General features: G+C 64.8%; 54 protein-coding genes (1 of these 54 only partly in view). 22 read left to right on the top strand and 32 right to left on the bottom strand.

Features of this window, described 5'->3' with window-relative positions:
• Positions 1 to 571, top strand: partial view of an SDR family oxidoreductase gene (locus GA0061099_RS10000; protein ID WP_036020966.1) — the 3' portion only. 212 nt of this gene lie to the left of the window's left edge; 571 of the gene's 783 nt are visible here — the last part of the coding sequence; its start codon lies off the left edge, out of view; the stop codon is at positions 569 to 571.
• Between the two features lie 160 nt (positions 572 to 731).
• Here the strand turns inward: GA0061099_RS10000 and GA0061099_RS09995 are convergent, their stop codons facing one another.
• Positions 732 to 1,208 carry a DUF3775 domain-containing protein gene (locus GA0061099_RS09995; protein ID WP_035997316.1) on the bottom strand — a complete coding sequence of 159 codons (477 nt, stop codon included), beginning with the start codon at positions 1,206 to 1,208 and terminating at the stop codon, positions 732 to 734.
• A 125-nt stretch (positions 1,209 to 1,333) separates the two neighbouring features.
• On the opposite strand from GA0061099_RS09995, the gene GA0061099_RS09990 reads away from it, so the two are divergent.
• From GA0061099_RS09990 to GA0061099_RS09965, 6 genes are all read left to right on the top strand, one after another.
• Positions 1,334 to 2,182, top strand: coding sequence for an MBL fold metallo-hydrolase (locus GA0061099_RS09990; protein ID WP_036020963.1), 849 nt, complete (start codon positions 1,334 to 1,336; stop codon positions 2,180 to 2,182).
• 84 nt (positions 2,183 to 2,266) lie between these two features.
• Entirely contained in the window at positions 2,267 to 3,109 is an 843-nt protein-coding gene (locus GA0061099_RS09985) for a fumarylacetoacetate hydrolase family protein (protein WP_035997147.1), read from the top strand.
• Positions 3,110 to 3,242: 133 nt separating this feature from the next.
• Positions 3,243 to 3,854, top strand: a complete 612-nt coding sequence (locus GA0061099_RS09980) for a glutathione S-transferase family protein (RefSeq protein WP_036020960.1) — start codon at positions 3,243 to 3,245, stop codon at positions 3,852 to 3,854.
• Positions 3,855 to 3,869: 15 nt separating this feature from the next.
• Positions 3,870 to 4,736, top strand: a complete 867-nt coding sequence (locus GA0061099_RS09975; RefSeq protein WP_036020957.1) for an MBL fold metallo-hydrolase — start codon at positions 3,870 to 3,872, stop codon at positions 4,734 to 4,736.
• Between the two features lie 174 nt (positions 4,737 to 4,910).
• Complete coding sequence (locus tag GA0061099_RS09970; protein WP_036021095.1) at positions 4,911 to 6,059, top strand: alpha/beta hydrolase; 1,149 nt, start codon at positions 4,911 to 4,913, stop codon at positions 6,057 to 6,059.
• Positions 6,060 to 6,152: 93 nt separating this feature from the next.
• Positions 6,153 to 7,625 carry an amidase gene (locus GA0061099_RS09965; protein ID WP_036020954.1) on the top strand — a complete coding sequence of 491 codons (1,473 nt, stop codon included), beginning with the start codon at positions 6,153 to 6,155 and terminating at the stop codon, positions 7,623 to 7,625.
• A 144-nt stretch (positions 7,626 to 7,769) separates the two neighbouring features.
• On the opposite strand, the gene GA0061099_RS09960 is transcribed toward GA0061099_RS09965, so the two are convergent.
• Genes GA0061099_RS09960 through GA0061099_RS09950 form a run of 3 tightly spaced genes read right to left on the bottom strand, consistent with a single transcriptional unit; the run spans position 7,770 to position 10,874 of the window.
• Positions 7,770 to 8,858 carry a Zn-dependent alcohol dehydrogenase gene (locus GA0061099_RS09960; RefSeq protein WP_036020951.1) on the bottom strand — a complete coding sequence of 363 codons (1,089 nt, stop codon included), beginning with the start codon at positions 8,856 to 8,858 and terminating at the stop codon, positions 7,770 to 7,772.
• Between the two features lie 44 nt (positions 8,859 to 8,902).
• The gene (locus tag GA0061099_RS09955; RefSeq protein ID WP_036020949.1) at positions 8,903 to 10,687 is read right to left on the bottom strand and encodes an acyl-CoA dehydrogenase family protein; all 1,785 of its coding nucleotides are present in this window, start codon (positions 10,685 to 10,687) and stop codon (positions 8,903 to 8,905) included.
• Positions 10,671 to 10,874, bottom strand: a complete 204-nt coding sequence (locus GA0061099_RS09950) for a hypothetical protein (RefSeq protein ID WP_036020947.1) — start codon at positions 10,872 to 10,874, stop codon at positions 10,671 to 10,673. The genes GA0061099_RS09955 and GA0061099_RS09950 overlap by 17 nt, the downstream gene beginning before the upstream one ends.
• Before the next feature lie 34 nt (positions 10,875 to 10,908).
• On the opposite strand from GA0061099_RS09950, the gene GA0061099_RS09945 reads away from it, so the two are divergent.
• Both GA0061099_RS09945 and GA0061099_RS09940 read left to right on the top strand, forming a co-directional pair.
• Complete coding sequence (locus tag GA0061099_RS09945; RefSeq protein ID WP_036020943.1) at positions 10,909 to 11,610, top strand: SDR family oxidoreductase; 702 nt, start codon at positions 10,909 to 10,911, stop codon at positions 11,608 to 11,610.
• 125 nt (positions 11,611 to 11,735) lie between these two features.
• Entirely contained in the window at positions 11,736 to 12,566 is an 831-nt protein-coding gene (locus tag GA0061099_RS09940) for an enoyl-CoA hydratase (protein WP_036020941.1), read from the top strand.
• Between the two features lie 187 nt (positions 12,567 to 12,753).
• Here GA0061099_RS09940 and GA0061099_RS09935 read toward each other — a convergent pair whose 3' ends face one another.
• Positions 12,754 to 13,377, bottom strand: coding sequence for a GNAT family N-acetyltransferase (locus GA0061099_RS09935; protein WP_036020939.1), 624 nt, complete (start codon positions 13,375 to 13,377; stop codon positions 12,754 to 12,756).
• 68 nt (positions 13,378 to 13,445) lie between these two features.
• On the bottom strand, positions 13,446 to 13,649 hold the full coding sequence (locus tag GA0061099_RS09930; RefSeq protein WP_035997119.1) for a DUF1127 domain-containing protein: 204 nt from the start codon (positions 13,647 to 13,649) through the stop codon (positions 13,446 to 13,448).
• A 110-nt stretch (positions 13,650 to 13,759) separates the two neighbouring features.
• Here GA0061099_RS09930 and GA0061099_RS09925 point away from each other — a divergent pair, with 110 nt between their 5' ends.
• Positions 13,760 to 14,659 (top strand): transcriptional regulator GcvA, encoded by a 900-nt coding sequence (locus tag GA0061099_RS09925; RefSeq protein WP_036020936.1) that lies wholly within the window; start codon positions 13,760 to 13,762, stop codon positions 14,657 to 14,659.
• A 144-nt stretch (positions 14,660 to 14,803) separates the two neighbouring features.
• The gene (tcuC, locus tag GA0061099_RS09920; RefSeq protein ID WP_036020933.1) at positions 14,804 to 16,132 is read left to right on the top strand and encodes an MFS transporter; all 1,329 of its coding nucleotides are present in this window, start codon (positions 14,804 to 14,806) and stop codon (positions 16,130 to 16,132) included.
• A gap of 188 nt (positions 16,133 to 16,320) precedes the next feature.
• Here the strand turns inward: tcuC and GA0061099_RS09915 are convergent, their stop codons facing one another.
• Genes GA0061099_RS09915 through GA0061099_RS09905 form a run of 3 tightly spaced genes read right to left on the bottom strand, consistent with a single transcriptional unit; the run spans position 16,321 to position 18,982 of the window.
• A complete protein-coding gene (locus GA0061099_RS09915) occupies positions 16,321 to 16,734 on the bottom strand; it encodes a Rieske (2Fe-2S) protein (protein WP_035997113.1) in 414 nt (137 codons plus the stop codon).
• 51 nt (positions 16,735 to 16,785) lie between these two features.
• Positions 16,786 to 17,898: an amidohydrolase family protein gene (locus tag GA0061099_RS09910; RefSeq protein ID WP_035997110.1), complete on the bottom strand. Its 1,113-nt coding sequence runs from the start codon at positions 17,896 to 17,898 to the stop codon at positions 16,786 to 16,788.
• 25 nt (positions 17,899 to 17,923) lie between these two features.
• Positions 17,924 to 18,982 carry an amidohydrolase family protein gene (locus GA0061099_RS09905; protein WP_036020930.1) on the bottom strand — a complete coding sequence of 353 codons (1,059 nt, stop codon included), beginning with the start codon at positions 18,980 to 18,982 and terminating at the stop codon, positions 17,924 to 17,926.
• 145 nt (positions 18,983 to 19,127) lie between these two features.
• On the opposite strand from GA0061099_RS09905, the gene GA0061099_RS09900 reads away from it, so the two are divergent.
• Positions 19,128 to 19,610 (top strand): CinA family protein, encoded by a 483-nt coding sequence (locus GA0061099_RS09900; protein WP_036020927.1) that lies wholly within the window; start codon positions 19,128 to 19,130, stop codon positions 19,608 to 19,610.
• A gap of 37 nt (positions 19,611 to 19,647) precedes the next feature.
• Here the strand turns inward: GA0061099_RS09900 and GA0061099_RS09895 are convergent, their stop codons facing one another.
• The 13 genes from GA0061099_RS09895 to GA0061099_RS09835 all read right to left on the bottom strand — a co-directional run bounded on the left by GA0061099_RS09895 (position 19,648) and on the right by GA0061099_RS09835 (position 33,625).
• On the bottom strand, positions 19,648 to 20,415 hold the full coding sequence (locus GA0061099_RS09895) for a hypothetical protein (RefSeq protein ID WP_035997101.1): 768 nt from the start codon (positions 20,413 to 20,415) through the stop codon (positions 19,648 to 19,650).
• A 135-nt stretch (positions 20,416 to 20,550) separates the two neighbouring features.
• Positions 20,551 to 20,826 (bottom strand): DUF1488 family protein, encoded by a 276-nt coding sequence (locus GA0061099_RS09890; RefSeq protein WP_035997098.1) that lies wholly within the window; start codon positions 20,824 to 20,826, stop codon positions 20,551 to 20,553.
• Between the two features lie 79 nt (positions 20,827 to 20,905).
• Positions 20,906 to 22,375, bottom strand: coding sequence for an AMP nucleosidase (locus GA0061099_RS09885; RefSeq protein ID WP_074447674.1), 1,470 nt, complete (start codon positions 22,373 to 22,375; stop codon positions 20,906 to 20,908).
• A 168-nt stretch (positions 22,376 to 22,543) separates the two neighbouring features.
• A complete protein-coding gene (locus tag GA0061099_RS09880; protein ID WP_036020913.1) occupies positions 22,544 to 23,875 on the bottom strand; it encodes an HlyD family type I secretion periplasmic adaptor subunit in 1,332 nt (443 codons plus the stop codon).
• Positions 23,876 to 23,885: 10 nt separating this feature from the next.
• Entirely contained in the window at positions 23,886 to 25,634 is a 1,749-nt protein-coding gene (locus GA0061099_RS09875; protein WP_035997082.1) for a type I secretion system permease/ATPase, read from the bottom strand.
• Between the two features lie 254 nt (positions 25,635 to 25,888).
• Positions 25,889 to 26,158, bottom strand: coding sequence for a GlsB/YeaQ/YmgE family stress response membrane protein (locus GA0061099_RS09870; RefSeq protein ID WP_035997080.1), 270 nt, complete (start codon positions 26,156 to 26,158; stop codon positions 25,889 to 25,891).
• A gap of 102 nt (positions 26,159 to 26,260) precedes the next feature.
• On the bottom strand, positions 26,261 to 27,238 hold the full coding sequence (locus tag GA0061099_RS09865) for an ABC transporter ATP-binding protein (RefSeq protein ID WP_036020911.1): 978 nt from the start codon (positions 27,236 to 27,238) through the stop codon (positions 26,261 to 26,263).
• A complete protein-coding gene (locus GA0061099_RS09860; RefSeq protein WP_036020908.1) occupies positions 27,235 to 28,650 on the bottom strand; it encodes an Asp-tRNA(Asn)/Glu-tRNA(Gln) amidotransferase GatCAB subunit A in 1,416 nt (471 codons plus the stop codon). The genes GA0061099_RS09865 and GA0061099_RS09860 overlap by 4 nt, the downstream gene beginning before the upstream one ends.
• On the bottom strand, positions 28,647 to 28,844 hold the full coding sequence (locus GA0061099_RS09855; protein WP_036020905.1) for a hypothetical protein: 198 nt from the start codon (positions 28,842 to 28,844) through the stop codon (positions 28,647 to 28,649). The genes GA0061099_RS09860 and GA0061099_RS09855 overlap by 4 nt, the downstream gene beginning before the upstream one ends.
• Positions 28,841 to 29,902: an ABC transporter ATP-binding protein gene (locus GA0061099_RS09850; protein ID WP_036020902.1), complete on the bottom strand. Its 1,062-nt coding sequence runs from the start codon at positions 29,900 to 29,902 to the stop codon at positions 28,841 to 28,843. The genes GA0061099_RS09855 and GA0061099_RS09850 overlap by 4 nt, the downstream gene beginning before the upstream one ends.
• Before the next feature lie 3 nt (positions 29,903 to 29,905).
• Entirely contained in the window at positions 29,906 to 30,811 is a 906-nt protein-coding gene (locus GA0061099_RS09845; RefSeq protein ID WP_035997066.1) for an ABC transporter permease, read from the bottom strand.
• Between the two features lie 3 nt (positions 30,812 to 30,814).
• Positions 30,815 to 31,768, bottom strand: coding sequence for an ABC transporter permease (locus GA0061099_RS09840; protein WP_074447673.1), 954 nt, complete (start codon positions 31,766 to 31,768; stop codon positions 30,815 to 30,817).
• A 195-nt stretch (positions 31,769 to 31,963) separates the two neighbouring features.
• Positions 31,964 to 33,625: an ABC transporter substrate-binding protein gene (locus tag GA0061099_RS09835; RefSeq protein WP_074447672.1), complete on the bottom strand. Its 1,662-nt coding sequence runs from the start codon at positions 33,623 to 33,625 to the stop codon at positions 31,964 to 31,966.
• Positions 33,626 to 33,823: 198 nt separating this feature from the next.
• Between GA0061099_RS09835 and GA0061099_RS09830 the strand changes: the two genes are divergently transcribed.
• Positions 33,824 to 35,419: an ABC transporter substrate-binding protein gene (locus tag GA0061099_RS09830; protein ID WP_036020889.1), complete on the top strand. Its 1,596-nt coding sequence runs from the start codon at positions 33,824 to 33,826 to the stop codon at positions 35,417 to 35,419.
• A gap of 69 nt (positions 35,420 to 35,488) precedes the next feature.
• Here the strand turns inward: GA0061099_RS09830 and GA0061099_RS09825 are convergent, their stop codons facing one another.
• The 7 genes from GA0061099_RS09825 to GA0061099_RS09795 form a co-directional block, all read right to left on the bottom strand.
• A complete protein-coding gene (locus GA0061099_RS09825) occupies positions 35,489 to 36,733 on the bottom strand; it encodes an acyl-CoA dehydrogenase (protein ID WP_036020886.1) in 1,245 nt (414 codons plus the stop codon).
• Positions 36,734 to 36,742: 9 nt separating this feature from the next.
• Positions 36,743 to 37,987 carry an acyl-CoA dehydrogenase gene (locus GA0061099_RS09820; RefSeq protein ID WP_074447671.1) on the bottom strand — a complete coding sequence of 415 codons (1,245 nt, stop codon included), beginning with the start codon at positions 37,985 to 37,987 and terminating at the stop codon, positions 36,743 to 36,745.
• 119 nt (positions 37,988 to 38,106) lie between these two features.
• Entirely contained in the window at positions 38,107 to 39,234 is a 1,128-nt protein-coding gene (locus GA0061099_RS09815) for an acyl-CoA dehydrogenase family protein (RefSeq protein WP_036020870.1), read from the bottom strand.
• Between the two features lie 158 nt (positions 39,235 to 39,392).
• Positions 39,393 to 41,264, bottom strand: coding sequence for an AMP-binding protein (locus GA0061099_RS09810; protein ID WP_074447670.1), 1,872 nt, complete (start codon positions 41,262 to 41,264; stop codon positions 39,393 to 39,395).
• Positions 41,265 to 41,307: 43 nt separating this feature from the next.
• Complete coding sequence (locus tag GA0061099_RS09805; RefSeq protein ID WP_036020864.1) at positions 41,308 to 42,114, bottom strand: enoyl-CoA hydratase/isomerase family protein; 807 nt, start codon at positions 42,112 to 42,114, stop codon at positions 41,308 to 41,310.
• Between the two features lie 246 nt (positions 42,115 to 42,360).
• Positions 42,361 to 43,119 carry an SDR family NAD(P)-dependent oxidoreductase gene (locus tag GA0061099_RS09800; protein WP_024337318.1) on the bottom strand — a complete coding sequence of 253 codons (759 nt, stop codon included), beginning with the start codon at positions 43,117 to 43,119 and terminating at the stop codon, positions 42,361 to 42,363.
• Between the two features lie 55 nt (positions 43,120 to 43,174).
• Entirely contained in the window at positions 43,175 to 43,777 is a 603-nt protein-coding gene (locus GA0061099_RS09795) for a TetR family transcriptional regulator (RefSeq protein ID WP_036020861.1), read from the bottom strand.
• A gap of 207 nt (positions 43,778 to 43,984) precedes the next feature.
• On the opposite strand from GA0061099_RS09795, the gene GA0061099_RS09790 reads away from it, so the two are divergent.
• Positions 43,985 to 45,157 (top strand): acetyl-CoA C-acetyltransferase, encoded by a 1,173-nt coding sequence (locus GA0061099_RS09790; protein ID WP_036020859.1) that lies wholly within the window; start codon positions 43,985 to 43,987, stop codon positions 45,155 to 45,157.
• Positions 45,158 to 45,275: 118 nt separating this feature from the next.
• A complete protein-coding gene (locus GA0061099_RS09785) occupies positions 45,276 to 46,820 on the top strand; it encodes an acyl-CoA synthetase (RefSeq protein ID WP_036020857.1) in 1,545 nt (514 codons plus the stop codon).
• Between the two features lie 128 nt (positions 46,821 to 46,948).
• Here GA0061099_RS09785 and GA0061099_RS09780 read toward each other — a convergent pair whose 3' ends face one another.
• Positions 46,949 to 47,491 carry a methylated-DNA--[protein]-cysteine S-methyltransferase gene (locus GA0061099_RS09780; protein ID WP_036020854.1) on the bottom strand — a complete coding sequence of 181 codons (543 nt, stop codon included), beginning with the start codon at positions 47,489 to 47,491 and terminating at the stop codon, positions 46,949 to 46,951.
• A 134-nt stretch (positions 47,492 to 47,625) separates the two neighbouring features.
• On the opposite strand from GA0061099_RS09780, the gene GA0061099_RS09775 reads away from it, so the two are divergent.
• Positions 47,626 to 48,444, top strand: coding sequence for an alpha/beta fold hydrolase (locus GA0061099_RS09775; protein ID WP_036020851.1), 819 nt, complete (start codon positions 47,626 to 47,628; stop codon positions 48,442 to 48,444).
• Positions 48,445 to 48,446: 2 nt separating this feature from the next.
• A complete protein-coding gene (locus GA0061099_RS09770; RefSeq protein ID WP_036020849.1) occupies positions 48,447 to 49,259 on the top strand; it encodes an alpha/beta fold hydrolase in 813 nt (270 codons plus the stop codon).
• Between the two features lies 1 nt (position 49,260).
• On the opposite strand, the gene GA0061099_RS09765 is transcribed toward GA0061099_RS09770, so the two are convergent.
• Complete coding sequence (locus GA0061099_RS09765) at positions 49,261 to 49,716, bottom strand: carboxymuconolactone decarboxylase family protein (protein ID WP_036020878.1); 456 nt, start codon at positions 49,714 to 49,716, stop codon at positions 49,261 to 49,263.
• Between the two features lie 100 nt (positions 49,717 to 49,816).
• On the opposite strand from GA0061099_RS09765, the gene GA0061099_RS09760 reads away from it, so the two are divergent.
• From GA0061099_RS09760 to GA0061099_RS09740, 5 genes are all read left to right on the top strand, one after another.
• On the top strand, positions 49,817 to 50,716 hold the full coding sequence (locus GA0061099_RS09760) for a sigma-70 family RNA polymerase sigma factor (RefSeq protein ID WP_050995825.1): 900 nt from the start codon (positions 49,817 to 49,819) through the stop codon (positions 50,714 to 50,716).
• 141 nt (positions 50,717 to 50,857) lie between these two features.
• Positions 50,858 to 51,535, top strand: coding sequence for a GntR family transcriptional regulator (locus GA0061099_RS09755; protein ID WP_074447669.1), 678 nt, complete (start codon positions 50,858 to 50,860; stop codon positions 51,533 to 51,535).
• Between the two features lie 148 nt (positions 51,536 to 51,683).
• A complete protein-coding gene (locus tag GA0061099_RS09750) occupies positions 51,684 to 52,484 on the top strand; it encodes a phytanoyl-CoA dioxygenase family protein (protein ID WP_036020838.1) in 801 nt (266 codons plus the stop codon).
• 153 nt (positions 52,485 to 52,637) lie between these two features.
• Complete coding sequence (locus GA0061099_RS09745) at positions 52,638 to 53,951, top strand: NAD(P)H-dependent oxidoreductase (RefSeq protein WP_074447668.1); 1,314 nt, start codon at positions 52,638 to 52,640, stop codon at positions 53,949 to 53,951.
• 180 nt (positions 53,952 to 54,131) lie between these two features.
• Positions 54,132 to 55,220 carry a TRAP transporter substrate-binding protein gene (locus tag GA0061099_RS09740; protein WP_035996972.1) on the top strand — a complete coding sequence of 363 codons (1,089 nt, stop codon included), beginning with the start codon at positions 54,132 to 54,134 and terminating at the stop codon, positions 55,218 to 55,220.
• A 205-nt stretch (positions 55,221 to 55,425) separates the two neighbouring features.
• On the opposite strand, the gene GA0061099_RS09735 is transcribed toward GA0061099_RS09740, so the two are convergent.
• Positions 55,426 to 55,707 (bottom strand): transposase (locus GA0061099_RS09735; RefSeq protein WP_208604911.1); only part of this gene is annotated, 282 nt, incomplete at its 5' end.

Raw genomic sequence — 55,707 nt, 5'->3', positions numbered from 1 at the left:
GGGCCGGGAGGCGGTGCTGAAGGCCTGCCCCGAGCCCGACATCCTGATCAACAATGCCGGCGGCCCGCCGCCCGGCGATTTCCGCAACTGGACCCGCGACGACTGGATCAAGGCGATCGACGCCAACATGCTGACCCCGATCGAGCTGATCAAGGCGACCGTGGACGGCATGATGGCGCGCAAGTTCGGCCGCATCGTCAACATCACTTCGGCCGCGGTGAAGGCGCCGATCGACATTCTCGGCCTCTCCAATGGCGCGCGCGCCGGCCTCACCGGCTTCATCGCCGGCCTGTCGCGCAAGACGGTGATCAACAACGTCACCATCAACGGCTTGCTGCCGGGCCCGTTCGAGACCGATCGCCTGACCAGCACCGCGAAGGGCGAAGCCGACAAGCGCGGTGTCACACCGCAGCAGATCCTGGCCGAGCGCGCCAAGCTCAACCCGGCGGGGCGCTTCGGTCAGCCCGACGAATTCGGCTATGCCTGCGCCTTCCTGTGCGGCGCCAAGGCCGGCTTCATCACCGGACAGAACATTCTGCTGGATGGTGGCGCGTTCCCGGGGACGCTGTAGTCGCGTTTGCAGATGTACTCCCTCGCCCCGTTCTTACGGGGGAGAGGGTTGGGGTGAGGGGCTCTCTCCGCAAGCACGGTGACAGTCGGACTCGCGGAGACTCCCCCTCACCCGGCGCTTCGCGCCCACCTCTCCCCGCAAGCGGGGCGAGGTAAAATCATCACCGCTGCTTGGTCGGCTCGTCCTCATCCTGCTGGCTCGGAGCGGAGGAATCGGCGGTGGTGCGCTCATCGGTCCAGTCGATGCCGAATTCGTCGAGCCCGTTCGCGAGCAGATCGCCCAGCATGGGCTCGCCGAGCAGATAGTGCACCGTTTCGCGGCGTGGGCTGCCATATTCACGGCGCGCCTCCGACGCGCGGGCGCGCAGATCGTCCCAGTCATCGATCGTGCCATCGCCGCGTCCGAGCCAGGTCAGCGCGACGAGATCGAGCTGCTCGTCCTCGTTCAAGGCGATCATGAAGCTTCCGAGCTCCTGGACGACAGGATCGGAGCCATCGTCGTCGAGGACGTCCATCATATCGTCGTCGGCCGCGTTCGAGCCGGAGTCCGGATCAGAAGCCCCCTCCTTGACGTCGAATTCGCGCGCCTTCTCGATGATAAAGGCGACCTTTTCCGCGGAAATCGCAAGCTCTGGCATGGCGTCCTCTTCGGCTAGCATCCAGTTCCCCGCGATAACGCCACATCACCTCAGATGATCCATTGCGCCCGATGGCAGAAAACGTGCATGTTCCAGCGCAAGAGCAAGAAAATGGGAGGCGGCGGATGCAGTGGAAGGTCGGCAAGGTCAGGATCACGAAATTCGTCGAAATGGAGACGGTCGGCTCGACCCGCTTCATCCTGCCGGCAGCCACCCATGACGAGATCCAGAAGCTGCCCTGGCTGATCCCGCATTTCGCCACCGACGAAGGCCGGCTGAAAATGTCGATCCACTCGCTGGTGGTGGAGACGCCGACGCGCCGGATCGTGGTGGACACCGGCCTCGGCAACGACAAGCAAGGCCGCGGCGTCCCCACCTGGAACAACCGCAGCACGCCGTTCTTGGAGACCATGACCGCGGCGGGGTTTCCGCCTGACAGCATCGACACCGTGCTGTGCACGCATCTTCACGTCGACCATGTCGGCTGGAATACGCGGCTGGTTGACGGCCGATGGGTGCCGACGTTCCCGAAGGCGCGCTATGTTTTCGGCAGGACCGAATATGATCATTGGCGTGATTACACGGCCGAGCCGGACAAGGTCGCGGTGTTCAACGACTCCGTGAAGCCAGTGGTCGATGCCGGCCAGGCCGATCTGGTTCCGAGTGACCATCGGCTTTGCGAGGAGATCGAAATGATCCCAACTCCCGGTCACAGCCCGGGGCACATGAGCGTCCTGATCGAGTCCGACGGCGAGCAGGCGCTTCTGACCGGCGACGTTGCCCATCATCCCTGCCAGATGGCCCATCTCGACTGGTGCTCGACTGTGGATACTGATCCCGCGCGTTCGGCGGCAAGCCGGCATGCGGTGTTCTCGCGCTTTGCCGACACACCCACACTGGTGATCGGCGGTCATTATTCCGCCGGACATATCAAGCGAGACGGCGACGCATTCAGGTTCGTGGCGCTGGGGTGATGCCCGTTTTGGGCGGTTGAATTTCCAGCCGCCCTGTTCCATGAAGCAGTTAACCGATCGGTCCATTCCCAGGGAGAAACGAGAATGAAGCTTGTTCGTTATGGCGAGAAGGGTGCGGAAAAGCCCGGCCTGATCGACAGATCCGGCCAGTTGCGCGACCTGTCGGCGCATCTGAAGGACCTCACCGGCGAGGCCTATTCGCCTGAATCCCTGAAGAAGCTGGCCGCGCTCGATCCCGCCTCGCTGCCCGCCGTCTCCGGCAAGCCCCGGTTCGGCGCCCCCGTCACCGGTATCTCGAAATTCGTCGCGATCGGCCTCAACTATTCCGACCATGCCAAGGAGACCGGCGCCGAGATTCCGAGCGAGCCGATCATCTTCATGAAGGCCAATACCTCGCTGTCGGGCCCGAATGATCCCGTCGAGAAGCCGCGCGGCTCGACCAAGCTCGACTGGGAGGTCGAGATCGCCGCCATCATCGGCACCCGAGCCAAATACGTCTCGGAAGCCGACGCGCTGAACCACGTCGCCGGCTATTGCGTCTGCAACGACGTCTCCGAGCGCGCCTTCCAGATCGAGCGCCTGGGCCAGTGGACCAAGGGCAAGTCGCACGACACGTTCGGCCCGCTCGGGCCGTGGCTCGCCACCAAGGACGAGATCAAGGACGTGCAGAACCTGTCGATGTGGCTCGACGTCAACGGCCAGCGCCGACAGACCGGCTCGACCAAGACCATGATCTTCTCAATGGCGAAGTGCATCTCCTACGTCTCGCAGTTCATGACGCTCCTGCCCGGCGACGTCATCACCACGGGCACGCCGCCCGGCGTCGGCCTCGGCATGAAGCCGCCGACCTTCCTCAATGTCGGCGACGTCGTCACGCTCGGCATCGAAGGCCTCGGCGAGCAGCGCCAGGAGATCGTGGCGGCGTAAGCCTCCGCCCTCTCGCCGTCATTGCGAGCGAAGCGAAGCAATCCAGAATCCCTCCGCGGCAACACTCTGGATTGCTTCGTCGCTTCGCTCCTCGCAATGACGAAACAAAACGTTCATTTGTGGGATACTCTCCATGAAGCTCACCTTCTCCCCCGCCTCGCCCTTTGCCCGCAAGGTGCGCATCGCTGCGATCGAGCTCGGGCTGATCGACAAGATCGAGCTCGTGCCCGCGAGCGTCACGCCGGGCACCGCCAACGAGGATTATTCGAAGATCACGCCGCTGAAGAAGCTGCCGGTGCTGATCACCAATGACGGCGACGTGATCCTGGATTCCTATGTCATCGTCGAATATCTCAACGAGATCGCCGGCGGCAGCCTGATCCCGGATTACGGCCCGCGGCGCTGGAAAGCCAAGACCAATCACTCGCTGATCAACGGCATGCTCGATTCAATGCTGCTGTGCCGTTACGAGAAGATGGTCCGGCCGCAGGGCCTGCAATGGCAGGCCTGGTCGGACGACCACTGGAACAGGGCCTGGACCGGCATGGCGCGCTTCGAGAACATGCCTGACGTGCTGAACGGCCCGTTCGACATCTCGCAGATCGGCCTCGTTTGCGTGCTCGGCTATGCCGACTTCCGCTTCGCCGATTGCGGCTGGCGTAAGGCCTTTCCGAAGCTCGACGCATTCCACCAGAAGATGCTGGAGCGGCCCTCCGTCAAGATCTCGGTGCCGCCAGCGGCATAAGTCTCGGGAGTCCTCATGAGCCTCAGATTCTCGGTCGGCGATCTCACCATCCATCGCATCATCGAGCAGGAGACCTCGTTCGTCCCGGCGCTGGAGATGCTGCCGGGGCTGACGGCCGAGGTGCTGGCCGAGAACCGGGCTTGGATGCGCGAGGCGAAGGCACTGGACGATGAGGACGTGCTGCTGCTGTGCTTCCAGTCCTACGTGGTGAAGACGCCGCACCACACCATCCTGGTCGACAGCTGCATCGGCAACGACAAGCCGCGGCCGCGGCCGAAATGGAACATGAAGACCGACGACACCTATTTGCGCGGCCTCGGCGCCGCGGGGTTTTCGGTCGACGACATCGACTTCGTGATGTGCACGCATCTGCATGTCGATCACGTCGGCTGGAATACGCGGCTTGAGAACGGCCGCTGGGTGCCGACCTTCCCCAAGGCGCGCTATTTGTTCGCCAAGCAGGAATTCGATCACTGGTCCGCGCAGAACGAGAAGACGGAGATCCCGCCCTTCGTCGACAGCGTGTTGCCGGTGGTCGAGGCCAACAGGCACGAGCTCGTCGGCAACGACCACGAGATCGGCGACCACGTCCGCATCCTGCCGACACCTGGCCATACGCCGGGCCATATCGCCATCACGATGGGCCGCGGCAAGGACGATGCGGTGTTCTCGGGCGATCTCATGCACTCACCGCTGCAGACGCTCTATCCGGAGCTGTCGATCAAGTTCGACGTCGATCCGGCCGAAGCCGCGAAAACGCGCCGCAGCTTCCTGGAACGCTATTGCGACACCGACACGCTGTGCTGCACCGCGCATTTCCCCTCGCCGTCGGTCGGGAAGATCAGGAGCAAGGGCAACGCGTTCGAATGTGTGGCGGTTTAGTCTGGCTGTCGTAGGGTGGGTTAGCTCTGCGGCTGCGCGAAGCGCAGACGCCGAGCGTAACCCACCACTTCTGCCTCCGCGGAGAATAAAGAGGTGGGTTACGCCGCGCGGCTTGCGCTTCGCGCAATCCCCGGGGCTAACCCACCCTACGATACTGCCCGTGTGGAGAATACCATGACCGCACTCCCCGACATTCCCCTGCCCGCCGGCATCCGCTCGCGCACCGTCGAGGGCATCAACGGCTTGCGGATGCATGTGCTGGAGGCCGGTTTCGAGACCAAGGGACGGCCCTGCATCCTGCTGCTGCACGGCTTTCCCGAGCTCGCCTTCTCCTGGCGCAAGGTGATGCCGACGCTGGGCGCGGCCGGCTACCACGTGATCGCACCGGACCAGCGCGGCTACGGACGCACCACGGGCTGGAGCGCGGACTACGACGGCCCTCTCGCGCCGTTCTCGCTTCTCAATCTCGTGCGCGATGCGCTCGCCCTGGTGTCGGCGTTCGGCTACAGGCAGGTCGATGTGGTCGGACATGATTTTGGCAGCCCGGTCGCAGCCTGGTGCGCCTTGATCCGGCCCGACGTGTTTCGTTCGGTGACGATGATGAGCGCGCCATTCGGCGGACCGCCGGCGCTGCCGTTCGGCACGGTCGACAAACCGGCAAAGCCCGCGGTGGAGGACCCGGTGCATCGCGAGCTCGCCGCGCTGCCGCGGCCACGCAAGCACTATCAATGGTATTATTCGACACGCGAAGCCAATGCCGACATGCAGCATGCACCGCAAGGCGTGCATGATTTCCTGCGCGCCTATTATCATCACAAGAGCGCGGACTGGACCGACAACAAGCCTTATCCGCTACAGGCATGGTCGGCACAGGAGCTGGCGAAGCTGCCAACCTATTACGTGATGGACTTGCACGAGACCATGGCCGAGACGGTCGCGAAGGAAATGCCCTCGCCGGCCGCGATTGCCGCCAATCAATGGCTGCCGGACCACGAGCTCGCCTATTACAGCACCGAATACAGCCGCACCGGATTTCAGGGCGGGCTGCAATGGTACCGCTACGGCACGTCGGGCATGCTCAACAACGAGATGCAATTGTTTGCCGGCCGCAGCATCGACGTGCCCTCCTGCTTCATTTCGGGCAAGCAGGATTGGGGCACCTATCAACGGCCCGGCGTATTCGAGACGATGCAGCGCAGCGCGTGCACGAAGATGCTCGGTTGCCATCTCGTCGACGGCGCCGGCCATTGGGTCCAGCAGGAGCAGCCGGCCGCGGTGAGCAGGTTGTTGCTCGACTTCCTCGCCAAGGCGGGCGCGGCCTGATTTGACCGGGAACCACAATCTCCATCAAACAGCCGTTGCGAGATTCGGCCAGACTGCGCATCATCTTCGAGCAATCAGAGCGGGAGAAGCGCCGTGGCCGGATCGGAATGGAGTTTCAGGAGTGCGGTCGAATTGTCGGCCGCGTTGCGCGCGAAGAAGGTCGCGGCGGTCGAGCTGACGCAGGACGCGATCGCGCGTATCGAACGGCACGACGGCAGGATCAACGCGGTGTGCGTGCGCGATTTCGATCGCGCGCTCGTTGCGGCGCGCGAGGCGGATGCGGCGCTGGCGCGCGGCGAGCACAAGCCGCTGCTCGGCCTGCCCACGACGATCAAGGAATCCTTCAACATCGCAGGCCTGCCGACGACCTGGGGATTCGTGCCGCAGAAGGGCTTCAAGCCCGTGGAAGACGCGCTGGCGGTGACCCGCATCAAGCAGGCCGGCGGCGTGATCCTCGGTAAGACCAACGTGCCGGTCGGCCTCGGCGACTGGCAGAGTTACAACGACATCTATGGCACCACCAACAACCCCTACGATCTCGGCCGCACGCCGGGCGGTTCGTCCGGGGGATCGGCGGCAGCCCTCGCCGCAGGCTATTGCGCGCTCGCCACCGGCTCGGACATCGGTGGCTCCCTGCGTGTGCCGGCATTTCATTGCGGCGTGTTCGCGCACAAGCCGACCCTCAATCTCTGCGCGGCGCGCGGCGAGACCCCGCCGCCGTTTCCAGCCATTCCGCGCGAGGGCGACCTCGCCGTCATCGGGCCGATGGCGCGCAATGCGGCGGATCTGTCCTTGCTGCTCGACGTCATGGCGGGGCCCGATCCGCTCGATTCCGGTATCGCCTACAAGCTCGATTTGCCGGCCGCGCGGCATCAGTCGCTGCGGGATTTTCGTGTCCTGGTGATCGACAGCCATCCCCTGCTGCCGAGCGACCGGGATGTCCGCGCCGCGATCGACAAGCTCGCGGCCGATCTTGCGAAGGCCGGCGTCGCCGTCGCAGGGGAGAGCGCGCTGCTCCCGGACTTTGCGGAGACGTCGCGGCTTTACATGCGCATGCTGCTGGGCTTCCTCGGCGCGTTCTTGCCTCCCGACGAGTTGGCGGATGCGCAGGCACGGGCGAGTCAGCTCTCGCCGGAAGATCGCAGCCTCGGCGCGGAGCGACTGCGCGGCATCACCGCGAGCCACCGCGCCTGGGTGCTCGACGCAGGAACCCGCGCCGTCCTGCGCGCGCAATGGCGCGCGTTGTTCAAGAGCTTCGACGCGGTGATCTGCCCGATCATGCCGACGCCGGCCTTTCCGCACGATCATTCGCCGGAACAACGCCTGCGAACGATCAGCATCGACGGCAAGGATTACCCCTATTCCGACCAGCTCGCCTGGCCGGGCATCGCAACGCTTCCGGGCCTGCCGGCAACGGCCGTTCCGCTCGGCCTGTCGAAACACGGTCTGCCTGTCGGTGTGCAGATCGTCGGTCCCTTCCTCGAGGACAGGACGCCGCTCAAGCTCGCCGAGCTGATCGAGCGCGAGTTCGGCGGCTTCGTGCCGCCGAAGATGTTCGATGATTGATGCTTCGAAGTCCTGTAGCCCGGATGGAGCGAAGCGAAATCCGGGACAGCCGATCCGCGACAAAGATCCCGGATTGCGCTTCGCTCCATCCGGGCTACGAACTGTCATGCCCGGCTTGACCGGGCGATGACACCGTAACGGCCGCTAGCTATCGAACACGATCACGCTGCGCAGCGTCTTGCCTGCCTTCATGTTGGCAAAACCCTCGTTGATCTCGGAGAGCTTCAGCTTGGCCGAGATCCAATCTTCCAGATGCAGCCGGCCGCGCAAATAGAAATCGACCAGGCGCGGCATGTCGACGCGGAAATGGTTCGAGCCCATCGAAGAGCCCTGGATCTTGCGCTCGCGCAGGAAGTCGAAGCCGTGCAGCTCGATCTTCTGGCCGAACGGGATCATGCCGACGATGGTGGCGGTGCCGCCGGAGGCGAGCATGGCAAAAGCCTGCTCGGCCGTCTCCTTGCGGCCGAGCACCTCGAAGGAATGATGCACGCCGCCATTGGTGAGGTCGCGGACCTGCTTCACGACATCGCCCTCGGCCGGGTTGATGATGTCAGTCGCGCCCAGCTTGGTCGCGAGCTGGAGTTTTGCGGGATTGGTGTCGATGGCGATGATGCGGCCGGCGCCGGCGATCTGCGCGCCGTTGATCGCGGCCATGCCGACGCCGCCGCAGCCGATCACGGCCACGGTCTCGCCGGCCGTCACTTTCGCGGTGTTCACCACCGCTCCATAGCCGGTGATGACGCCGCAGCCGATCAGCGCGGCGAGATCGAGCGGCATGTCCTTGCGGATCTTCACGATGGCATTCTCGTGCACCAGCATCTGCTCGGCGAAGGAGGAGAGATTGAGGAACTGGTGCAGCTTCTCCGGCTTCGACCATTGCATCCGGTTGGAGACGCCCGGCAGCATCTTCACCGTCGCGTCGGTGCAGAGCACGGTGCGGCCGGTGGTGCAGTTGTCGCAGGTGCCGCAGAAGACGGAGAGACATGTGACGACGTGGTCGCCGGGCTTCACATAGGTGACATCGGAGCCGACCTGCTCCACCACGCCGGCGGATTCGTGCCCGAGCACCGCCGGCAGCGGATGCGGATAGAGCCCTTCCATGAAATGCAGGTCGGAGTGGCAGAGGCCGGCGACGGCGGTGCGGATGAGCACCTCGCGCGGTCCCGGCTTCGGCAGGCTGATGTCCTCGATGATGAGCGGCTGGTTGACTTCATAGAGGACGGCGGCCTTCATCGAACACTCCCTGTCGCGTTTTTTGTTTGATCGCAGCGCGCAGCCTACGCCGCCAGAACCAGTTCGCCAACCTCGCTCATGCCGGCTGCGCGATCGCCGAGCAGCAGTTCGGCCATCTTCGCCTGCGCGGCATTTTCCGTGAGCCGGAACGGATCGCTCGGCGTCACGCGGTGGTCGATCACGAGGCGCGACAGCAGCAGCCGGCGTGCATCGCCGCGCATCTCGTGAATGCGGTGTGCTTCCCAGGCGAACGCGACTGCGCTGGCGACGTGATAGAGCGCGCTGGTGGCGCGGCGCGCATCGGCTTCGTTCTCGGACTTGGCCGCGACTTCACGTGCGAAGCCGACGGCGCGGTCGGTGAGGCCACGCAAATTGTCGCGCCAGGCCTGCGGCACCGAGGCGCTGTCGTCGAGCCGGGCGTGCAGATCGGCCGCGAGCGCGGATTCCGCGCCGTGGCGGCCTACCGCGCGGCGGAGCGCATCGATCGCGACGATGTTGCCGGTGCCTTCCCAGACCGAGCCGAGATGCGCATCGCGCAACAGGCGGGCGGTGGCGAATTCCTCGATATAGCCGATGCCGCCGCGCATCTCGAGCGCATCGCCGCAAACCTTGCGCGCATCGCGCGTGGCGCGGAACTTCAGCGTCGGGGTGAGAATGCGCAGCAGCGCCGCGGCATCCTGGCTGCCGGCCTCGGCACGGTCGAGGGCATCAGCAGTGAGGAAGCTCATCGACAGGCCCTGCTCCACCGGCAGCATGATCTTCAGCATCTGCCGCCGTCCCAGCGGCAGATCGATGGTGCGCTGGCCGAACACGACGCGGTTGGTCGCCACCGTCATCGCATCGTGATAGGCGCGGCGCATCAGCGCGGTGGACTTGACACCGTTGGAGAGCCGCGAGGAGTTCACCATCTCGGCCATCTGCACGAAACCACGGTCGAGCTTGCCGACGGCGTAGGCGATCGCGCCTTCGAGCTTGATCTCGCCCGAGGCCATCGAGCGCGTGCCGAGCTTGTCCTTGAGGCGCACGATCCGGTAATGGTTCTGCGTGCCGTCGTCGAGGAAACGCGGCATCAGGAACAGGCCGACGCCGCGCGTGCCGGGGCCGGCGCCTTCGGGCCGCGCCAGCAGCATCACGACTTTCGCATCGGCATTCGAGCAGAACCATTTCTCGCCATAGAGGCGCCAATGGTCGCCCTCCTGCACGGCGCGCGTGGTCAGCGTGCCGACGTCGGAGCCGCCTTCCTTCTCGGTCATGAACTGGCCGCCTTGGGTCAGCTTGCTCATGTCGGTCGAGGTCAGGCCATCCAGATATTTCGCCTTCAGCGCCTCGCTGCCGAAATTCGCCAACAGCTTGGCGCAGCCGTCGGTGACGTTGATCGGGCAGCCCATGCCGAATTCGGTCTGGTTGAACAGGAAGGTGAAGGCGTGCTTGGCGACAACGGGGTATTTGTCCGGCCAGCCCATGATGCCCTTAGCGATCGACAGCGCGTGGATGCCGAACTCGCCGAATGCGGCGTTCTCGAGCTCGCGATAGGCCGGGTGATATTCGATCCATTGCACGTCGCGGCCGAACTTGTCGCGCTGGTGCAGGATGGGCGTGTGGCGGTCGGCAAGCCGCGCGCATTCGTCGAGATGGCCGCCGGCGAGCTCACCGAGGCGGTCGAGATGCGGCTCGATGTGGCGGAACAGATTCTCCGGCAGATGGATGCGCAGCAGGTCCGTGAGCGCGGGATCGGCGCGGTAGAAATTCATCCCCGACGTATCGGGCGCCAGCAGGCCGGAGGGTGCGGCCGCGATATCTTCTGGCTGCGCTTTAACCGGTCTTGGCATGTTCGTCCTCTTCGTTTCCGTCCGACGGCAATTCTTTGCGCTTGCCGCTTTGGATGATGTCGATCATGCTCCAGTCGCGGACAGCGATAAAGCCGCAAAATGTCAGGGCGGCATGATCGCCGCGAGGGAGCAACTCGCCCTGCGGAATTGTGACCGCGCCGGCTGGTTGTCCGCGCGGACCATGCATAGATCAGCGGCTCCTACTTCCGAGAGATCACGCCATGGAACATCCGAAATACAAGATCGCCCTCATCGTCGGTGTCGGCGAAGGCCTCAGCGCATCGCTAGCGCGCCTGCTAGCGGCGCAGGGCATCCGCGTCGCGCTCGCCGCTCGCAAGATCGAGAAGCTTGGCGCGCTCTGCACCGAAACCGGGGCCAAGGCCTATGCCTGCAACGCCACCGAGCCCGACGAGGTGGAGCGGCTGTTCGGACTGGTCGAGCGCGAGATCGGTACGCCCGATCTCGTTGTCTACAACGCCAGCGGCCGCACGCGCGGGCCGTTCGTCGACCTCGTGCCCGCCGACGTCGCGCAGGCGATTGCGGTCAGCGCCTATGGCGGCTTCCTGGTGGCGCAGCAGGCGGCCAAGCGCATGCTGCCGAACCAGCACGGCGCGATCCTGTTCACCGGCGCCTCCGCCAGTGTCAAGGGCTATGCGCAGTCCGCTCCCTTCGCGATGGGCAAGTTCGCGCTGCGGGGCCTTGCGCAGAGCATGGCGCGCGAATTGTCGCCGCAGGGCATCCATGTCGCGCATTTCGTCATCGACGGCGGCATCAGGAGCGCGGCGCGGCCCGACCCGGCGGATAAGCCGGATTCGATGCTCGATCCCGACGCGATCGCACAGAGCTATTGGAACGTGCTGCAGCAGCCGCGCAGCGCCTGGAGCTGGGAGCTGGAGCTGCGGCCCTGGGTGGAGAGGTTTTGAAGGCAAGCTGCCGTAGGGTGGGTTAGCGGAGCGTAACCCACCTCTTTTATCACCGCGCATTAGAGAAGAGGTGGATTACGCTTCGCTAATCCACCCTACTAGTCCAATAAGAGCAGGGAGAAACCATGACCACCGAAACCACCATCGACACCGGCACCAACGAGCTCCTCTGCACCATCCGCGACCGCGTCGCCGTGATCACGCTGAACCGGCCGGAGGCGCGCAACTCGCTGTCGGATGCGCTGACGCCGGCGCTGCGCGCGATGATCCGGAGCTGCGGCGAGAATTCCGATGTCGGCGCACTGCTGCTCACCGGCGCGGGCGAAGCCTTCTGCGCCGGCGGCAACGTCAAGGGCATGGGGGCGCATCGCGACAAGGCTAAGCTCGACATGTCCTTTGACGACAAGGTCGCCGATCTGCAGGAGCGGCAGCGGCTGCTCACCGGCGCGCTGGTGTCGGTGCGCAAGCCGACCATCGCTGCGCTGCCCGGCCCGGCAGTCGGCGCCGGGCTCGCCATCGCCATGGCCTGCGACATCCGCATCGCCGCGCAATCCGCCTTCGTCGCCACCGGCTATGCCCGCATCGCGCTGTCAGGCGATTACGGCATCGCCTGGCTGCTCACTCGGCTGGTCGGCACCGCGCGGGCGCGCGAATTGATGTTCACAGGCGACCGCGTCGATGCCGCGCGCGCCGAAGCGATCGGCCTCGTCAACCGAGTCGTGCCCGACGACAAACTGCAGACCGAGGCCTTCGCACTGGCCAAATCGCTCGCCGAAGGCCCGCGCCTCGCGCTGCGCTACATGAAGGACAATCTCGACGAGGCCCTGCTGTTCGACTTCGAAACCGCGCGCGACCACGAGGCCGAAAGGCTGGTCCGCCTCACCACGACCGCCGACCACAAGGAGGCCGTGCAGGCCTTCATCGACAAGCGGAAAGCGGTGTTCACGGGGAAGTAGCTCCGACACAAGCGCCGTCATTCCGGGGCGATGCGCAGCATCGAACCCGGAATCCATTGGGCCGCAAAACGCGCGGTGAAATGGATTCCGGGCTCGCGCTACGCGCGCCCCGGAATGACGATGGAGAGAGAGAGAGAACGCGAAAAAACGCCCGGCTCTGGCTTGGCCAGGCCGGGCTGCAGTCATGTTAGGCCGAGGCTGAGGGGCTGTCGGCCTGACGGGAAAGGGCGGCGAGGCGCCAACTCGCGCAGGGAATGTCTTTCGGTTCGACGCTGATCTCCTTGTCGAAGCGCACCAGCTTCCAATCGTCCGGATGGTTGACGAACGTGAAGCCGGCTTTGCGCGCGAGCGAGACCATGGTCTCGTTGGCGCGCAGCGTGTCGCCGTAGATGTGCTCGGCTCGAAGCGCGGCCGCGCGGCATTCGAGATTCTTCATCAGCGCGGTGGCGATGCCGTGGCCCTGCCAGCGGTCATCGACCGAGAGGCCGAACTCGAGCGTCGCGGTCTCGGCATGGAAGGCATAGCGGGCTTCGGCCACGATGGTCTCGAAGCCGTCGACCATCATGGTCGCCACGATGGTGAAGCGATCGCGCTCGCCGACCTCGAGGAAATCGTGCAGCAGGCCCTTCGGCAACTCGCTGATCGCACCGAAGAAGCGGTTGTAGCGGGAGCGGGTCGAGAGCGCGCGGAAATAGTGCTGCAGCTCGTCGGTGTCGCGCGGCTCGACGAAGCGGACATTGAGCCGCTCATCGTGCCTTGTGCGCAGCACGTCCGAATATTGCTTGAGGTCTTCGAGGCGAAGGGTGCTCATGACACGTGCCCTGCGGAAAGGGGACCGCCGGCGCCCCTGTGCTCAGGCGGCGCCGGCCTGGCGGCCTGTCAGGCCCGCCAGAAGGGTTTGTCGGCCTCGTAGGCAATGTCGGACCAGGACAGCCCGACGTCCTGGAGATCGCGGGCTGTCCAGTGGGTCAGCTCGCGCCGGGTCCGGTAGCGCTCGTGCCAGACGTGAAGGACCTCGCCGATCTGGTAGAGGACGCCCTGTGCATGATGATTTGTCATCGAATTGTCGGTCAATGTAGACATTTTCAGCTCCTGGAGCTAAGTTGACCGCTAATATCTGCCTTCTGCTGCGCCGCGACAAACGACAATTTGTACCTTTTCGCATGAAATAACGTCATGCATCCTGCTGCCAAATGACTGCCAGATTGCCCTCCCTGAACGGATTGCGGGCGTTCGAGGCCGCCGCGCGCCATCTCAGCTTCACGCTCGCAGCCAGCGAGCTGAACGTGACCCAGACCGCGATCAGCCATCAGATCCGCAGGCTGGAGGAGGAGCTCGGCATCCGCCTGTTCATCCGGCAGAACCGCGCGCTGGCGCTGACGCCGGAGGCGCGCGACTATTTGCCGGGCGTCCGCGCCGCCTTCAACGATTTGCGCCTCGCCACGGACCGTCTCCTGCGCAAGGACGACGACAAGGTGCTGACAGTGTCGACGCTGGCCTCGCTCGCCGCCAAATGGCTGCTGCCGCGGCTGACCGATTTCCAGGAGCAGCACCCCGGCATCGATGTGCGCATCACCACCTCGACCAGCCTCGTCGACTTCCAGCGCGACAATGTCGATGCCGCGATCCGCTATGGTCGCGGCCAATGGCCGGGCCTGCGCGCCGACTGGCTGATGGCGGACGAGCTGTTTCCGGTGTGCAGCCCATCGCTGCTGCGCGGCGACAAGCCGCTGCGCCGCCCCGAGGACCTGCGCAACCATCCGCTGCTGCACACGTCGAGCACCAACAGCGACGACTGGCGGCTGTGGCTGACCGCGGCGGGCCTGCCGGCCGATATCGCAAGGCACCCCGGCATCACCTTCGACATGATCTTCATGACCATCCAGGCCGCCATCGACGGCATCGGCGTCGCGATGGGACGGACCTCCTATGTGCAGGACGACATCGCCAAGGGCCGGCTCGTGGTCCCCTTCAAGATCGCGCTGCCGGCGGACGCCGGCTTTTACCTGGTCTCGCCCGAGGGCCGTCGTGAGGCGCCAAAGCTGGTCGCTTTTCGCGACTGGATGATCGCTGCAGCGCAAAATAAAGCCTGAAAATTCATCAGCTTCCCCGGCGAAATCGGTTGACTCGCCTCGCCCCGCGCGGGAAGGGGTATGGCAGATTGTCGCAGCATCAATCTGTCGCCTTGCCGAGAGAACGATTCTCGGCCGGCCACGCCTTTCCAAGGGGAGAACGCCATGGCTGGATCAGCCGCATCGACCAATCCACCCGCAATCAAATCGCGCATCGGCGCCATCCTGCGCGCGACCTCGGGCAATTTCCTCGAGCAGTTCGACTTCTTCCTGTTCGGCTTCTATGCCGCCGCGATCGGCAAGGCGTTCTTCCCCTCCACCAACGAGACGGCCTCGCTACTCAACACGTTCGGCGTGTTCTGGCTCGGCGCTCTCATGCGTCCCGTCGGCGCGATCGTGCTCGGCGCCTATATCGACCGCATCGGCCGCCGCCAAGGCCTGATCGTCACGCTCGGCATCATGGCCTTCGGCACCGTCGTCATCGCGTTCTGCCCGAGCTACGCGACCATCGGCATCGCCGCGCCGGTCATCGTGCTGATCGGCCGGTTGCTGCAGGGCTTCTCGGCAGGCGTCGAGCTCGGGGGCGTGTCGGTGTACCTCGCCGAAATTGCAACGCCCGGCAATCGCGGCTTCTACACCTCGTTCCAATCGGCGAGCCAGCAGGTCGCGATCTTCGTGGCCTCGATCCTCGGCTTCATCCTCTCGGAGGTGATGCCGGCCGACTTGGTGGCCGCCTGGGGCTGGCGCATTCCCTTCTTCGTGGGCTGCCTGATCATTCCGCTGATCTTCATCCTGCGGCGGACGCTGGAGGAGACGCCGGCCTTCCTTGCCATGAGAAAGCATCCGACGACGCGCGAGGTGTTCGCCTCCGCACTCACCAACTGGCGCATCGTCGTGCTCGGCATGATGATCGCGATCCTGACTACGACGACGTTCTATTTCGTCACCGTCTACACGCCGACCTTTGGCAAGACTGTGCTGAAGCTGTCGACGCAGGACGCGTTGCTCGTGACATTGCTCGTCGCAGTGAGCAACTTCATCTGGAATCCGGTCGGCGGCGCGCTGTCCGATCGCATCGGCCGCAAGCCGGTGCTGCTCGCCATCGCCGGCCTCTCTCTCGTCACCGCCTATCCGGCGCTGCACTGGCTGGTGGCCGCGCCGACGTTCGGCAAGCTGCTCGCGGTCGAGATGATGTTCTCGTTCTATTTCGGCGTCTACAGCGGCACCATGCTCGGCGCACTCGTCGAGATCGTGCCGGCGCATGTGCGCACCACCTGCTTCTCGCTCGCCTTCGCGCTCGCCGCCGCCCTGTTCGGCACCTTCACGCCGTTCGCCTCGACCTGGCTGATCGAGCGCACCGGCGACAAGGCCGCGCCCGGCTTCTGGCTGATGTTCGCCGCCCTGCTCGGCATCATCGCGGCCTCGACGGTGTATCGCGGCGGCGGCACAGTGCCGGCCTATGATGCGGTGCCGGAGCCGGTGGCGGGGCGCTAGACGGTGTCATTTCGGGACGCGCACTCTCTTCATCTCTCCCCGCTTGCGGGGAGAGGTCGAATTCGATCGCAGATCGAATTCGGGTGAGGGGGTACAGATATCTCGACGACCGCTCGTGTTGAGAGAGGCCCCTCACCCCAACCCTCTCCCCGTAAGAACGGGGCGAGGGAGCGCACCGCCGGTGCGGCTTAGATTTCGACCACCACGTAGTCGCTCTCGACTTTCACCGGGATGGTCTCGGCGACATACGGCCCCTTCACCACGCTGGCGCCCGGCTCGACATGGGCGGGATAGGCCTTCACGCGGAAACGGCGGGGGTCGCAATAGGATTGGCCGGTGCGGATGTCGAACTCCCAGCCGTGCCATGGGCAGCGGATGATCTCACCTAACTTGGTGTATTCGATCTCGCCGGGGTTGCTCGACTGTGCGAGACCGATCAGCGGGCCCTCACACAGCGCCGCGCCTTGATGCGGGCAGCGGTTCATCAGGCCGAAATATTCGCCCTTGATGTTGAAGACTGCGATCGGCCGCCCGTCGATCTCCAGGAATTTTCGCGTGCCGGGCGGAAGCTCGTCGACCGCGGCAATCACATGCCGCGCCATGCTATGTTTTCCGCATGATCTGACCGAAAAACCGCTTCACACTTTTTCGGATCATGCGGTTATCCCGTACAGCTTCTTTGCGTTGCCGAGATAGAACGCCTCGCGATTGTCCTCGCTGACTCCCGCCGGCAGCACGCGCGACGGCTCGTCATAGTCCCAATGCGGATAATCGGTGGCGAACAAGAGACGATCCCAGCCGATCCATTTGATGACATCGAACAGATCCTCGCGCCTTTCAGGATCTTCCATCGGCTGCGTCGTCCACCACACCTGCTCGCGGATATATTCCGACGGCGGCCGTTTTACATGCGGCACCTCGCTCCTGAGCCGCTGCCAGGCCTTGTCCAGCCGCCACGCCAGCGACGGCGCCCAGCCGAAGCCGGCCTCGATCATCACCATCTTCAATTTCGGGAAGCGCTCGAACACGCCCTCCAAAACCAGGCTCGCAAGCGCCGATTGCTGGCACTGCGAATGCCCGACCATCTCCTCGATGTAATAGGACGGCCAGCCTGAGGGTGTGATCGGATTGCCGCCGAAGCCGAAGGCGTGCACGCCGACGGGAAGGCCGGCTTCTTCCGCGGCCTGATAGATCGGCCAATAGCGACGCTGGCCGAGCGGCTCGACATTGCGGCTGAGCAGCAGCACCTGCACGAAGTTCTTGTCCCCGGCGCGCTCGCGGATCTCGGCGGCGGCCGATAGCCCGTCCTCATTGCCGACCACGATCGAGGCCTTCAACCGCTTATCCTTGCTGGTCCATTTGTCGATCTGCCAATCGTTGATGGCCGAGCACAGAGCGGCCGAGAGCTCGTGATTGCGGATGCCCTGCCCGGTGTTGAGTGGATTGAGCACGCCCAGCTGCACGTTGTTGGGATCGAGCAATTGCTTCTGCATGAAGGCGAGCGAGGAGCCTTGCGGGCCGCCTTCCGGCGGATAGGCATCCCGGCGCGAGGCGTTGGGCTGGGCTTTCGGATAGGGCGGGCCTTCCATCATGCCCTGATAGGCATGGACGCCGTAGACTTCGAGGTGATGCTGCCAGCGTTTGGCGAGGTAGGGGTAGAGCTCGGTGTGGGTCGTGCGCGCCGGATGGATGTCGCAGTCCGCGATTGCGGTTTTGACGTTCAGTGGGGAAGCGGCTTCTTGGTTCTCGCGGAACTGGATATTCATCGCCTTGCCTCCTTTGGCAGCGGGCTCATTTCAGGCGGGGATAGGTTGCATGCGGATTGTCGATCATGATCTTGCGCACGAGATCGGGGGACAGACCTTCGGGCAGCGCGTCCTGGCCGTCGAACTGCCAGTGCGGATAGTCCGTGGAGAATAGGACCAATTCGTCGGACTGCATATGATCAAACAGGCGAATTAATGTCTGAGGTTCCGGCGGCGCATCAAATGGCTGTAACGAGAAACGGATGTTGCTGCGCACAATCTCCAGCGGCGCGCGATCGACCCACGGCGTCTCCATCCGTACCCCGCGCCAGAACTTGTGCAGGCGCCACAGATAGGGCGCGATCCAGGACACGCCGGACTCCAGCATCACCATTTTCAGCCGCGGATATTTGGCGAACACGCCCTCCACGATCAGGCTGGTGAGCTGGGTCTGGAACGCCTGGGCCTGCCCAACATAATCCTCGATGTGATAGGACCCCCAACCCACGGCGGTCGGCGGATTGTGATAGGCGGAACCGGCGTGGATGCCGACCGGGAGTTCCAGACGTTCCGCGGCCTCGTAGATCGGCCACAGCGCGCGCTTGCCGAGCGGCGTATCGCCCATGACAAGCATCAGCACCTGCACGAAGCGCTCGTCCGGTGCACAGCGCTCGATCTCGGCAACCGCTTTCTCGACGCTTTGCGTGGGGATCACGATCGAGCCGCGCAGCCGCGAGTCGCGATCGAGCCATTCCTTCGCCAGCCAATCATTCAGCGCGCGGCAGAAGGCGGCCTGCATGTCTTCCGAAAACACCATCTGCACGCCGTAGAGCGGATTGCAGATGGCGTATTCGAGCTTGAAAGCATCGAGCACGTGACGCTGCATGTCCGCCAGACTCTCACCGGGCTTGCCGGTCTCGGGGCGCCAGTCCGGCCGCGCGGTAATCGGCGAGTTCTGCGGATAGGATTGCGAGATAAGGTCGACCATGCCGCGCGTCGTGACCTGATCGCGCCAATAATCGTTCAGGTACGGCAGCAGGCTGGTCAGATGCGGCACGGCCGGATGCACGTCGCAGTCGATGCCGCCGGCGATCAGGGACGCCATCACGTCTCCCTTCTCACGTTTCCTCGCATGTCTCTTCTTGTCCCCGCCATTCAAGCAGGCCTGCCCGCCGCCCGCAACTCGGCCAAGCGTCCTGTCATATGCTAGGAAGGCTGAGCTCGGTTGCGAAGGAATGAGGGGTTACGACATGAAAGAGCTCGTCGGCATTGCGGAACAGGTCGCCGCCAAACTGATCGCGCGCAAACAGACCATTGCGGTTGCCGAATCCTCCGCCGGCGGCCTGATCGCGGCCAGCCTGCTCGCGGTGCCCGGCGCATCCGCCTATTTCCTCGGCGGCGCGGTGGTCTATACGCGCGATGCCAGGCGCATGCTGATGGATATTTCGGACGAAGGAATGAAGGGCTTTCGGTCGTCGTCGGAGCCCTACGCGCAATTGCTGGCCGAGCAGATGCGAACGCGCTTCGACAGCGACTGGGGCCTGTCCGAGACCGGCGCCGCCGGCCCCACCGGCAACCGCTACGGCGATTCGGCGGGCCATAGCTGCATGGCGGTTGCAGGGCCCGCGTCAGAGGTGATGACGCTGGAGACGGGAAGCAACGACCGGTTCGGCAACATGCAGGTATTCGCGGCGACGGCGCTGAAGCTGTTGTTGAGAAAGCTTGAGGGATGAGCGGAGCCCACGCTCATCTCACCATCGATACCCCCGCTCAGGGGCAAGACAAGCTATTACCGGGTTCGCGGCACAGCTTCGCGCGGACCTCGACGACATCGATCTTGTTATCCCTGGCTCGCCGCAGGCGCGAGGCGTAAGCCGAGTAAACTCTGTCTACTGACAGCAGATTGAGCTGCTTCTTGATGGCCGCGCTGCACATCAAAGCGGGGTTGCCGCCGAGGTATCTCGACTCTGCCCCGAGCTCCTGCCGGGTGAGCTCCGCGAAAGGCCCCCGACGCAATTGCATCTCGATCGCTCCGAGCTCCTCGTCACCAGCCTGCACCCGGGCGACACCCTTTGTCTTGCGTTCGAAACCGTTCGCGATCGCCGCCCCGTGAGCCGCCCCGAGCTCTGCAAGCTCTTGTGCTGCGTCCGAAAACTCGCCGCGCTGGGAACCCGCCATGAGGAAGGACTTGCATGCCAATGGGTCGCTCATCAGCTTCAGAAGGGCTGTCAGCTCTGCCCGGTCCACCGCATTGATGTGTTCGTCATCGGCATAGGCTTCCATCTCGTTCGCCAGAATGATGTTGAGCACGCCATTCGCGGCGGGCCATCCGCCTTCATTGAACGCCGCCTCGGTCTTTCGGAGCAAGACCTCCCGGAGGGCGGGATCGCTGCGGGCGATAGACGCCGCCAGTGGGAATCGCGCGAGGTTCTGATCGAAATCGCGTGCAAACCCGCTGGGCCCGGAGAGGCTGGCATATGCCAGATTTCCGGCCAGCAGGGCGACGGCGACGAGCAGCAGGAGTGATCTTCTGGTCATGCGAGAATGTTGGCGTGAAATACCGCGAGACATCATCGCACGCCGGGGTCGGCGCCATCCATTGCAACTACAGGCTGCCGTTAACGAATCCTTTCGCAGCCCTTTCACCGCCTGGCGGATCGCATGCAGGCTGGCTTATTTTGCCAAATGCCGCATGAAAATGCGCACCACATAGCCCGGGAATCGCGGTGCCTCGTCGTAGAGGTCCGACGCGATCCGCTCGATGGTCTCGCGCAGCGACAGGAATTGCGCCTGCCGTGCGCTGCTTTCGGTGCCCTGCATGCCCGCGAGCTCGTCCATCGCGGCGTCGCTGATCTGGCACTGCACGACCTCGCCGTCGTTCAACATGGTGAAGCGAAAGGCCAGCCGTTCCAGATCATGGCCAATGATCTTGTGGCGCATGAGCGGCATCAAGTCGTCCCGGTCGAGCCCCGCGTCGGACAATGCTGAAAATCGCTGCGCTTGTCAGCAGCAAAGTGCGGCTTCGGCCCTACTGGAACGCCACTTCGGCAAAGCTGCGGAGCTTGCGCGAATGCAGCCGTTCCGATTCCTGCTGCTTGAGCCGCTCCAGCGCCTTCAGGCCGATCTCAAGGTGCTGGCCGACGCGGCGGCGGTAGAACTCGCTGGCCATGCCCGCGAGCTTGATCTCGCCATGCAGCGGCTTGTCGGAGACACACAGCAGCGTGCCGTAGGGAACGCGGAAGCGGTAGCCATTGGCGGCGATGGCGGCCGATTCCATGTCGAGCGCGACCGCGCGCGATTGCGACAGCCGGCGGATCACCTCAGGCCCGGAAATTTCCCAATTGCGGTTGTCGACGCTCGCGACCGTGCCGGTGCGCATCAGGCGCTTGAGCTCGAAGCCTTCGAGCCCGGTGACGTCCTCGACCGCCTCCTCGAGCGCGACCTGCATCTCGGCCAGCGCTGGGATCGGCACCCACAGCGGCAGCTCGCGATCGAGCACGTGATCCTCGCGCACATAGCCGTGCGCGAGCACGTAATCGCCGAGCCGCTGCGTGTTGCGCAGGCCGGCGCAATGGCCGAGCATCAGCCAGGCATGCGGCCGCAGCACCGCGACGTGGTCGGTGACGTTGCGCGCATTGGACGGACCGGTGCCGATGTTGATCAACGTGATGCCGCGATAGCCAGGTGCGACCAGATGGAAGGCCGGCATCTGCGGTGCGCGAGCCGGCGCGGTGCCGCTGATCGCGCCGCCGCTGTTCGTGATCACGTTGCCGGGCGCGACGAAAGCTTCGAGCCCGGCTTCGCCGGACTGCAGCCGCTGCTGGCACGCTTGCGCGAAGGCATCGACATAGAACTGGTAGTTGGTGAAGATCACGAAGTTCTGGAAATATTCGGGATCGGTGCCGGTGTAGTGATAAAGCCGGCGCAACGAGTAATCGACGCGGGCGGCGCGGAACAGGGACAGCGGCTCCGGCGTATCAGGCTGGAGCTCGAAAGTGCCGTCGGCGATCGAATCGTCCATGGTCGCGAGAACGGGCACGTCGAACGCATCGCGCAGCGAGCGTGTCACGGGCGAATTCTCGCTGGTGGTGATCGCGGCTTCGATATTGATGTCGCGCCGATAGGCGAAGTGGATCGGGATCGGCTCGGCGGACTCGCCGATCTCGACGGGCACGCCGTGGTTCTGGATCAAGAGGCCGATCTGCTCGGTGAAATAGCTGCGGAACAGATCCGGCCGCGTCACGCTGGTTTCATGCACGCCGGGTCCGGCGACGAAGCCGTAAGCAAGGCGCGAATCCAGCCGCGCATGCGTCGCAGTGGTGATACGGACGAAGGGATAATAGGCGCGAACCCGCATCGTGATCGCTTCCCCGCCGACATAGGCTTCGAACCGGTCGCGCAGGAATTTCGTGTTGCGCTCGTAGATTTCTTCGAGGCGGGCAACGGCGAGGGACGCGTCGGAGAAGGATGCGGTGGGGATGGAGGGTGGAGATTGCATGGTTCGACCGCCGGGTGATTGGGCCTGAGTCGAACTATAGCAAAGAAGGCGGTGTTGTAGGGTGGGTTAGCGCAGCGTAACCCACCACTTCCGCATCCTCGGTTAGAGAAGCGGTGGGTTACGGCTTCGCCTAACCCACCCTACGAGACCACGACGCGCTGTCGTGCGTCACTTCTCGCGGAAGGCGCGCATCAGCTGGTCGTGAAGCGGCTTCATCAGATAGGACAGCATCGTGCGGTCGCCGGTCTGGACGAAGGCTTCCACCGGCATGCCGGGGATCATCTTGACGTCGCCGAGCCTGGCGATCTCTTCCGGCGGCATCGAGACGCGGATGGTGTAGTAGCCTTGGCCGGTGCGCTGGTCGGTGGTGACGTCGGGCGAGACGCGGCTGACGACACCGTTGAGCTCGGGCGTGGTGCGCTGGTTGAACGCGGACAGGCGCAGCAGCGTCTTCTGGCCGATCTGGAGCTTGTCGATGTCGACCGGATTGACCTTGGCCTCGACCTGGAGATCGTCGGTCTGCGGCACGATCAGCATCAAGGTATCGCCGGCCGTGACGACGCCGCCGATCGTGTGCACCGTCGATTGCAGCACCATGCCATCCTGCGGCGCGCGGATGTCGACGCGGCGGAGCTGGTCTTCGGCCGCGACCTTGCGCTCGATCAGCTCGCCGATCTTGTCGTTGGTTTCGCGCAGGTCCTTGGAGACCTCGCTGACCACGTCCTTGTCGATCTGGATGATCTGGAGCTCGGTCTCGGTGATCTTGCCCTTGGCCTGGGCGCGCGCGGCGATGTACTGCGCGCGCTCGCCGTTGAGGCGGGCCGAGTCGCGCTCGAGCTGGGTCAGGCGCGAGATCTGCACAAGACGCTTCTCGTAGAGCTCACGCACGCCGGTGAGCTCGTTCAGCACCAGCGCGATCTCCTGGTCCTTGGCTTTTTCCTGGGCGCTGAGACCGGCGATCTCCTCGTTGAGCTGCGTGATGCGTTCGCGGAGCTGCGCCTTCTGCCCGGTGCGGCCATTGACGCGGACCTCGAACAGCTTGGTCTCGGCCGCAAGCAGCGCCTTGACGTCGGGATCGCCCGCCCGCTCGATGAGGCCTTGCGGGAACTCGATTCGGTCGAGGCCGCGCTGCTCGGCCTGCAATCGCGCCGCACGCACCTGCGCCGCATCGAGGTTCTTGGTGACGATGGCAAGATTGGCCTTGGTGACGGTGTCGTCGAGCCGCACCACGATGTCGCCGGACTTGACCAGGTCGCCGTCGCGGGCGCGCACCTCGCCGACCACGCCGCCGGTCGGATGCTGCACCTTCTTGACGTTGGATTCGACCACGATCTGGCCCGGCGCAATCAGCGCGCCCGAGATCAGGACGGTCGAGGCCCAGCCGCCGAGGCCGACGACCAGGACCAGCACGATCACAAGGCCGAGCATCAGGTGGAACCTGATGGAGTCGCGGACGGTCTTCGCGGCCGCCTTGGTGCCGCCGATGGCCAACGTGCTCATGGCTTCGTGCTCATGGTTTGGCCACTCCGCCTTCGCTGACGATCTTGATCGGCGCCGGCGGCGTCACGCGCGGCTGCAGCACCTGGGCGAGCACCTGCTCCTTCGGCCCAAAGGCCTGCATGCGACCGTCGCGCAGCACCAGGATCTGGTCGACCGCCTCGACGCCGATCGGGCGGTGCGCCACCACGACGACGATGGCACCGCGCTCGCGCGCCGAGCGGACGGCGCGGGTCAGCGCCTCGTCGCCTTCGGTGTCGAGATTGGAATTGGGCTCGTCGAGCACGATCAGGAAGGGGTTGCCGTAGAGCGCGCGCGCCAGCGCCACGCGCTGGGCCTGACCTGCGGAAAGCGCGGCGCCCTGCTCGCCGACTTGGGTGTTGTAGCCCTCGCGCATCTTGATGATCATCTCGTGCACGCCGGCCTCCTTGGCCGCGGCGATGATCGCCTCGGAGGTGGCCTCGGGATCGAACCGGCTGATGTTCTGCGCGATGGTGCCGCCGAACAATTCGACGTCCTGCGGCAGATAGCCGATATGGCGGCCGAGCGCGTCGCTCGTCCATTGATCGAGCGCCGCGCCGTCGAGCCGCACCTTGCCGCGCACCGGCTGCCAGACCCCGACCAGCGCGCGGATCAGCGACGACTTGCCGGAACCGCTCGGGCCGATCACGCCGAGGCCGTTGCCGGCGGCGAGCGCGAAGGTGACATCCTGCACCACGAGACGCTGATCGCCGGGCGGCACCATGGCGACGCCCTCGACGGAGAGCCGGCTGGTCGGCGCCTGCAGCTGGGTTGGCATCGCCTGCGCCGGCATCTGCTCCAACAGGCGCGTCAGCCGCTGCCAGCTCTGGCGCGCCGCGACGAAGGATTTCCAATGCGCGATGGCGAGATCGACCGGCGCGAGCGCGCGGGCGGACAGGATCGAGCCGGCGATGATGATGCCGGCCGTCGCCTCCTGGTGGATGACGAGATAGGCGCCGACCGCGAGCACGGCCGATTGCAGCATCATCCGCAGCACCTTTGCGACCGCGCCGAGACCACCGGCGACGTCGCTCGCCCGCTGATTGCCGGCGAGGTATTTTTCGTTGGCCTCGCTCCAGCGCTGGTTCATCCGGCCGGCCATCCCCATCGACACCATCACTTCGGCGTTGCGGCGGCTGGCCTGGGCGAGATCGTTGCGCTGGGCGGCGAGGCCCATCGCTTCCTTCGCCGGCTGGCGGGACATGAACTCGGTCACCAGCGTCAGCCCGACCAGGATGATGGCGCCGACCAGCGCGGTGACGCCGATCAGGACATGGAAGGCGAAGCAGATGGCGAGATAGAGCGGCAGCCAGGGCAGGTCGAAGAATGCGCTCGGGCCCATGCTGCCGAGGAAGGAGCGGACATTGTCGAGATCGCGCAGCGGCTGCAGGCCCTCGTTGCGGCTGCCGACCAGCAGCGGCAGGCGCACGATGGTATCGAACACGCGCTTGTTGAGGGCCTCGTCGAGCGCGGTGCCGATCCGCCCCAGGATGCGGTTGCGGATCATGTCCAGCACGCCCTGCGCCATGTAGAGGAAGCTGGCGAGGATGATCAGGCCGACCAGGGTGGGGATGCTGCGGCTCGGCAGCACCCGGTCATAGACCTCCAGCATGAAGATCGACCCGGTCAGATAGAGCAGGTTGATCATGCAGCTCATCAGGCCGACGCCGATGAAGGCCGTGCGACAAGCGCGCAAGGCGTCACCGAGCTCCGAACGGCGGACGCCAGGGATGGCTGCCATCAGTCTGATCTCTTTCGGCTAACGGGCAAAGCCCTGATTTCAAAGGCGATTCAAGGAGTACTCGCCTTGGATTAACATCTGTTTTCCGGCCGTCCAACGCGGTCGAATTTAATCCGAGGCCTCATGGGCCACATCTACCCCCGATAGCCTTCCGCGCAAGTCCGGAATTCCACAGGCTTGCGGCTTTTTCTTGCAGGCTTTCAGCCGCTTCCGCGAAAAGCGCGGCTCAAGTTCCGCTCAGCCGAATGCAGAGGCTAGAGCCGGCCCCCGCCGCGCACCAGGCGTACCACCAGCAGCAGGATGACCGCTCCGATGGCAGAATAGACAATCTGGGAGATCAAGCCGGTGCCGAGGCGGATGCCGAGCTTTGGAAACAGCAGGCTCGCCACCAGCGCACCGCAGATGCCGATCACGATGTCGCCGATCAGGCCGAACCCGGCGCCCCGCACGATCTTGCCGGCGAGCCAACCGGCGACGAGACCGACGAACAGGATGACGAGAAGGCCTTCGTTGGAAATGTACATCCGTGAGGTCCCTCTCCGTGAAAGGCGCCATGGAACGGGAACCGGAATGAACGGGGTGTGAATGCTGGAAAGGCTCGCACAGCCCGGTTCAACTCATCCGAACTATGACAGCACGGTGGCCGGCTCCGCCAGGACGCATCTGGCGGCCCGACCCGGCCCGACCGCGACATTCCCGGGCAATTGCTCCAGGCAGCGCGGCTCGGCGAGCTTGCAGCGGGGAGCGAAGGAGCAATTGTGCGGCTTCTCGGCCAGCGACGGCGGCGTGCCGGGGATGGTCTCCAACCGCTGGCCCCGCTTGGCACCGTGGATGGTGGAGGCGAGCAGGCCCTTGGCATAGGGATGCACCGGCGAGCGGACGATGTCGCGCAAGGTCCCCTGCTCCACGATCTGACCGGCATACATCACCGCGACGCGATCGCAGATCTCGATGGCGACGCCGATGTCGTGGGTGACGAAGATGACGGACATGCCGAACTCGCGCTGCAGCTCGCGCAGCAAGAGCAGAATCTGGATTTGCACGGTGGCATCGAGCGCCGTGGTCGGCTCGTCCGCCAGCAGGATTTTTGGCCGGCAGGCCAGCGCCAGCGCGATCATGGCGCGCTGGCGCATGCCGCCCGACATTTCGTGCGGATAGGCATCCAGCCGGCGCTTGGCCGAGGGAATACGCACGACCTCGAGCATCTCCAGCGCCCGCGCACGCCCTTCCGCAAAACTCTTGCCTTCGTGGCGCACCACGCTTTCGGCGATTTGCGCGCCGATCGTGTAGACCGGATCGAGCGCAAGCGCCGGCTCCTGGAAGATCATCGAGACGGTCTGGCCGCGGAACGACGACAGCTGCTCGTCGTTCATGGCCAGCACGTCCTGTCCCATGACGTTGACCGTGCCCGAAATCTGCGTGCGCTTCTTCGGCAGCAGCCGCATCAAGGCACGCAAGGTCACGCTCTTGCCCGAACCGGATTCGCCGAGCAGGCCCAGCACCTCGCTGTTCCCCAGCGAGAGACTGAGATCGTTCACGGCATAGACCGTGCGCTCGCCGGTGAAGCGGATGTTGAGGCCTGAGATCTCGACGAGGTTTGTCATGACGGCAGCTTCGGCAATCGGTCGTGATAGTCGGTGACGCGCTGGAACGCGGCGCCAATGGTCAGCAGGGTGGCTTCGTCGAAGGAGCGGCCGATCAGCTGCATGCCGACCGGCAGGCCGGTCGTGGTGAAGCCCGAAGGAATGGTCAGTGACGGCAAGCCCAGGAAATTCACCGGGCGGGTGAACAGCGTCAGCCGCTGCAACAGCGCCGGCGCGTTCGGGCCGCCGCCGACGTCGCTCTCCTCGATCGTCGGCGCCGGCACCGGGGACGCCGGTGCGATCACCGCATCGACGCCTGCCGTCGCGGCATTGTGGGCCGCGAGCGCCGGCCCGCGCCAACGCATCGCTTCGAGATAGGTGATGGCGGGAACGGCGAGGCCGTTCTGAAGCCGCATCAAGACCTGCGGGCCATAGTCCTGCGGACGCTCGATCATCCAGCGCTTGTGGAAGGCGGCAGCTTCCGCGGCGAGCACGAGCTGGCTGGCCGAGGACAATTGCCGCTGGTCCGGCAGCTCGACTTTGACGATGTCGGCGCCCTCGCGCTTGAGCACCGCGATGGTCTCGTCCAGCACGCGCGCGACCTCGCTGTCGAGATCGTCGACATAGAACGAGGCGGGCACGCCGATCTTGAGACCCCTCAGCGAAGCCTTGGTGGCTGCGACGTAGTCCGCGAGCGGCTCGTGGCTGCAGGTCGAATCGGCGGGATCGGGACCGGCCATCAGCGCCAGCAAGAGCGCGCAATCCTCGGCGCTGCGGGCCAGCGGGCCGACGGTGTCGAGCGATTGCGACAGCGGCATTGCGCCGGCGCGGCTGACGCGGCCGACCGTGGTCTTGAGCCCCGTGACGCCACAGAAATGCGCGGGCATGCGGATCGAGCCGCCGGTGTCCGAGCCGAGCGCCGCATAAGTCAGGCGCGCGGCAACCGCCGAACCGGAGCCGGATGAGGAGCCGCCGGTGATATGGGCGACGTTCCAGGGATTGCGCACCGGACCGTAATGGGCGTTGTGGCCTGTCGGGCCGTAGGCGAATTCGGCAAGATGCAGCGTGCCGAGCCGGACCTGGCCGGCGTCCTTGAGCCGCTGCAAGGCGGTGGACGTGACGTTCGGCACGAAATCGCGGCGGATCAGCGAGCCGCAGGTCGCGACGTGGCCGGCATCGTAATACATGTCCTTGTGCGCGAGCGGCACGCCATGCAGGGGACCACGGACATTGCCCTTGGCGAGCTCGGCATCGGCGGCATCCGCCGCTTTCAATGCAGCCTCGGCCTCGATCGACATGAAGGCGTTGAGATGCGGCTGCCACTGCGCGATGCGCTGCAGCAGCGCACGCGTCGCCTCGTGCGAGGACACCTGCTTCATCGCGATCGCGCGCGCGACCTCGGTGAGCGTCATCAGAGCGGGCTCACGGCTCATTTCGACACCTTCTGCGTCTGCGCGAGCACGTAAGTTGCGGGCTCCAGATCGAACGGCAGCGTGCCGGCGATCGCGGCGAAGCCTTCGAAGGCGGGGCCGATGGCATTGGAGATGCGGATCGCGATCTCGTCGTCCACAGGCACGCCGGCGATATGCGCGATCGGCTTGATCTCTTTCGGTGTCGGTCTCGTCATGCGGTTTCTCCCCTGGGGGCGCGGCTGTGGCCTGAACCCGGTATCGCCATGTAGCACGCGGCCTCGTGGCCCATATTATCCAGCGCAGTGAGCTTTGGTGTCGCATTTGCGCAGAGCGGCTCCGCAAACGGGCAACGGGTGTGGAAACGGCAGCCCGGCGGCGGATCGATCGGATTGGGCGGGTCGCCCGTGATCGGCGGCGTCTCGGTGCGCCTGTCGGGATCGGAGGACGGCATCGCGGCGAGCAGCGCACGGGTGTAGGGATGCGCCGGGCTGTCCCAGACCTGGTCGACCGGGCCGAGCTCGACGACTTCGCCGAGATACATCACCAGCACGCGGTCCGAGATGTAGCGCACCACGTTGAGGTCGTGGCTGATGAAGAGATAGGTGAGGCCGAATTCGCGCTTGAGATCGGCGAGCAGGTTGAGCACCTGCGCCTCGACGGATTTGTCGAGCGCCGAGACGGCTTCGTCCAGGATCACCAGCCGCGGCGACAGCGCCAGCGCACGGGCGATGTTGACGCGCTGGCGCTGGCCGCCGGAGATCTCGTGCGGATAGCGGTTGGCGAAGTTTTCCGGGCGCAGGCCGACCTTGCCGAGCAGCTCTCGCGCCAGGTTGCGCGCCGCGCCATCGGCCATGCCATGGACCTTTGGACCGAAGGCGACGGATTCCTCGATCGTCAGGCGCGGGTTGAGCGAGGCGTAGGAATCCTGGAACACCATCTGCATGCCGCGGCGCAGCTCGCGCAAGCTTAGCGACTGGCCGACGGTCATGCCGTCATAGATGATGTCGCCGTCATCGCGCGGCATCAGGTGCATCAGCAGCCGCGCGGTCGTGGACTTGCCGCAGCCGGACTCGCCGACGATGCCGACCGTCTCGCCCTTGGCGACAGAGAAGGAGACATTGTCGACGGCACGCACCGTGCGCTTGGCGGCGAACAGGCCGCCGCGCACCGGGAAATGCTTGGTCAGGCCGTTGACCTGCAGCAGCGGCTGCGCGAGCCCACCGCGGTCCTCGACCGGCTCCAGCATTTCGACGGAGGTGTTGGTTTCGCTCATGGCCTAGTTCCTGATGTCCATGGCGCTACGCAGGCCGTCCGAGAGCAGATTGAAGCAGATCGAGACCGCGAAGATCATCGCGCCCGGCAAGGCTGCGACCCAGGGATTGACGTAGATCGCGGTGCGCAGCGTGTTCAGCATCAGGCCCCATTCCGGCTCCGGCGGCTTGGTGCCGAGGCCGAGGAAGGACAGACCGGCCGCCAGGATCATCGAGACCGAGATCAGACTGGTGGCATAGACGAAGATCGCGCCGAGCACGTTGCCGAGGATGTGGACGCGCATGATGGTGAAAGCGCCCGCGCCGGAGGCACGGGCGGCCTCGACGAAGTCCATGTTGCGCACGCCGGTGGTGACGCTCTCGGCGACGCGGGTGATCTGCGGCACGAACACGATGGTGAGCGCCACGATGGAGTTGAGGATGCCGGCGCCGAGCGCGCCGGAGATCGCGATCGCCAGCAGCACCGACGGGAAGGCGTAGAACACGTCCACCGTGCGCATGATCGCGGTGTTGAGCTTGCCGCCGACATAGCCGGCAATGATGCCGAGCGAGGTGCCGATGCAGAAGGCCAGGATCACCGGCAGGATGCCGATGACCAGCGACAGCCGCCCGCCATAGATCAGCCGGGCCAGCATGTCGCGGCCGAGCTCGTCGGTGCCGAGCGGATAGCCTGTGGTGCCGATGTGGCGGAGGCGGCGGATCATCGAACCCTTGTAGGGGTCTTCGAGACCGAGCCACGGCGCGAGGATCGCGGACAGGAAGATCAGCAGCAGCACCAGAGCGCAGGCCATGCTGACCTTGTCGCGCATGATGCGGCGGCCGACGGTCGCCCAATAACCGCGCGCCTTGGTGGCGGGCGCGGCCTGCAGCGCGGCATCGCTGGCGGTGGCGGACAACGGAAGCTCGCTCATCGGCTAGCCCCGCTTGATGCGCGGGTCGATCGCGGCTTGGGCGATGTCGACCAGGAGATTGAGGAAGACGAAGAACAGCGCCAGGATCAGGATCGTGCCCTGCAGCAGCGGCAGGTCGCGCTGGAAGATCGCCGAGTTGAGCAGGAAGCCCGAACCCGGCCAAGAGAACACCGTCTCGATCAGGATCGAGCCGCCAAGCATGTAGCCGAGCTGAAGCCCCATCACCGCGAGCGCGGTGGGAGCGGCATTCTTGATGACGTGGCGGAACACGCCGGTTTCGCGCAGGCCCTTTGCGCGCAAGGCCTCGACGAAATCCTGCGAGAGGATGTCGCCGGTGAGCGCGCGCACCGTGCGGGTGACGATGCCCATCGGGATTACCGACGTCGTGATCGCCGGCAGCACGAGATATTTGAGGTGCGCCCAATCCCACGCCCAGGAATTGGAGCCGCTGGGGCCGGCGCCGACCGCGGGCAGCCAGTTCAGCTGGACCGAGAAAATGATGACGAGCAGCATGCCGAGCCAGTAATGCGGCACCGAGACGCCGGCGATGGCAAAGGAGGTCGCGACCTTGTCGACCCAGGTCTCGCGGAAATAGCCGGCGATCAGGCCGAGCAGGACGCCCATGGTGAAGCCGATGATGGCGGCGGCAATCGCGAGCGTGACGGTGTTGCCGACCGCGCGCATGACCTCGGCCAGCACCGGACGCCCCGTCGCGATGGAATTGCCGAGATCGCCATGAAGGGCACGCAGCAGCCACAGGCCGAACTGCACCGGCAGCGGCCGGTCGAAGCCATAGGCGGCGCGCAGCTGCGCGGCGAGCTCCTGCGACGCATCGGCCGGCAGCACGGCGACCAGCGGATCGCCCGGCGTGATGTGCACGAGCAGGAAGCACACCAGCGCCACGCTGATGACGATCGGGACGACGTAGACAATGCGTCTGGCGGTATAGGCGAGCACTGGTCTTCTTTCTTCCTTCTCCCCTTGCGGGAGAAGGTGGCGCGCAAGCGCCGGATGAGGGGTTCTGTCCGCGGTTACAGCATTATCAAATGGAGGAAGGATCACTCGCGGAGAGAGACCCCTCACCCGGCTTCGCTATCCGCGAAGCCACCCTCTCCCGCAAGGGGAGAGGGTGCACTGTGCGTGTGGCGCGAATTACTGCGCGATCGACACCGGCGAGAAGTCGATGAACCAGCTCTTCGGTTGCACGACGCCTGTCACCTTCGGGCTCATGGCGCGCGGGCCGACGTCGTGGGCGACGTAGAGGAAAGCGGCGTCGTCGACGGAGGCTGCGTGCAATTCGGCGAGTGCGGCGTCGCGCGCGGCAGGATCGAAGGTCTGGCGCGCCTTCTTCACCAGCTCGTCGAATTTGGGGTTGTTGATGAAGCCCCAATTGTTCGAGACCGGCGGCGCCATGCCCGACTGCAGGAAGCGCACCAGCGCGAAGAACGGGTCCATCGCCGCGTAGGTGACGTTGGTCGCGTGCGAGCCGTTGGCGCTGGGATCCTTGGCGCCGCGGCGCCAGTTGGTGAACAGCGTATTCCATTCGATGACGTCGAGCTGGACGTCGAAATAGCATTCGGCCAGCGCCTGCTGGAGATACTCGTTCATCGGCAAGGGCTGCATCTGGCCCGAGCCGGACGCGGACGTCTGCGTCTTCACGGTCAGCTTCTTGTTGGGACCGTAGCCGGCCTCCTGCATCAGCTTTTGCGCAGCCGCCTTGTCGTACTTGATCTGGAAGGTGGGATTGCCGCGCCAGGGATGGCCGGGCTCGAAGGTGCCGGACGCCGGCACCATCAGCCCCGCGAGCAGACCGTCCCTGAGGCCTTCGCGGTCGACGCAGAGGTTCGCGGCCTTGCGCACTCGGATGTCGTTCCAGGGCGAGCCCTCGACGCGCGAGAACTGCCACGGCCAGACGTGCGGCTGCTCGTTGGAATAGAGCTTGAAGCCGCGCTGCTTGAGCTCGGGCAGCGCGTCCGGTGCCGGCGCCTCGACCCAATCGACCTGGCCGGACAGCAGCGCCGCGGTGCGCGCGTTGGCTTCCGGCATCGGCAGCAGCACCATCTTGTCGACCTTGGGCACGCGCGCCTTGTTCCAGTAGCTCGCGTTCTTGACCAGCTCGAGCCGCTCGCGCGGGGTGAAGCTCGCCATCTTCCACGGCCCGGTGCCCGAGGCGCTCCTGGCGAAGGCGGTCCATGCGGCCTGCGATTTCGCCTTGGCGTCGGCGCCTTCCGCCTTGTCGTAGAAGGACTGCCACTTCGCCGGGCTTGCCATGAACAGATTGGTGAGGTTGATCGGCAGGAAGCTGTCGGGCTCCTTGGTGGTGAGCTCGACGGTCATGTCGTCGATCTTCTTCGCGGAGGCCAGCGTGGGCATGCGCGAGGCCGTGACGCCGACCTGGCTGGCGTCGAATTGCGGCGCATCCTGCTTCAGCACCTTCTCGACATTCCACACCACCGCATCGGCATTGAACGGCGAGCCGTCATGGAAGGTGACGCCTGGGCGCAGCTTGAAGGTCCATTTGGTCTTGTCGGCATCGTCGACCTTCCATTCGGTGGCAAGGCGGGGGATCACCACGCTCGCCTTGTCGGCAGAGGACAGGTCCCAGCTGGTCAGCGCATCGTACATGGTGAGGCCGGTGAAGCGGTTGCCCTCAAAACCCTGATCGGGCTGGCCGAGCGTGCGCGGAATATCGGCAGCAGTCATGCCGATGCGCAGCACAGTTTCGGCAGCCGCCACCCGCGGCCATGCGGCTGCGCTGCCAAGCGCCAACAGCGCGATCAGCGCCGCCCGTGTGTTGTTGTTCTTGATAAACATCGCCTCAGTCCCTTTCCGGCTTCCGATGATTAATTTTGATGCAATCGTATGCAATGGCTATGCCAAGGGAAAACTTTTTCTGCGAATTGCCCCTGCGACGACAAGTCCTTGTGATGACGCGCGGGCTAAATCGGCGTGCTGCCTATTCTGGCATCAAGATTGCAGGTTTGGTCCCAGATCCCCCTGGAGCTTTGGGCCATGCGTATTCGTCTATCGACCTGTCTCGCCGTGCTTGCACTTTTGGTGTCCGCAATCCCGGCGCACGCCGAAACTGTGGTGCGTTACGGGATCTCGATGGCGGATATTCCACTCACCACCGGCCAGCCCGACCGCGGCGCCGGCGCCTATCAGTTCACGGCCTACACGATCTACGATCCGCTGGTGGCCTGGGAGATGGACGTCGCCGACCGCCCCGGCAAGCTGGTGCCGGGCCTCGCCACCGAATGGAAGGTGGACGACGCCGACAAGACGAAGTGGCGCTTCACCCTGCGCAAGGGCGTGAAGTTTCACGACGGCAGCGATTTCAACGCCGATGCGGTGATCTGGAATCTCGACAAGGTGCTCAACGACAAGGCGCCGCAATTCGACAAGCGGCAGAGCGCGCAGGTGAAGACCCGCCTCCCCTCCGTCGCCAGCTACGCCAAGATCGACGACTTCACGGTGGAGATCACCACCAAGACGGTGGATTCCTTCTTTCCCTATCAGATGCTGTGGTTCCTGGTCTCGAGCCCGGCGCAATATGAAAAGCTCGGGAAGGATTGGGACAAGTTCGCCAGCCAGCCCTCGGGAACCGGCCCGTTCAAGCTGACGAAGCTGGTGCCGCGCGAGCTCGCCGAGCTCAGCAAAAATCCGGACTACTGGAACAAGAAGCGCATTCCCAAGGCCGACAAGATCGTGCTGGTGCCGATGCCGGAAGCGCTGACGCGCACCAACGCGCTGCTCGCCGGCCAGGTCGACCTGATCGAGACGCCGGCGCCGGATGCTGTGCCGCAGTTGAAGGCGGCCGGCATGAAGCTGGTCGACAACGTCACGCCGCATGTCTGGAATTATCACCTCAGCGTGCTGCCGGGCTCGCCCTGGACCGACATCCGCCTGCGCAAGGCGCTGAACCTTGCGATCAACCGCGACGAAGTCGTCGGCCTGATGAACGGCCTCGCCAAGCCCGCCAAGGGCCAGGTCGACCCGTCGAGCCCGTGGTTCGGCAAGCCCAGCTTCGAGCTGAAATATGATCTCGCCGCCGCCAAGAAGCTGGTGGAGGAAGCGGGCTATTCCAAAGCAAAGCCTCTGAAGACCACCTTCATCATCGCGCAAGGCGGCACCGGCCAGATGCTGTCGCTGCCGATGAACGAATTCCTGCAGCAGAGCTTCAAGGAGATCGGCATCGAGATCGACTTCAAGGTGGTCGAGCTGGAGACGCTCTATACGCATTGGCGCAAGGGCGCCGCCGACGAGATGAACGCCGGCATCACCTCCAACAACATCGCCTATGTCACCTCAGATCCGCTCTACGCCATCGTCCGCTTTTTCCATTCAGGCCAGATCGCGCCGGTTGGCGTCAATTGGGGCGGCTACAAGAACCCGAAGGTCGACGCGCTGATCGACGAGGCCAAGCAGACTTTCGATAGCACCAAGCAGGATCAATTGCTGGCGCAGGCGCATGCGCTGATTGTGGACGATGCCACGCTGGTGTGGGTCGTCCACGACACCAACCCGCACGCGCTGTCACCGAAGATCAAGCAGTTCGTGCAGGCGCAGCACTGGTTCCAGGACCTGACGACGATCGGGGTGGAGTGAGCAACACGCAAGGGTGGGCACGGCGCTTTGCGCCTTTGCCCACCCGAGGTGCATGCTCAGCGCGCGCGATCACCGCCCCTTGGTCGGGATCTTGTTGTACGGCACGTCCTTGTCGACGCGAATGTCGCCCGGCAGACCCAGCACGCGCTCGGCGATGATGTTGCGCAGGATCTCGTCGGTACCGCCGGCGATGCGCATCGAAGGCGAGGACAGCAGCATCTGCTGGAATTGACCCTGCGCGGTTTCCTCGTCGTTGCCGGTGAGAATACCGGCCGCGCCCTGCAGGTCCATGGCGTAAGTCGCGATGTCCTGCAGCATCATGCCCGAGACCAGCTTGCCGATCGAATTCTCCGGGCCCGGCCGCTCGCCTTTCGACAGCGCCGAGATGGTGCGATAGCTGGTGTATTTCAGTCCGTTCGACTTGGCCGCCCAGCTCGCGAGCTTCGAGCGCACGGCGGGATCGTCGATGGCGAGGCCATCCTCCAGCATCAGGTTCGAGCAGAGCTCGAACATTTCGGGCACGCCGGTCGCGAGCCGCGCACCGATCGACATGCGCTCGTTCATCAGCGTGGTCAGCGAGACGTTCCAGCCGTCGCCGACGGCGCCCAGCCGCTGGCTGTCGGGGATCACCACATCGGTGAAATAGACCTCGTTGAACTCCTGCATGCCGTTGGCCTGCTTGATCGGCCTCACCTCGACGCCCGGGCTCTTCATGTCCAGGAAGAACATGGTGAGCCCCTTGTGCTTGGGCACGTTCGGATCGGTGCGCGCGATCAAAAGACCGTAGTCGGAATAATGCGCGCCCGAGGTCCAGATCTTCTGGCCGTTGACGACCCAATTGTCGCCCTTCTTCTCCGCGCGGGTGCGAAGGCCCGCGACGTCCGAGCCGGCAGACGGTTCGGAGAACAGCTGGCACCAGATCTCCTCGCCCGATGCGAGCTTCGGCAAGTAACGGCGCTTGGCCTCCTCGCTGCCGAACGCCATCACGGTCGGGCCGCACATGCCCTCGCCGATCTGGAACGGCTGCGTCAGCTTGCCGTAGACGCCCTCCTCCTGCTGCCAGATCACCTTTTCGATCGGCGTGGCGCCGCGGCCGCCATACTCCTTCGGCCAGTGCAGGCAGGCCCAATTGCCCTCGAACTTCTTCTTCTGCCAGGCCTTGCCGACATCGACGATGTCGCGATTGGCAAGGCGGATGCGGCCGAGCGAGGACTTTGACAGCTCGGCCTGCAATTCCTTCGGCGCATTGGCCTCGATCCATTTGCGCGCGGTCTCGCGGAATGCGGCTTCCTGCGGGGTGTCGTCGAAATTCATGGCGGACCTCTACCCTCTTCCCTTCGTCGGGATCTTGTTGAACGGCACGTCCTTGTCGACCCGGATGTCGCCGGGCAGGCCCAGCACCCGCTCGGCGATGATGTTGCGCATGATCTCGTCGGTGCCGCCTTCGACGCGGGTGCCGGGCGCACGCAGCAACATGGCCTGGAAACGGCCCGCCAGCTCGCCATCCTCGCCGCTGACGATTCCGGACGCGCCCTGCAGATCGAGCGCATAGGTCGCAACGTCCTGGATCATGGAGCCCGCCACCAGCTTGCCAATGGAGTTCTCCGGTCCCGGGCGTTCGCCCCTCGACAGCGCCGAGATCGCGCGCATGCTGGTGTATTTCAGCCCGCTTGCCTTCACCGCCCAGTTCGCCAGCTTGGATCGCACCGCGCGATCCTCGATCGCCGGGCCGTCGTCGAGCATCAGGCTGGAGCAGTACTCGAACAGTTCGGGGAAACCGGTCGAGACGGCCGCGCCGATCGCACTGCGCTCGTTCATCAGCGTGGTCAGCGAGACGTTCCAGCCGTCACCGACCTCGCCGAGGCGCTGATGGTCGGGGATGCGGACATTGGTGAAATAAACCTCGTTGAAGTCCGAGGCGCCGCTCGCCTGCTTGATCGGCCGCACCTCGACGCCGGGGCTCTTCATGTCCAGGAAGAACATGGTGAGGCCCTTGTGCTTGGGCACGGTCGGATCGGTGCGCGTGAGCAGGATGCCGTAGTCTGAATAATGTGCACCCGAGGTCCAGATCTTCTGGCCGTTGATGATCCAGTCGTCGCCGTCCTTCTCCGCGCGTGTGCGCAGGCCCGCAACGTCCGAGCCGCCGGCGGGCTCGGAGAACAGCTGGCACCAGACCTTCTCGCCGGAGGCGAGCGGCGGCAGATAGGTCCGCTTATGCTCCTCGCGCGCGAACGCCATCATGGTCGGCCCGCACATGCCGTGACCGATGATGAACATGCGGGAGAGCTGGCCGAACGGCCCCTCCTCCTGCTGCCAGATCACGCGCTCGATCGGCGAGGCGCCGCGGCCGCCATATTCCTTCGGCCAGTGCAGGCAGGCCCAGCCGGCGTCGGCCTTTTTCTTCTGCCAGGCTTTTGCCACTTCGAGAATGTCAGCGTTCTTGAGCACGGTGCGGCCGAGTGAGGATTTGCGCAGCTCCTCCTCGTATTGCTTGGGCGCGTTCGCACTGATCCAGGCGCGGGCGGTGGCGCGGAATTCGGCTTCCTGCGGGGTGTCGTCGAAGTTCATCTTGCTTCTCTGTTTGTCCGTAGGGTGGATTAGCCGGAGGCGTAGTCCACCAATTCTGTCGAGCACTGCCGGTCGATGGTAGGTTACGCCTTCGGCTAACCCACCCTACGCACCTGTCGTTACGCTGCGTTCTTCTTCCGCATCCGGTCGATCAGCTGATCTTCCCAATAAGTGAGGCTGCCGAGCCCGAGCGCCATCGCGTTGGCGCGGCGATAGTACATGTGGCAGTCGAATTCCCAGGTGAAGCCCATGCCGCCGTGAACCTGGATGTTGTTCTTGGCGCAGTGCTGGAACGCCTGCGTCGCGCTGATGCGCGCCGCAGCGGCGGCTTCCGGCAGTTCGGCCGCATTGGTCGAGAGCGCCCAGGCGCCGTAATAGCTGTTGGAGCGCGCCAGCGTCGCCGAGACGTACATGTCGGCGAGCATGTGCTTGACCGCCTGGAATGAGCCGATCTGCCGGCCGAAGGCGATGCGGTCCAGCGCGTAGTCGCGGCCCATCTCCAGCGCGCGATCGGCGCCGCCGACCTGCTCGAACGCGCACAGCACCGCGGCGCGGTCGAGCACCTGGGTGAGGATGCTCCAGCCGTCGCCCGCAGCTCCGAGCGGCTCGGCTTTGACGTCCTTGAAGGTGATCTCGGCCTGTCCGCGGGTCGGATCGAGGTTGGTGAGGCTCTTCACATCGACGCCGGCGGCTTTGAGAGCGACCAGGAACAGCGAGATGTCATTGTCGCGCCCACTCGATCCCGTGCGCGCGGCGACCACCGCAAAATCCGCGATCGCGCCATCGGCGACCGGCTTCTTGACGCCGTTGAGCACGCCGTTCGCGGCCGTAAGCTTGACGTTCTTTGGCGCCGGGTTGCCCTTGCCCTCGAACAGCGCCAGCGTGCCGATGGCCTCGCCGGAAGCAACCGCCGGCAGCCATTTCTTCTTCTGCGCCTCGCTGCCGGCGATCAGCAGCGCTTCGGCGGCGAGGTACACGGTCGAGGAAAACGGCACCGGCGCGTTGGCCCGGCCCATTTCTTCCGCGATTACGCACAGCTCGAGATGACCGGCGCCGGCGCCGCCGAACTCCTCGGGAATCGCGACGCCGAGGAAGCCCATCTCGGCGAGGCCTTTCCACAGCTCCTTGTCGTAAGGCGCCTTGCCGTCGAGCACGACACGCACCGCCTTGGGCGAGCATTTCTCGGCGAGGAACTTGCGCGCCTGATCACGGAGCTGCTTTTGATCGTCGGAGAAGTCGAAGTTCATGGCGGGCTTACCTCTTATTCGTTGTCATTTATTGCCGTCATTCCGGGGCGCCGCGCAGCGGCGAACCCGGAATCCATTTCGCCACGCATATGCGGCCCGATGGATTCCGGGCTCGCGCTGCGCGCGCCCCGGAATGACGAATGGAGCGAGTGTCGTCTTCATTTCAGCACGATCACATCCTGATCCGGCTTGTCCGCATAGAGCCGCTCCACCAGCGCGGCGCGGCGTTCCAGGCCGGCACGCTGGTTGATGTAGCCCTTGTCGGTGAGCTCGTTGCCGTCGATCGAGGGCGGCTCGACCATCAGCATCGCGCGCGCGATGATACGGCTGCTGGCGCCTTCGCATTCACGGTTGTGGGCTTCCAGGCCGCGCCTGAAGCAAGCGATCACCTCGGGATGCTTCACAGCATCCGCAAAGCTGAGATCGGGATTGCCGACCAGCTGGCGGCAGGCGTGCAGGTTCGGCCAGGCCAGGAGGCCGATGAAGGGACGGTCCTGCCCCGCGACCAGCGCGTCGTGCACCACGGGCGTGGCGGCCGCGATCGCATCGGTCCGCAGCGAGCCGACATGTACGAATGTGCCCGTGGTGAGCTTGAAGTCCTCCACCACGCGGCCGGCAAAGATGATGCCTTGCACCGGATCGGAATCGTCGACGAAGACGCCGGCATCGCCGATGCAATAAAAACCTTCCTCGTCGAACATCTTCTTCGTCAGCTCAGGCTGGCCGAAATAGCCGGGCGTGACATTGACGCCGCGCAGGCGCAATTCGTATTTCGAGCCGCACGGCACCATCTTCAACTCGACGCCGGGGAACGGCAGGCCGATCAGGCCGACGCGCTCGGTGTCCCAATAGGTGCCGGTCGAGGTCGGCGCGGTCTCGGTCGAACCCCAGCCGGTGTAGAACACGATGCGCTCGCCTGTCGTCTTCACCGCCAGCGACTGCATGCGGTTGTAGAGATCGTCGGGCAGACGCGCGCCGCCATAGGCCATGATCGAGAGATTCTTGAAGAAGGAACGGCAGAGCGCGTCGTCCTTCTCCATGGCCGCTGCCAGCGCGGCATAGCCGGCCGGCACGTTGGCATAATAGGTCGGCGAGATCTCGCGCAGATTGCGCAGCGTCTCCTCGAACTGGCCCGGCATCGGCCTTCCGTCGTCGATATAGAGCGTGCCGCCGTCGACCAGGATCGGGTGGAACGCGGCATTGCCGCCCATGGTGTGGTTCCAGGGCATCCAGTCCAGCATGGTCGAGATCGGCCCGTTCGGATCGCGCGGCCGCACTTGCATCATCATCGCTGCATTGGCGCACATCATCTCCTGCGTGTTGATGACGGCTTTGGGCATGCCGGTCGAGCCTGATGTGAACAGCAGCTTGCCGATGGTCTGCGGCGTGATCTTCGCGATCGAGGCCTCGACATCGGCCGTGACACGCGTTGCTGCGAGCTCGGCAAAGCTGACGCTTTTGATGCCCTCGCAGGGCCGCGCGACGTGAACCACGGTGACGCCGCTGAGGTCGAGCGCCTTCAGCGCCTTCTCGAAGATCGGTCCGTCCTGCACCATCAGTACGGCCGGCTTGATCAGGTCGAACAGGTACTTGAGCTTGACGTGGTCGTGGCTCATCAACGAGTAGGCCGGCGACACCGGCGCTGCCGGAACGCGCGCCTGCATCGCGGCCTGCGTCATCAGCGCATGCTCGATCGAATTGCCGGAGAGGATCGTGACGGGCCGGCCCTTGAGCTCGAGATTGAGCAGGCCTTGCGTCAGCGCGTCCACGATGCGCTTGGCTTCGCCATAGGACACCTTGCGCCATTCGCGGTTCGGGCCGCCGCGCTGCGCCAGCCAGATGCGCTCGGGTGCTTCCTTGGCCCATTTCGCCAGCGAGGCCGGGATGTGCTTCTCATAAGGCTGCAGCGGAATGCGCGACTTCAGCACCACCGTGCCGTCGCCGCGACGCTCGACGTCGATGTCGCGCGCGAGCCACTGGACCTTGCGAAAGGCGGGCTTCGTCATCACTGCCGCCGCGCTTCCACTCATTTTGCGTCTCCCGGAATTACTGTCCTTTGCGGATCTTCATCGTTCAGCGCCTGATATAGACAGGCTTTCGCTTCTCAAGGAAGGCCCTGATGCCTTCCGAAAACTCTTCCGAGCGGCTGCACAGGACCTGGTTGCGATCCTCCATCGCGATCACAGCTTCCAGCGAGCCGGCATCGACGCTCATGTTGAGGCATTCCTTGGATAGCCGCAGGCCCACGGGCGAGGCCGTCATCATCGCCTCGACATAAGGCGCGGCCGCGTCATCGAGGTTGTCCTCGTCCACGACCTCCGAGACGAGGCCGACCGCGAGCGCGCGCTCCGCTCCGATGAAGCGCCCGGTGAGGATCAGCTCGGATGCGACGGAGACGCCGACGAGGCGCGGCAGAAAATAGCTGGTGCCGATATCGCAGCCGCCGAGCCCGAGCTTGATGAAAGCGCAATTCATCCGCGCCGATCTCGTCGCGATGCGGATGTCGGAGGCCAGCGCCAGCGCGAAGCCGCCGCCGGCGGCCGCGCCCTGCACCAGCGCCAGGATCGGCTGCGGACTGCGCCGCATCAGCATCACGATGTCGGCGATGCGCCGCTGCGAATCCAGCGACTCCGTGACGCCCGGCGGCTCCTGCTGTCCGGCCCGGCGCGCCATCGCAGCTTTGAGATCGAGCCCGGCACAAAAATTCCTGCCGGCGCCCTTGAGCACGACGACGCGCGTGTCGCGATTGCGTTGCAGGCCCTGGAAATAGTCGTTGAGCGCATCGATCAGCGCCGGATCGAGGGCGTTGAGGTGCTCGGGCCGATTGAGCGTCACCCGGTCGACGCCATCGTCATGCTCGATCAGCAGCGGTTGGGACATGGGTGCCTCGCACTTGCCGCGAGTCGCGGCGCCGATTGCTGCGCCCTCTCCCCTTGCGGGAGAGGGCATGTAAATCGCTAGCCGCACACTCGCTTGGGTGAGGGGTCTGCCTCCACAGATGAGATTGTGGAGACAACCCCTCATCCGGCGCCGTAGCCGAAGCTTCGCTTCGGCGTTCTTAAGAACGGCGGCCTAAGGCCGCCTATGCCACCTTCTCCCACAAGGGGAGAAGGAAGAACGAACCGCCTATCGCGGCGCCATGCGGATCGCACCGTCGAGGCGGATGGTCTCGCCGTTCAGCATCGGGTTCTCGACGATGTGCACCGCGAGCATGCCGTATTCGTTGGCATCGCCGAGACGCGAGGGATGCGGCACCTGGGCGCCCAGGCTCTTGCGGGCCTCTTCGTTCAGGCCCATCAGCAGCGGCGTGAAGAACAGGCCGGGCGCAATGGTGTTGACGCGGATCTTCTGGCTGGCGAGATCGCGCGCGGCCGGCAGCGTCAGGCCGACGACGCCACCCTTCGAGGCCGAATAAGCGATCTGGCCGATCTGGCCTTCGTAGGCGGCAACCGAGGCCGTGTTGATGATGACGCCGCGCTCTTCGCCGATCGGCTCCGCAGTAACGAGGCGCTCGGCGAACAGCCGCAGGCAGTTGAACGTGCCGATCAGATTGACGTTGATGATGCGTGCGAACTTTTCGAGCGGATAGACACCGTCGCGGCCGACGATGCGCTGCGAGCCGCCGATGCCGGCGCAGTTCATCAGCACGCGGGCGACGCCGTGTGCGGCTTCCGCCTTGGCGATCGCTGCCTTGATCTGCTCCTCGCTGGTGACGTCGGCGTGCAGCGCGACGCCCTTCACTTCGGCGGCCACCTTCTCGGCGTTTTCCTTGCTCTGATCGATCACGCCGATCTTGGCGCCCTTGGCGGCCATGGCGCGGGCGGTCGCGGCACCAAGGCCCGAGCCGCCGCCGGTGATGAGAACGGCTACGTCTTTTAATTGCATCGCTTGTACCTTTCCTTGAGCGTTTCTTCTCTAGACTTGTCACGTGTCGGCCGGACTATACGGCCGCAGCGGCTTCCCCGGCTTGCGTGAGGATGCCGCCGCAGATCAGCGTTTCCATGTGCTTGATGTATTGCCGGCAGACATCGTCAGTGACCGGGCCGACGCCGGTGGCGCGGGACATCGCGTGCCGGCCGAAGAACAGGTGATCGCAGGCACCGATCAGGCTGGTGTAGAACAGTACCGGATCAGTCGGGCGGAATTCGCCGCGGCTGACGCCTTCCGCCAGCAGGCGGCGGTGGAAGTCCAGCAGCGGGGCAACGAAGAATTTCGAGACTTCGTCGGCAGAGCTCGCGCTGGTTTCGTGCAAGAGATAGTGGATCAGCCGGTTCATGTAGGGGAACCGGTGATAGGCACGGATGATGCCGGCGATGTGCAGCTTCAGCTTCGCTGTCGACGTGATCGGCTGTGCCAGCAGATATTCGAGATTGGTCATCTCGGTCGCGGCATCCCGCGCCAGCAGCGCCAGCAGCAGGCCGTCCTTGTTGCCGAAGTGATATTTGACCAGGGCCGCGTTGGCGCCCGACTTCTGCGCAATATCGGACAGCGAGATCTCGATCGAGGAGCGTTCGATCATCAGCTCGCTAGCGGCCACCAGCAATTTCTCTGCCGTGGAATTTTTCCCGCTGGGGAGCCTGTTCGGTACGCTGGTCGCCACGGAGATCCCTGTTTGGCCGCTGGAAGCGGGGCGCAGATAAGCGCAAGCAGCGCCTCATCACAAGAGTTAATTGATCGATTGACTAAACGATGGTCCGACCCTTAAATCGCCCGACAACCCACCCAATAAAGAATTCAGGGAGAGACCGACATGGCCGAGGCTTACATCGTCGCCGCTGCGCGCACCGCCGGCGGGCGCAAGGGGGGCCGCCTCGCCGGCTGGCATCCGGCCGATCTCGCCGCGAAGGTGCTGGACGAGCTGGTCGACCGCACCAAGGTCGATCCGGCCCAGGTCGAGGACGTGATCATGGGCTGCGTGATGCAGGTCGGCGAACAGTCCAACAATGTCGCGCGCAACGCGATCATGGCCTCGAAGCTTCCGGAGAGTGTGCCAGGCACCTCGATTGATCGTCAGTGCGGCTCCTCGCAGCAAGCGCTGCACTTCGCCGCGCAGGCGGTGATGTCGGGTGCGATGGACGTCGTGATCGCGGCCGGGGTGGAGTCGATGACGCGGGTGCCGATGGGCCTGTCGTCGCAGCTTCCGGCCAAGAATGGCTTTGGCAATTACAAGAGCCCGGGCATCGAGAAGAAGTATCCGAATATCGTGTTCAGCCAGTTCACCGGCGCCGAGATGATGGCCGAGAAGTACGGCCTCTCCAAGGATGAGCTCGACGAATATTCTTACCAGAGCCATCAGCGCGCGATCGCGGCGACGCAAGCAGGTCACTTCAAGAAGGAGATCGTGCCGCTCGACATCACCCGCGCCGACGGCAGCAAGGACACTCACCACATCGACGAAGGCATTCGCTTCGATGTCACGCTCGACGGCATCAAGGGCGTCAAGCTGATCGCCGAGAACGGCAAGCTCACCGCGGCCAGCGCCAGCCAGATCTGCGACGGCGCCTCCGGCGTCATGGTGGTGAACGAGAAGGGCCTGAAGCAGCTCGGCGTCAAGCCGCTCGCCCGCATCCATCACATGACCATGACGGGCGGCGATCCCGTGATCATGCTCGATGCTCCCCTGCACGCCACCAAGCGCGCGCTGGAGAAGGCCGGCATGAAGATCGGCGACATCGACCTGTTCGAGGTCAACGAGGCCTTCGCCTCGGTGCCGACCGCCTGGCTGAAGACCACCGGCGCCGACCCGGAGCGTCTCAACGTCAACGGCGGCGCCATCGCGCTCGGCCATCCGCTCGGCGGCTCCGGCACCAAGCTGATGACGACGCTGGTCCACGCGCTGCACCAGCGGGGCAAGCGCTATGGCCTGCAGACCATGTGCGAAGGCGGCGGCATGGCCAATGTGACGATCGTGGAGCGGCTGTAAGAAAAACAAAAGCGAGTAGCGAGTGGCGAGTAGCGAATGGTGAGTAGGCGAAGAGCGGTTTGCCCTTCTTCCCTATTCGCCACTCGCTACTCGCCATTTCACGTTTTGAGGAAACGCCATGACCCACCCCTGTATCCACGCCAAGACGACGCCCGACAAGATCGCCTACCAGATGGCCGGGACCGGCAAGGCGATCACCTATCGCGAGCTCGACGAGCTCTCGAACCAGGGCGCGCATCTGTTCCGCTCGCTTGGCCTCAAGGCCGGCGACCACATTGCGCTGTTGATGGAGAACCGCCTCGCCTTCATGGAGCTGTGCTGGGCGGCACAGCGCAGCGGGCTCTATTACACCGCGATCAGCCGCTACCTGAAGCAGGACGAGATCGATTACATCATCGCCGATTGCGGCGCCAAGGTCGTGATCACGACGCCGAAATGCGCCGGCCAGATCAAGGGCCTGATCAAGGGCGCGCCCGGTGAGCCGATCTTCTACATGATGGACGAGCCGCTGCCCGGCTTCCGCTCCTACGACAAGGAAGCCGCCGCGCAGCCGACGACGCCGATCGCCGACGAGGTCGCCGGCTACGACATGCTGTATTCGTCGGGCACCACCGGGCGCCCTAAGGGAATCAAGAAGGCTTTCGAAGGCAACAGGATCGACGTGCCGAACGCCTTCCTCCGCGTGCTCTGCGCCGACATGTGCGGCATGAATGCGGAGAGCACCTATCTGTCGCCGGCGCCGCTCTATCATGCGGCACCCCTGCGCTTCAACATGATGGCGATCGTGCTCGGCGGCACCTCCATCATCATGGAGCACTTCGACGCCGAAGAGTTCCTGAAGCTGGTCGAAAAGTACAAGGTGACGCAATCCCAGCTGGTGCCGACCATGTTCGTGCGCATGCTGAAGCTGCCGGACGAGGTACGCGCCAAATACGACGTCTCCACATTGAAGGGAGCGATCCACGCCGCCGCGCCCTGCCCGGTCGACGTCAAGGCCAAGATGATCGAATGGTGGGGGCCGATCCTGATCGAGTATTACGCCGGGTCTGAAGGCAATGGCGTCACCGTCTGCAACTCGCAGCAATGGCTGGAGCATCGCGGCAGCGTCGGCCGCGCCGTGGTCGGCAAGATCAAGATTCTCGACGAGAACGACGAGGAGCAGCCGGTCGGTGAGATCGGCACGGTCTATTTCGCCGACGCGCCCGCCTTCACCTATCACAACGACCCCGAGAAGACGAAGAAGGCCTACAACGCCAAGGGATGGTCGACGCTCGGCGATGTCGGCTATCTCGACAAGGACGGCTTCCTCTATCTCACCGACCGCAAGTCCTACATGATCATCTCCGGCGGCGTGAACATCTATCCGCAGGAGACTGAGGACGTGCTGATCACGCACCCTGAGGTCGCCGACGTCGCGGTGTTCGGCGTGCCGAACGAGGAGATGGGCGAAGAGGTCAAGGCGGTGGTGCAGCCGCACGACATGAGCCGCGCCGGCAAGGCGCTGGAGGCCGATTTGATCGCCTATTGCAAGAGCCGCCTCTCCGCCATCAAGTGCCCGCGCTCGGTCGATTTCGAAGCCGAGCTGCCGCGCACGCCGACCGGCAAGCTGGTGAAGCGGCATTTGCGTGATCGGTATTGGCCGAAGACGGCGACGAAGATTTAGGGCGAGCGGCCGCTCTCAACACCGTCATGCCCGGGCTTGTCCCGGGCATCCACGTTCTTTGTACCGCAAAGGAACACGTGGATGCCCGGGTCAAGCCCGGCCATGACGCCGAGCAAGCTTTGGTATCTTCAATCGAACAAGCTCGGCGTGTGGTTCACCAGCGCGCCTTCGATCTCCAGCATCTTCAGCTTCGTGACCACGCCGCCATTCGCCGAGAAGCCGCCGGGCTTGTTGCCCGCGGCGAGCACGCGATGGCAGGGCACGACGATCGGGCACGGGTTGCGGCCGAGCGCCTGACCGACGTCGCGCGACAGCTGGACGCCACCGAGCTGCTTGGCGATGTCGCCATAGGTGACGGTCTTGCCGGGCGGAATCGCGCGGGCGATGTCGTAGACGCCGCGGTTGAATTCGGGCACGCCGTCGAGATCGAGCGGGATGTCGGTGAGATCATCCGGCTCGCCGGCGAGCAGTTTCGTCATGCGGTCGATCGCCTGTTGCACCTCGGCGGTCGGCTCGGTCTCAACGGCGTCGGCATGACGCTGGCTGATGCGGGTGCGGATCTTCTGCTCGCCGCCCATCGGCAATTGCGTGCCGTTGATGCCCCGCGGGCCCCAGGCGATGGCGCACAGGCCGATCCTTGTGTCGAACAGGGCAAAATGCTGGTCGGTCATGTCTAGGTTCCTGGCTTGCTTCCGTTGCAGGCCCCCACTTTGATGTCGTGCCAAATCTAGGCTTGGAAATAGTTGCGATCCACCCGGTTTCCGGGAATCTTGCACAGGCGTTCCAATCCTCTCCCGAGTCCATCATGCAGAGCCTCCACGTCAACGGTTACGACATGCCCTATCTCGATGTGGGCGAAGATAGGGGCCGTCCGCCTCTGGTCTGCGTGCATGGATCGCTGAATGACTTCCGCGTCTGGGGCTGCGTGCTGGGGCCGCTGACGCAGCGGCACCGGGTGATCGCCGTCAGCCTGCGGCACTTCTTCCCGGAGCGCTGGGACGGCGTCGGTGACACCTATTCGATCGCCCAGCATGTCGAGGACGTCATCGCCTTCATCGACAAGCTCGATGTGGGACCGGTCGATTTGATGGGCCATTCCCGCGGCGGGCATATCTGCTTCCGCGTGGCGCAGCAGCGGCCCGATCTCTTACGCCGGCTGATCCTGGCCGAGCCCGGGGGCGAGCTCGATGCGAGCCTTGATCCGGACTACGTCGGCGGCCCCTCGCCGCTGCTGGCGCGCTTCACGGCCTCGGCCGAGAAGATCGCGGCCGGCGATGTCGACGGCGGGCTCGCCGTCTTCGTTGACACGCTGGAAGGCCCAGGCACCTGGCCGCGATTGCCCGCGATGGTGAAGCAGAACCTGCGCGACAATGCCTTTACGCTGATCGGCCAGGTCCGCGACAGCCGCCCGCCGTTCTCGAAGGCGGATGCGGAGGCGATCAAGATGCCGACGCTGTTCATCCTGGGCGCGCGGACAAAGGGCCTCTTGCCGAAGGTGCTTCATGCGCTAGCCGCGCATGTGCCCTATTCCAAGACGGCGATCATCCCGAACGCGACGCATCCGATGTTCGAGCAGGCGCCGCAGAAATTCTCCGAAGTGGTTTTGGATTTTCTGGCGAGCTGACCATGCAAAGCATCCGCGTCAACGGTTACGACATGGCCTATCTCGAAGTCGGTGAGGGTCCGCCCCTGGTCTGCGTGCACGGCACACTCGGGGACTTCCGCACCTGGTATTCGGTGCTCGGTCCGCTGTCGAAATCCCATCGCGTGATCTCGGTCAGCCTGCGGTACTTCTTTCCCGAGCATTGGGACGCCGTCGGCGACGACTACAAGATGGCGCAGCACGTTGCCGATACGATCGCCTTCATCGAGCAGGTCAGGCCCGGCCCCGTCGACCTGATGGGCCATTCGCGCGGCGGACACATCGCCTTTCGCGTGGCGCAGGCGCGGCCTGATCTGTTGCACAAGCTGGTGCTAGCCGAGCCCGGCGGCGATCTCGACCCATCCCTGCCTGTGCCCGAAGGCACGCCCGCGCATCCGCCGCTGGCGGCCCGCACGGCGCGCTCGGTCGAGATGATCCGCGCCGGCGACCTCGAGGGCGCGCTGCAGAATTTCTATGAAGGCATCGAGGGCGACGGTTCCTGGCGGCGCGTGCCGGCGGCGGCGAAGCAACAACTCCGCGACAACGCGCTCACCTTCCTCGGCCAGATCAACGAGCAGCGCCGGCCCTACACCCTCAGCGATGCGCAGGCGATCAGGACGCCGACGCTGCTGATCGGCGGCGGCGCCACCACCGGCAGCCTGTCGGTGATGTGGCGCGTGCTGGCCGCGCACATCGCGGGCGCCGAGACGGCAGTGATCGCGAACGCCGGCCACTGGATGTTCGAGCAGGCGCCGCTCGAGTTCGGCGAGGTGGTGAGCAGATTCCTGACGGAGTAGCTCACACCTTCCACACGCCGACCGGCATCTTGATCGTCGCGTTCAGGCGGTTCCAGACGTTGATCGTCGCGATCGCAACGATCAGCGTGGCGAGCTCGCGCTCGTCGAAGTGCTTGGCGGCTTCGTTCCAGATCGCATCGGGCACCGGATCCTCGCGATCGGCGAGGCGCGTGACGGCTTCGGTCAGGGCCAGCGCGGCGCGCTCGGCGTCGGTGAAGTAGGGTGCCTCGCGCCAGGCGGATACGGCGAACAAGCGCTCGTCGGTCTCGCCCAGCCGGCGGGCGACCTTCGGGTGCATATCGACGCACACGCTGCAACCATTGATCTGGCTGGCGCGCAGGTGCACCAGTTCGAGGAGCTTTTCCGGCAGACCCTGCTTTGTCAGGTTCCCGAGGGACTGAAGGACCTTCATGGCCTCCGGCAGGACCATGACGGGATGATTCATGCGGGCGTGCATCATGTTGCGTCTCCATCTGTCGAATTTCGAAGGTTCCGGTCACATCGGCCGGATTGGCTTCGTCATGGGCATGACGGATCGCGACGAGGGAATGTGACCGATGACCGGAGAAAATTTTCTGACTGAAGAGTTCGAGGCGAGCAGGGACCATTTGCGTGCGGTCGCCTACCGCATGCTGGGCTCGCGCGCCGAGGTCGACGATGCCGTGCAGGAGGCTTGGCTGCGGGTCAGCCGCTACGACCTGTCCGACATCGCGAATTTGCGCGGCTGGCTGACCACGGTCGTGGCGCGCATCTGCCTCGACATGCTGCGCGCCCGGAAATCGCGTCGCGAGGATCCGATGGGTCCGCACGTACCCGAGCCGGTCGACGATACAAGCGAGCGAGAGGCGGAGATGGCCGATTCCGTCGGCGCGGCACTGCTGGTCGTGCTGGAAACGCTGCAGCCCGCGGAGCGGCTCGCCTTCGTGCTGCACGACATGTTCGCCGTTCCGTTCGAGGAGATCGCGCCGATCGTCGGCCGTTCGGTCGATGCCTCGCGGCAACTGGCGAGCCGCGCCCGGCGGCGCGTGCAGGGCGCGCCGGTGCCAGAGACGGATCGGACGCAGCAGCGAAGGATCGTCAATGCATTTCTTAAAGCCTCGCGCGAAGGCAATTTCGAAGGGCTACTCGCGGTGCTGGATCCCGACGTGGTATTCCGCGCCGATCAGGCGGCGGTGCGGCTCGGCTCGCTGGCGGAGGTGCGCGGCGCCGAGGCTGTCGCGCAGCTCTACAAGGGCCGCGCCCGGACGGCGCGCACGGCGCTGGTCGATGGCGAGATGGGTGCTGCCGTCATCCTCGGCGGACAGTTGCGGGTCGCGCTGCGCGTGACGTTCGCGGGCGAGCGGATCGGCGCGATCGAGGCGGTGGCCGATGCGGACGACATCGCCGCGATGGAGGTGCAGGTGCTGGATGAGTCAGATCCGGACCCCTTGTCGCGAAAACAACCCCATGCACAGTAGACGGACTTAGGAAAATCAACAGCTTACCCGGGTGACGTGAAGCCCTTGGGATCGCCCGAGATACGGCTTGACGCTCCACCTCGCCGAGCGTAAGTTCGAATACGGAATTCCGTATTCCTTCGTTATTCTGGAGCTGCCGGCGTGATCCCTCTCGACCCGCTCCCGAACCTGATCGACCAAGTCTATGCGCGGATCCTGGAGGCGATCTCCGACCGCACGCTTCGGCCCGGCCAGCGCATCCGGCAGAACGAGCTCGCCGATCGGCTCGGCGTGTCGCGCCAGCCGGTGTCGCATGCGCTGCATCTGTTGCATCGGCAGGGCCTGGTCGCCGAGAGCGGCCGCCGCGGCTTTGAAGTGACACAGCTCGATCCCGCGCGCATCCGTCAGCTCTACGAGGTGCGCGGCGCCATCGACGCGCTGGCGGCCGGGCTGGCCGCTCAGCGCGCGGCCAGCGACGCAGCGGGACGCGCGCGACTGGAGGCAGCGCTCGCCGCCGGGCGCCGCAGCGACCGCGACACCACGCTATCCGAGCTCATCACCCTCGATGTCGATTTTCACCGCGCGATCTATCAGCTCGCCGGCAATCCCGTGATCGAGGAGACCATGGCGCCGCAATGGCCGCACATGCGTCGCTCGATGGCGACGGTGCTCTCCGAGCTCGATTATCGCGCCAGCGCCTGGGCGGAGCATGCCGATATTGCCGCGCACATTTTCAGCTGCAACGCGAAAGCGGCCGAACGCGCCGCGCTCGCGCACGCGCAGACGGCGGGACGGATGACCGAGGAGAGATTGCGGGCGACGGAAGAGGCGGCGGCGTAGCGATTGCCACCGTCATTCCGGGGCGATGCGTAAGCATCGAGCCCGGAATCCATCGGGCGGCAGAGACTGCGGGGAAAATGGATTCCGGGCTCGCGACTTCGTCGCGCCCCGGAATGACAAAAACAAACAAAACCAAGGAGGACGACCCATGAAACTGTCTCAGGAGCAATTGGAGTTCTTCCACCGCGAGGGCTGGCTGTTCCTGCCCGAGCTGTTCGCCCAAGAGGAGGTCGACCTGCTCGCGCGCGAGGCGGTCGCCATCTATGAGGCCAACCGGCCGGAGGTCTGGCGCGAGAAGAGCGGAGCGCCGCGCACGGCCTTTGCCGCGCATCTCTACAACGAGGCGTTCGCGATCCTCGGCGCGCATCCGCGCATGATCGAGCCGGTCGAGCAGGTGTTCGGGGAGCCCGTCTACATGCACCAGTTCAAGATCAACGCGAAATCGGCCTTCACCGGCGACGTCTGGCAATGGCACCAGGATTACGGCACCTGGAAGCGCGATGACGGCATGCCGGAGCCGCGGGCGATGAACATCGCGATCTTCCTCGACGAGGTGATGCCGATCAACGGTCCCCTGATGCTGGTGCCGCGCAGCCAGAACGCCGGCGATCTCGAGGCTTCGCACGATCTCGCCACCACCTCTTATCCGCTATGGACGCTGGACGAGGATACGGTCACGCGCCTCGTCAAGCAGGGCGGCATCGTCGCGCCCACCGGCAAGCCCGGCGGCATGCTGATGTTCCACGGCAATCTCGTGCACGGCTCCAGCGGCAACATCACGCCCTATCCGCGCAAGATCGTGTACCTGACGCTGAATGCGGTCTCGAACCATATCCGCACACCGACACGACCGGATTACATCGCCCATCGCGATTTCACGCCGATCAAGACGGTGGACGACGATGCGCTGCTGCGGTTGGCGCGGGCACCACGGCAGGCGGCGGAGTAACCTGTCATTCCGGGGCGACGCGGAGCGTCGAGCCCGGAATCCATCGGGCCGCAGTGCTTGTGGAGAAATGGATTCCGGGCTCGCGCTTCGCGCGCCCCGGAATGACGAAGTTTGACAGTGTCACCTGACAGCCATAGCGATCTCGGACCCCCCATGAACCTCTTCCGCCTCCTGCAAGCCCGCGCATCCGCCGGCAAGCCCATCCGTGTCGCGCTGATCGGCGCCGGCAAGTTCGGCTCGATGTTCCTCGCACAGGTGCCGCACACGCCGGGGCTGGAGGTGCCCATCATCGTCGACATCGACCGCGACCGGGCCCGCGAGGCCTGCCGGACCGTCGGCTGGGATGCCGAACGCATCGCCGCGACCGTGTTCACCGATGACGGCGCGCGCGCCATTGCCGGCGACGCCATGGACGTGGTGGTAGAGGCGACCGGCAATCCCGCCGTCGGCATTGCCCACGCGCGCGCCGCGATCGCGGCGGGCAAGCATATCGTGATGGTCAATGTCGAAGCCGACGTGCTGGCGGGCCCGCTGCTCGCCGACGAAGCGCGCAAAGCCGGCGTGGTCTATTCGCTCGCCTATGGCGACCAGCCGGCGCTGACGGCGGAGATGGTCGATTGGGCCCGCGCCACCGGATTTCACGTCATTGCCGCCGGCAAGGGCACGAAGTACCTGCCGGCCTATCACGACGTGACGCCCGACGGTGTCTGGCAGCATTACGGCCTGACCGCGGGCGAAGCGCAGTCGGCCGGCATGAATCCGCAGATGTTCAACTCGTTCCTCGACGGCACCAAATCGGCGATCGAGATGGCCGCGATCGCCAATGCCTGCGGCCTCGACGTGCCCGCGGACGGCCTGGCGTTTCCGCCGTGCGGCGTCGATGATCTGCCGCACATCATGCGGCCGCGCTCGCGCGGCGGTGTGCTGGAGCGATCCGGTGTCGTCGAAGTCGTCTCCTCGCTCGAGCGCGACGGCCGGCCGGTGTTTCGCGACCTGCGCTGGGGCGTCTATGTGGTACTGGAGGCGCCCAACGACTATGCCGCCGATTGCTTCAGGCAATACGGCCTCAAGACCGATGGGAGCGGACGCTATGCCGCGATGTACAAGCCCTACCATCTGATCGGGCTCGAGCTGAACATCTCGGTGCTGTCGGCCGCGCTGCGGGGCGAGCCCACCGGGCAGCCTTACGGCTTTCGCGGCGACGTCGCCGCCGTGGCCAAACGTAACTTGCGTGCCGGGGAGATGCTCGACGGCGAAGGCGGCTACACGGTATGGGGCAAGCTGATACCGGCGGCCGCGAGCCTCAGGGCTGGGGCCCTGCCGATCGGGCTCGCACATCGCCTCAAGCTTAAGCACGACGTCGCCCATGGCACGTTGGTACGCTGGAGCGATGTCGAATTCGACCCGGGCAACGAAACGGTGAAGGCGCGCAAGGCCATGGAAGCCGCGTTCGCGCCGCAGCATTGATCGGCTTGGCAGGCGCACAACCAAAGCGAGCTTGATTTGCTGTTCCCCTTTGGTCATGCTGCCTGCGATCCGGGAACATTGAATTTCGGACACCAAGAAACGTCGGCCACCGGCGAAAGATGAAGCGGCGTCAAGACCGCGATCCCTCGTCGAGGACACGACACCGCAGGAGGGAAACGCATGGAACGTCGTAAATTTCTGAAGGCAGGCGGACTGGGCCTTGCCGCAAGCGCAATTGCAGCGCCGGCTGTCGCACAATCAATGCCCGAGGTGAAATGGCGGCTGGCGGCGAGCTGGCCGAAATCACTGGATACGCTCTACGGCGGCTGCGAGTATTTCTGCAAGCGGGTCGCGGAGATCACCGACAACAGATTCCAGATCCAACCCTTCGCGGCCGGCGAAATCGTCGGGGGCCTGCAAGTGCTCGATGCCGTGTCCAACGGCACCGTCGAAATGGGCAACACCGCGCTCTACTATTATTGGGGCAAGAACCCGGCATTCACCTTCGGCACCTCGCTGCCGTTCGGCCTCAATACGCGGCAGCACATTTCCTGGCTGATATGGGGCGGCGGTCAGGACATGCTCAATGATCTCTTGAAAGAGCACAACGCGATCGGCGTGCCGACCGGCTCGACCGGGGCTCAGATGGGCGGCTGGTTCCGCAAGGAGATCAAGACCGTCGATGATCTCAAGGGCCTGAAATTCCGGGTTGGCGGCTTCGCCGGCACCATTGTCGCAAAGGTCGGGGGCGTGCCGCAACAGATCGCGGCCGGCGACATCTATCCCGCGCTGGAGAAAGGGACGATCGACGCTGCCGAGTGGGTCGGTCCGTATGACGACGAGAAGCTCGGCTTCGTCAAGGTGGCGAAGTACTACTACTATCCCGGTTGGTGGGAAGGCACCGGCCAGGGCCACAACATCATGAACCTCGAGAAGTGGAATGGCCTGCCGAAGCACTACCAGGCCGCCATCAGCACGGCATCGATGGACACCTTCACCTGGGTGACCGGCAAGTACGATTCGGTGAACCCGCCCGCGCTGAAACGGCTGCTGGCGTCCGGCGCAATCCTGAAGCCGTTCCCGCAGGAGGTGCTCGAGGCCTGCTACGGCGCAGCCAACGAGATCTACGCCGATCTCGCCAAGAACAACCCGCATTTCGGCAAGATGTATGCGAGCCTGACCGCCTTCCGCAGCGAGTCGCTCGCCTGGATGCAGGTGGCCGAGCTCAGCTTCGATACCTTCATGATGCGGATGCGGACGCGGACTTAAGGCGACGACGGTTCGCAGCGCTTGAAACGACGAAAAGCCCCGGAGATGTCTCCGGGGCTTTTTGCCGTTGAACGGCTCTCGTAGGGTGGGCAAAGCGAAGCGTGCCCACGTGGAAGCTGAGAAGACGTGGGCACGGCGCGCATCGCGCGCCTTTGCCCACCCTACGAGAAGCGAAGGTACTGTCCAGAATCTTTCGCACTTTTGATCAGGCGACGGCTCCGGTTTCAGAGAGTTGTGGCTGATAGAGCGGTCGCATGTTCATGTAGCATTTGGTCGACCACACCGTTCCGGCAATGTGCCGCAGCCGGGCCGCCGCTAAGTTGAGACAGGATTGACCGTCGGGGAAGGCGCCGACGACACGGGTTCGTCGCCGGATCTCCTTCATGATGCGCTCGAGCGGATTGTTGGTTCGAATCTTCCGCCAATGGATGTCCGGAAAGGCATAGTAGGCGAGCGTCTCGTGAACCGCCTGCTCGACGAGATCAGC

The organism is Bradyrhizobium yuanmingense, assembly GCF_900094575.1.
In the GTDB taxonomy this organism is placed as follows: Bacteria; Pseudomonadota; Alphaproteobacteria; order Rhizobiales; family Xanthobacteraceae; genus Bradyrhizobium; species Bradyrhizobium yuanmingense.
The sequence above is the reverse complement of the archived record's forward strand: the minus strand, read 5'-3'. Positions and strand labels throughout refer to the sequence as shown.

What these genes read in the sequence shown, in the direction of transcription:
- GA0061099_RS09975 (WP_036020957.1), top strand. Translation starts at nt 3,870, where the DNA reads ATGAGCCTCAGATTCTCGGTCGGCGATCTCACCATCCATCGCATCATC.
- GA0061099_RS09780 (WP_036020854.1), bottom strand. Translation starts at nt 47,491, where the DNA reads ATGACCGACCAGCATTTTGCCCTGTTCGACACAAGGATCGGCCTGTGC.
- GA0061099_RS09895 (WP_035997101.1), bottom strand. Translation starts at nt 20,415, where the DNA reads ATGACCAGAAGATCACTCCTGCTGCTCGTCGCCGTCGCCCTGCTGGCC.
- GA0061099_RS09980 (WP_036020960.1), top strand. Translation starts at nt 3,243, where the DNA reads ATGAAGCTCACCTTCTCCCCCGCCTCGCCCTTTGCCCGCAAGGTGCGC.
- GA0061099_RS09970 (WP_036021095.1), top strand. Translation starts at nt 4,911, where the DNA reads ATGACCGCACTCCCCGACATTCCCCTGCCCGCCGGCATCCGCTCGCGC.
- GA0061099_RS09805 (WP_036020864.1), bottom strand. Translation starts at nt 42,114, where the DNA reads ATGTCCCAACCGCTGCTGATCGAGCATGACGATGGCGTCGACCGGGTG.
- GA0061099_RS09950 (WP_036020947.1), bottom strand. Translation starts at nt 10,874, where the DNA reads ATGCATGGTCCGCGCGGACAACCAGCCGGCGCGGTCACAATTCCGCAG.
- GA0061099_RS09935 (WP_036020939.1), bottom strand. Translation starts at nt 13,377, where the DNA reads ATGAGCACCCTTCGCCTCGAAGACCTCAAGCAATATTCGGACGTGCTG.
- GA0061099_RS09875 (WP_035997082.1), bottom strand. Translation starts at nt 25,634, where the DNA reads ATGGCAGCCATCCCTGGCGTCCGCCGTTCGGAGCTCGGTGACGCCTTG.
- GA0061099_RS09955 (WP_036020949.1), bottom strand. Translation starts at nt 10,687, where the DNA reads ATGCCAAGACCGGTTAAAGCGCAGCCAGAAGATATCGCGGCCGCACCC.
- GA0061099_RS09850 (WP_036020902.1), bottom strand. Translation starts at nt 29,902, where the DNA reads ATGAGCGAAACCAACACCTCCGTCGAAATGCTGGAGCCGGTCGAGGAC.
- GA0061099_RS09925 (WP_036020936.1), top strand. Translation starts at nt 13,760, where the DNA reads ATGACTGCCAGATTGCCCTCCCTGAACGGATTGCGGGCGTTCGAGGCC.
- GA0061099_RS09940 (WP_036020941.1), top strand. Translation starts at nt 11,736, where the DNA reads ATGACCACCGAAACCACCATCGACACCGGCACCAACGAGCTCCTCTGC.
- GA0061099_RS09760 (WP_050995825.1), top strand. Translation starts at nt 49,817, where the DNA reads ATGACCGGAGAAAATTTTCTGACTGAAGAGTTCGAGGCGAGCAGGGAC.
- GA0061099_RS09800 (WP_024337318.1), bottom strand. Translation starts at nt 43,119, where the DNA reads ATGCAATTAAAAGACGTAGCCGTTCTCATCACCGGCGGCGGCTCGGGC.
- GA0061099_RS09855 (WP_036020905.1), bottom strand. Translation starts at nt 28,844, where the DNA reads ATGACGAGACCGACACCGAAAGAGATCAAGCCGATCGCGCATATCGCC.
- tcuC (WP_036020933.1), top strand. Translation starts at nt 14,804, where the DNA reads ATGGCTGGATCAGCCGCATCGACCAATCCACCCGCAATCAAATCGCGC.
- GA0061099_RS09915 (WP_035997113.1), bottom strand. Translation starts at nt 16,734, where the DNA reads ATGGCGCGGCATGTGATTGCCGCGGTCGACGAGCTTCCGCCCGGCACG.
- GA0061099_RS09885 (WP_074447674.1), bottom strand. Translation starts at nt 22,375, where the DNA reads ATGCAATCTCCACCCTCCATCCCCACCGCATCCTTCTCCGACGCGTCC.
- GA0061099_RS09740 (WP_035996972.1), top strand. Translation starts at nt 54,132, where the DNA reads ATGGAACGTCGTAAATTTCTGAAGGCAGGCGGACTGGGCCTTGCCGCA.
- GA0061099_RS09960 (WP_036020951.1), bottom strand. Translation starts at nt 8,858, where the DNA reads ATGAAGGCCGCCGTCCTCTATGAAGTCAACCAGCCGCTCATCATCGAG.
- GA0061099_RS09945 (WP_036020943.1), top strand. Translation starts at nt 10,909, where the DNA reads ATGGAACATCCGAAATACAAGATCGCCCTCATCGTCGGTGTCGGCGAA.
- GA0061099_RS09870 (WP_035997080.1), bottom strand. Translation starts at nt 26,158, where the DNA reads ATGTACATTTCCAACGAAGGCCTTCTCGTCATCCTGTTCGTCGGTCTC.
- GA0061099_RS09765 (WP_036020878.1), bottom strand. Translation starts at nt 49,716, where the DNA reads ATGCACGCCCGCATGAATCATCCCGTCATGGTCCTGCCGGAGGCCATG.
- GA0061099_RS09785 (WP_036020857.1), top strand. Translation starts at nt 45,276, where the DNA reads ATGACCCACCCCTGTATCCACGCCAAGACGACGCCCGACAAGATCGCC.
- GA0061099_RS09845 (WP_035997066.1), bottom strand. Translation starts at nt 30,811, where the DNA reads ATGAGCGAGCTTCCGTTGTCCGCCACCGCCAGCGATGCCGCGCTGCAG.
- GA0061099_RS09745 (WP_074447668.1), top strand. Translation starts at nt 52,638, where the DNA reads ATGAACCTCTTCCGCCTCCTGCAAGCCCGCGCATCCGCCGGCAAGCCC.
- GA0061099_RS09910 (WP_035997110.1), bottom strand. Translation starts at nt 17,898, where the DNA reads ATGAATATCCAGTTCCGCGAGAACCAAGAAGCCGCTTCCCCACTGAAC.
- GA0061099_RS09865 (WP_036020911.1), bottom strand. Translation starts at nt 27,238, where the DNA reads ATGACAAACCTCGTCGAGATCTCAGGCCTCAACATCCGCTTCACCGGC.
- GA0061099_RS09900 (WP_036020927.1), top strand. Translation starts at nt 19,128, where the DNA reads ATGAAAGAGCTCGTCGGCATTGCGGAACAGGTCGCCGCCAAACTGATC.
- GA0061099_RS09890 (WP_035997098.1), bottom strand. Translation starts at nt 20,826, where the DNA reads ATGCCGCTCATGCGCCACAAGATCATTGGCCATGATCTGGAACGGCTG.
- GA0061099_RS09770 (WP_036020849.1), top strand. Translation starts at nt 48,447, where the DNA reads ATGCAAAGCATCCGCGTCAACGGTTACGACATGGCCTATCTCGAAGTC.
- GA0061099_RS09790 (WP_036020859.1), top strand. Translation starts at nt 43,985, where the DNA reads ATGGCCGAGGCTTACATCGTCGCCGCTGCGCGCACCGCCGGCGGGCGC.
- GA0061099_RS09825 (WP_036020886.1), bottom strand. Translation starts at nt 36,733, where the DNA reads ATGAATTTCGACGACACCCCGCAGGAAGCCGCATTCCGCGAGACCGCG.
- GA0061099_RS09835 (WP_074447672.1), bottom strand. Translation starts at nt 33,625, where the DNA reads ATGTTTATCAAGAACAACAACACACGGGCGGCGCTGATCGCGCTGTTG.
- GA0061099_RS09810 (WP_074447670.1), bottom strand. Translation starts at nt 41,264, where the DNA reads ATGAGTGGAAGCGCGGCGGCAGTGATGACGAAGCCCGCCTTTCGCAAG.
- GA0061099_RS09830 (WP_036020889.1), top strand. Translation starts at nt 33,824, where the DNA reads ATGCGTATTCGTCTATCGACCTGTCTCGCCGTGCTTGCACTTTTGGTG.
- GA0061099_RS09775 (WP_036020851.1), top strand. Translation starts at nt 47,626, where the DNA reads ATGCAGAGCCTCCACGTCAACGGTTACGACATGCCCTATCTCGATGTG.
- GA0061099_RS09880 (WP_036020913.1), bottom strand. Translation starts at nt 23,875, where the DNA reads ATGAGCACGTTGGCCATCGGCGGCACCAAGGCGGCCGCGAAGACCGTC.
- GA0061099_RS09990 (WP_036020963.1), top strand. Translation starts at nt 1,334, where the DNA reads ATGCAGTGGAAGGTCGGCAAGGTCAGGATCACGAAATTCGTCGAAATG.
- GA0061099_RS09815 (WP_036020870.1), bottom strand. Translation starts at nt 39,234, where the DNA reads ATGAACTTCGACTTCTCCGACGATCAAAAGCAGCTCCGTGATCAGGCG.
- GA0061099_RS09930 (WP_035997119.1), bottom strand. Translation starts at nt 13,649, where the DNA reads ATGTCTACATTGACCGACAATTCGATGACAAATCATCATGCACAGGGC.
- GA0061099_RS09995 (WP_035997316.1), bottom strand. Translation starts at nt 1,208, where the DNA reads ATGCCAGAGCTTGCGATTTCCGCGGAAAAGGTCGCCTTTATCATCGAG.
- GA0061099_RS09750 (WP_036020838.1), top strand. Translation starts at nt 51,684, where the DNA reads ATGAAACTGTCTCAGGAGCAATTGGAGTTCTTCCACCGCGAGGGCTGG.
- GA0061099_RS09985 (WP_035997147.1), top strand. Translation starts at nt 2,267, where the DNA reads ATGAAGCTTGTTCGTTATGGCGAGAAGGGTGCGGAAAAGCCCGGCCTG.
- GA0061099_RS09820 (WP_074447671.1), bottom strand. Translation starts at nt 37,987, where the DNA reads ATGAACTTCGACGACACCCCGCAGGAAGCCGAATTCCGCGCCACCGCC.
- GA0061099_RS09905 (WP_036020930.1), bottom strand. Translation starts at nt 18,982, where the DNA reads ATGGCGTCCCTGATCGCCGGCGGCATCGACTGCGACGTGCATCCGGCC.
- GA0061099_RS09860 (WP_036020908.1), bottom strand. Translation starts at nt 28,650, where the DNA reads ATGAGCCGTGAGCCCGCTCTGATGACGCTCACCGAGGTCGCGCGCGCG.